Genomic DNA, 48,307 nt, shown 5'->3' on the forward strand with positions numbered 1-48,307 from the left:
GGGACGGCGCAAGTACGTCCATGTAGCCTTGGTCGCCGCATCCATGCGGCTCACACCCTCGCAGGCCCCACCCATCCGTCCTCCGACGGCGTGGCGCGAGTGCCAGCCACGGAAAAACAGGAAAGATCAAAAGCGGAGCGCTCGCTTCCGCCAGCCCTTCTAAATGAAAACGCCGGGCAATGCCCGGCGATTCGAGACCCGTCTGGTGGAGAGCCCCCCTTCTGTTAAGGGGGGCGCGCCAGCGGCGCGGGGGATAGGTGAAATGCGCGGGCAATTCACCGGAGGTGGATCAGTTCTGGGGAACAACGTTCCTCAGAACTGGCCACCGAACGTGAATTGCAGCCGTTCGATCTTGTCATCGTCTTTCTTCTTCAGCGGGAAGGCGTAGCTGATCGAGATCGGGCCGACCGGGGCGCGCCACAGCAGGGCCACACCGGTGGACACGCGCAGTTCGTTGGCCTTGAAGTTGTCCACGCCGTTGTAAACGTTGCCGAAGTCGACGAAGGCTGACACACGTGCCGACGGGCTGTCGAACAGGCGCGGGAAGTAGGCTTCGACCGAACCAACGGTCTTCAGCGAACCACCCAGCGGCTGGCCTTCCGGATAGCCATTGGTGACTTCGCGCGGGCCGAGGGTGTTGTCTTCGAAGCCACGCACCGAGTTGGTACCGCCGGCGTAGAAGTTCTCGAAGAACGGCAGGCCGCTGGCGGTCACCGTACGGGTGGTGCCGTCCGGGTTGGTCAGCGTGCGGGTGTAGTCGTTGCCATAGGCATCGCCGTAGCCCACTTCGGCACGGGTGTTGATCACCAGCGACGGCATGATCGGCCAGTACTTGCTGATCTGGTAGTTCAGCTTGTAGTACTCGATGGTCGAACCCGGCAGCGTGGTTTCCAGGCCGATGCGCTGGTAGGTACCGCGGGTCGGCATGAAGTAGTCGTTGCGCGAGTCACGCGCCCAGCCCAGCTCGGTGCGCCAGGCATGGAACGTGCGCTTACCGACGGCGTTGATGTAGTCGATGATCGACTGCGGGGTCGAGCCCTGGTAGGTGGTGATCTGGTTGCTGTCGATGCCGAACATCAGCGAGACGGTATCGGTCTCGGTGATCGGCACGCCGAACACCACCTGCGCCGAACCATTGGTGCTGTTGTACTGCGCGGTGTTGAAGTCGGAGTAGTCCAGCTCGCGCCAGGACAGGTTGTAGCCCAGCGACACGCCGTCATCGGTGAAGTACGGGTTGGTGTAGCTGAAGCCGTAGCGCTGCAGGTAGCTGCTGCGCGAGGCTTCGACCGACACGCGGTTGCCGCCGCCGAGGAAGTTGTTCTGCGACAGCTGCACCGACGTGGTCATGCCGTAGGACTGCGAGTAGCCCAGGCCGAACACGAAGCTGCCGGACGTGGTTTCCTTGACGTTGTAGACGACGTCAACCTGGTCGTTGCTGCCGCTGACGGCCGGGGTTTCCACGTCCACCGACTCGAAGTAGCCCAGGCGCTGCAGGCGGATCTTGGAGCGGTCGATCGCGGCCTGCGAGTACCAGCTGTTCTCGAACTGGCGCATTTCGCGACGCATCACTTCGTCGGACGTACGTGTGTTGCCACGGAACAGGATGCGACGCACCGACACGCGAGGGCCGGGCACGACCTGCATGTTGATCGCCACGGTCTGCTCGGGGCGGTTGGTGGTCGGGATCGGGTTCACCTTGGCGAACGCATAGCCGATGTTCGACAGCGAGTTGGTGATGGTGTCCGAGCTGAATTCCAGCAGCGCACGCGAGAACGTGTCGCCGGACTTCTGGATCACCATGCGCTCGACGTCCTCCTGCGGGAGGATCGTGTCGCCGCTGACCTTGATCTCGGAGATCTTGTACTGCGCACCTTCGGTCACGCCGGCGGTGAGGAACATGTCGCGCTTGTCGGGGCTGATCGACACCTGGGTCGAATCAATGCTGAAGTCGACATAGCCGCGGTCGAGGTACCAGGAATTGAGCTTTTCCAGGTCGCCGGACAGCTTTTCCTTGGAGTACTGGTCGTCACGGCGGTACCACGACGCCCAATTGTGCTCCTTGGACTCCCAGGTCTCCAGGATGTCCTTGCTCTCGAACTTCTCGGTGCCGACCAGGTTGACGTGACGGATCTTGGCCGCCTTGCCTTCCTTGATCGCGATCGCGATGTCCACGCGGTTGCGGTCCAGCGGGCTCACCGTCGGGGTGATCTCGACGTTGTACTTGCCGCGGTCGTTGTACTGGCGGCGCAGTTCCTGGGTCACGCGGTCCAGGCTCAGGCGATCGAAGGTGCCGCCCTCGGTCAGGCCGATGTCGGACAGGCCCTTGAGCAGCTGCTCGGACTTGATGTCCTTGTTGCCGGTCACGGTCAGCTTGTTGATCGCCGGGCGTTCCTTGACGGTCACCACCAGGATGCTGCCCTGGCGGTCCAGCTGCACGTCTTCGAAGAAGCCGGTCTTGTACAGGGCGCGGATGGTCTCGCCGACCTTGTTGTCGGTGACCGTCTCGCCACGCTCCACCGGCAGGTAGGTGAATACCGTGCCCGAGCTGATGCGCTGCAGGCCATCCACGCGGATGTCGCTGACAGTGAAGGGCTCGGCTGCCTGGGCCAGGGCGGGAGCGCCGGTGACGGCGGCGAGGGCGAGGGCCAGCAGGCGGCGATTGGGGAGTCGCGTCATGTCACGTCCGGTAGGAAGGTCGATTTCGTTGGTGCGGGATGCCGACGCTGTAGACGGCAACAACATGGAAAAGTTCATCGCGGGACCAGGCCGAGGATGTCGTTGTAGAACGCCAACCCCATCAACCCGGCCAGCAACGCCAGGCCGATGTACTGGCCGGCGGCGATGGCACGCTCGCTCAGCGGGCTGCCCTTGACCAACTCGATAAGGTAATACAGCAGGTGGCCGCCGTCCAAGATCGGGATCGGCAACAGGTTGATGATGCACAGGCTGAGTGACAGCAGGGCAAGGAACTGCAGGAACCAGTCCAGGCCGCGTTTGGCTGAAACATTGGCCACGCGGGCGATGGTCACTGGCCCGGAAACGTTCTGCAGCGAGGCTTTGCCGGTGACGATGCGGCCCATCATGCCCAGCGAATCGGCCGCCAGGCGGCCTGTTTCGCGCACGGCCACGGTGACCGCGTCGAGCGGGCCATAGCGCAGCAGGGTGTCATAGGGCGGGCTGAACGAGGTCGGGAACTGCACGCCGATCTGCCAGATCGGCTCGCCCTTGGAATCCTTGCCCTGGCGCGGGGTGACTTCCAGCGCCAGGCGTTCGCCGCCCCGCAGGACCTCGATCATGCCCGGGCCGCCAGCGCGGCCCAGCGTCTGGATCTCGCCGATGACCTGGTCGGCACCGTCGATGCGCTGGCCGTCGATCGCCACGATCAGATCGCCCGGCTGCAGCTGCCCGGCCACCACGGAGTCCGCGGTGAGCGAATCGACCCGTGCCGGTTGCAGCCACGACTGCCAGTAAAGGCCAGCCAGGATCGGCACGCGTCGTTCATCGAAACCGGGGGGCAGCTGCGACAGCGGCAGGGTGCGCACGCGCACCTGATCGGCCGGGTCCAGCACTTCCAGCGTCACGTCGCGGCGGTCCATCGCTGCGGCGGTCAGCGCCATGCTGGCCTCGCCGAGGGTGATCACCGGGCGCTCGTCCACGCGCAGCACGCGGTCGCCGCTGGTCAGGCCGGCGCTGGCGGCGATGCCGCTGACACGGCCGATGGTCGGCGAATAATCCTGCTTGCCGATCACGAACATCGCCCACAGCAGCAGGATGCACAGCAGCAGGTTGGCGATCGGTCCGGCGGCGACGATGGCGATGCGCTGCCAGACGGTCTTGTGGTTGAAGGCCTGGCCGCGCTCGTGCGGGTGGACTTCGACTTCGCGTTCGTCGAGGAATTTCACATAACCGCCCAGCGGGATGGCGGCGATGGCGAACTCGGTACCGTGCTTGTCCCGGCGCGACCACAGCGGCCGGCCGAAGCCGACCGAGAAGCGCAGGATCTTGACCCCGCACAGGCGCCCGACCCAGTAATGCCCGAACTCGTGGAACGTGACCAGCAGCCCGAGGCTGACGATCATCCACCAGACCGATCCGATGAAGTCAGTCATGCAGGCTCACAGTGGCGGGCAGGGGCGGCGTCGTCATGCGTGTGCGAGGCGGTCGTTCAGGCGGCGTCGATGGCGTTCAGGGTGAGCTGGCGTGCCCGCTGGTCGGCGGACAACAGGACCTCCAGTGTATCGGCTGGCTGGGTCGGCAGTGTTGAAAGAGCGTTAGCAACCAGTTCCGGGATGGTCAGGAAACCGATTCGGCCCTGAAGAAACGCTGAAACGGCCTCTTCATTGGCAGCGTTCAGCACCGCCGGCGCGGTGCCACCGGCCTGCATCGCCTGCCAGGCGAGGGCCAGGCAGGGGAAGGCGTCGGTGTCGGGGGCCTCGAAATCCAGCCGGCCCTGGGCCAGCAGGTCCAGCCCCGCCACGCCCGATTCGATGCGTTGTGGCCAGCCCAGGCCAACGGCCAGGGTGGTGCGCATGTCCGGCAGGCCCATCTGCGCCAGGGTCGAACCGTCCACGAACTCGACCAGCGAGTGGACCAGGCTCTGCGGATGCACCAGCACGTCGATGCGCTCACCGGGGATGCCGAACAGGTGGTGGGCCTCGATCACTTCCAGGCCCTTGTTCATCAACGTCGCCGAATCGACCGAGATCTTCGGGCCCATCGACCATTTCGGGTGGGCCACGGCCTGGGCCGGGGTGACCTGGGCCAGCGCGGCCCGGCTGCGGCCGCGGAACGGGCCACCGGAGGCGGTCAGCAGGATGCGGCGCACACCGGCACCGTCAATGCTGGCGTCGCGCGAGCGCAGGCACTGGAAGATCGCGCTGTGTTCGCTGTCGATCGGGATGATTTCGGCGCCGGCACGTTCGGCAGTGCGGGTCAGCAGCTCACCGGCCAGCACCAGCGATTCCTTGTTGGCCAGCAGGATGCGCTTGCCCGCGGCGGCCGCGGCCAGGGTGGAAGACAGCCCGGCCGCACCGACGATGGCGGCGACTACGGTGTCGCAGGCATCGCTGGCGGCCAGCTGGTCCAGCGCGGCATGGCCGGCATGCGCCTCGGTGGCGAGTCCCGCATCGCGCAGGCCGTCGCGCAGCTCGGCGAACAGTGATGCGTCGGCGATCACCGCGTGCGCGGGCTTGTGCTGGCGGCACAGCGCCAGCAGCGCCTGCACCTGGCGGCCGGCGGCCAGCACGGTGGCCTGATAGCGCTGCGGGTGGCGGGCGATCACGTCCAGCGTGGAGGCACCGATCGAGCCGGTGGCGCCGAACACGGCGACCCGGCGCAGGTCTGCGACAGCATTCATGGTCAGAACCCGAAGATTTCCTTGCCGAGTGCGAACACCGGCACTGCAGCCAAGACGCCGTCGACACGGTCGAGCACGCCGCCATGGCCCGGAATCAGGTGGCCCGAGTCCTTGGCGCCGGCGTGACGCTTGATCAGGCTTTCAAACAAATCACCCAGTACCGAGGCGAACACGGCCACCACCGAGGTGATCAGCAGGCCCGGCAGATGTGCGGTATCGATGCCGGCCAGCCAGCCCAGGCCGACGGCCACGGCGACACCGGCCAGCAGGCCGCCGAACAGGCCTTCCCATGTCTTGTTGGGGCTGATGCGCGGGGCCAGCTTGTGCTTGCCGAAGTGACGGCCGGCGAAATAGGCGCCCGAATCGGCCGCCCAGACCAGTGCCAGGGCAGCCAGTAGCCACAGGTGGCCCTGCTTGCCCGGCGGATCGCCGCCAGCATGGATCAGCACCAGCGCGGCCCAGGCCGGAACGATGGCCAGCGTTCCGGCCAGCATCTTCACGATGCGCGAGGGTGCCGACGGTTGCGCGCCGAAATTGAAGAAGCGAAGCCAGACCAGCGCCGCCAACCACCAGGCGACGCCGGCCAGGGTGGTTATCTGGAACAGCACCAGCGTGCTGCCATCGGCCCAGACCAGCAGCACCATCAGCAGCAGGTTCAGCACCAGCAGCACGGTGCGCGCGAGGGTGTCTTCGATGCCGGCCAGCTTCAGCCACTCCCACAGGCCGATCAGCAGCACCGCCGCCGCCGCCGCTGCCAACCATTGGGTCGGCAGCAGCAGGATCGCGGCAATGGCGACCGGCGCCATGATCAGCGCGGCAAGGACTCGGGTCTTGGTCATGGGCTGGAAGTCTCGGTGGCCAGTGCGGCGATCTGGGCGCTGGTCAGGCCGAAACGACGCTCACGGCTGCCATAGGCGTCCAGCGCCTGCTGCAGCAGAGCGGGATCGAAGTCCGGCCACAGCGCCTCGGTGAACCACAGCTCGGTGTACGCCAGCTGCCACAGCAGGAAGTTGCTGATGCGGGTGTCGCCACCGGTGCGGATGAACAGGTCCGGTGGCGGCAGGTCGGCCAGGGCGACCTGGCTGCCCAGCAGCGATTCGTCGATCTGTTCGGGCAGCAGGCGGCCGGCGGCGACTTCGGTGGCCAGTGCGCGCGCGGCACGGGTGATGTCCTGGCGGCCACCGTAGCTGGCGGCGATCGACAGGGTCAGGGTGCTGTTGTCCGCGGTGCGCTGCTCGGCCAGCTGCATGCGGCTGACCAGCCCGGCGCCGAAGCGTTCGCGCTCGCCGATGAAGCGCACGCGCACGCCACGCCGATGCAACTCGTCCACTTCGCGGTCGAGCGCGCCGAGGAACAGCTTCATCAACGCATCGACTTCTTCCTGCGGCCGGCCCCAGTTTTCGCTGGAGAACGCGAACAGGGTCAGCGCCGGAATACCCAGCTCAAGGCAGCGCTCGATGGTGCGGTTGACCGCACGCGCGCCGGCCCGGTGGCCGATCACGCGCGGACGACGGCGCTGCTGTGCCCAGCGCCCATTGCCATCCATGATGATGGCAATGTGGCGGGGCAGGGCGGCCGGCAACGGAGGCGGGACTGAAGGCATCGACTTCAGACCGACAGCAGTTCTTTTTCCTTGTCGGCAACGACCTTGTCGACGTCCTTGATGTGGGTGTCGGTCAACTTCTGGATGTCGTCTTCACCGCGCTTCTTCTCGTCTTCGCTGATCGCCTTGTCCTTGACCAGCTTGGCGATTTCCTTGTTCGCGTCCTGACGGATGTTGCGGATCGCGATCTTGGCGCCTTCCCCTTCCTTCTGCACCTGCTTGACCAGCTCCTTGCGGCGCTCTTCGGTCGGCGGCGGCATGTTGATGCGGATCGCGGTGCCCAGCGTGTTCGGGGTGAACTCGGCGTTGTAGAGACCCTTTTCGATCTCCTTGATCATGCTCTTGTCGAACGGCGTGACGAGCAGCGAGTGGGCGTCGGCGTTGGAGATCGATGCGACCTGGTTCAGCGGGGTGCTGGCGTTGCCATAGGCGCTGACCGTGACGCGGTCCAGCAGGGCCGGGGTGGCGCGGCCGGTGCGGATCGAGGTGAGGGTGTGCTTCAGAGCGTCGATGCTCTTGGCCATGCGCGTCTGCGCGTTGTTCTTGATGTCGTTGAGCATCGCCCGGTCCTGGGTGTAACTGGAATCGGGCGATTATAGGCGAATACGGGACGCTGCCGGGCCTGAATCGGCCCGGAGCTCGCCTGGCACTCAGGCTCAGGCCGGGTCTCGGCCCTGGACCAGGGTGCCGATGTTCTCGCCGCTGAGGATCTTCAGCAGCTCGCCCGGCTGGCCCATGTCGAACACACGCATCGGCAGGTCGCTGTCGCGGGCCAGTGCGAAGGCGGCGGTATCCATCACTTCCAGGCCACGGCGGATCACTTCGTCGTAGCTCAGGCTGTCGAAGCGGACCGCGTCGCTGTGCTTGTTCGGGTCCTTGTCGTACACGCCGTCAACCTTGGTCGCCTTCAGCAGCAGGTCGGCGCCGATCTCGATCGCGCGCAGGGCGGCACCGGAGTCGGTGGTGAAGAACGGGCTGCCGACGCCGGCGGCGAAGATCACCAGGCGGCCCTTTTCCAGATGGCGGATGGCGCGGCGCCGGATGTAGTCCTCGCACACGTCGTTGATCTTGATCGCGCTCATCACCCGGGCCTTGGCGCCCAGCTTTTCCAAGGCGTCCTGCATGGCCAGAGCGTTGATGACCGTGGCCAGCATGCCCATCTGGTCGCCGGTGACCCGGTCCATGCCGCCAGCGGCCAGGCCGGCGCCGCGGAAGATGTTGCCGCCGCCGATCACCAGTGCAACTTCGGCGCCTGCCTGCTGGGCTTCGATGACCTCACGGGCCAGGCGGTTGATGATCTTCGGGTCGATGCCGTAGTCCTCATCTCCCATCAGCGCCTCCCCGGATAGTTTCAGAAGGATGCGGCGATAGGCGAGCTTGGACATAGGGACCTCGGGTGCGTGGAAATCGCGGGCGATTCTACGCGCATGCGGCGTCGGGCCAAAGTGTTTTGTGCACTGCGGCGCAAAATCCTGCCATCCGCCCCGGTCACGCGGGGCGTCCCGTTCAGCCCAGCTCGGCGCCGGCGGTGGCTGAAAGCTTGTCGTGGCCGAGGGCGCCTGGGGAGCGGGCGATCACCCGGTTGCGGCCCAGGTTCTTCGATCGGTACAGCACATCGTCGGCGGCACGCAGCAGGTCCTGCACGTCGGCAAAGCGCTCGTAGCCGCCCTGGGTGGCCACGCCGGCGGAGAAGGTGACGAACAACGGACCTCCCTCCAGCTCGGCCATCGGCGTGGCGACGATGTTGGCCAGTACCCGGCGGATCACGTCCAAGGCCACGCTTTCGCTGGTATTGGGCAGCAGCGCGACGAATTCCTCGCCGCCGAAGCGGGCCACGGTGTCGCTGTTGCGCAGCTGGCCCTGCAGCTTGCCGGCAAAGGCGCGCAGCACCTCGTCGCCGGTCAGGTGGCCGTGGGCATCGTTGATCTTCTTGAAGTCGTCCAGGTCGATGAAGGCCACCGACAGCGGCCAGCCCTGGCGCCCGGCGCGCAGGAACTCCTGCTCCAGCACCGCCTCCAGCTGGCGGCGGTTGAGCACGCCGGTCAGGGCGTCGCGGTGGGCCTGGTCGGCCAGGCGCTTGGCCCGCGCCTCGAATTCGTCGGCGCGGCGGCGCGCCTGGTCGGCATCCTGCAGCTCGCGCAGGTTGCGCAGGGTGGCCAGCTCCTGCGCGTGGTCGATCAGCTCACGGACCCGCGAGGGCGAGTTCAGCCCGGCCTCGAACAGGCTGGCGATGTCCGGCAGGGCCTCGCTGATGCGGGTCAGCACCTGGTCGAAACGGGCGCTGTCGAGTTCCAGCCGGTCATGTACCTGGTGCAGGGCGCGCTCGCGGGCGGCATCGGCATCTTCGTCCAGCCAGATGTCGGCGACAGCGCCGGACAGCTGCACGCAGGCCTGGAACGGCGAATCGGCAGCGTCGTCGTCCTCGCTGTGGCTGATGCTCTCCACCAGATAGCGCGGCAGGCCCCATTGCTCGGCCACCCAGGCGCCGACATCGGCGTGGCTGCAGCCGAGCGCGTCGCGCTCGCGGGCAACCAGGTCCGTGTTGTCACGGGCTTCGCGCAGCAGCGGCAGATAGCGCTCTGATTCGGCCTGGGCCAGGCACAGCACGCCCAGGTCCTGCAGCAGCCCGGCCAGCATCAGTTCCTCCAGGCGGCGCAGGCCGCGGGCCTGGCCCAGCTGGCTGGCGGCCAGTGCGCTGAGAATGCTGCGCTTCCACGCGCGCTGGCGCAGGTCGTGGTCGGCACCGGCGCCGCCGGTCAGGCCCTGGGTGACGGTGAAGCCCAGGGCAAGGCTGATCGTGGCATTCAGGCCCAGCATGGTCAGTGCCTGGCCGAGGTTCTCGATGCGGCGACGACTGGCGTACAGCGGCGAATTGGCGATGCGCAGCATGCGAGCGCTCAGCGCCATGTCGATGGCGATGATGTCGGCGGCGGTGGCGATGTCCGCTTCCGGGTCCTGTGCCAGTTCGATGATGCGCAGGGCAATACCGGGTGGCGAAGGCAGGTTGCGGCAGAGCGCCAGGGCAGCTGTCAGCTCGGGAGGCATGTCGGGTCGTTCAATTCCATTGGGACAAGAATACCTAGGAATGCATCACAGTCCGCGATTTTCGTTCCTGCTATGTGACTGTGGATTCCCTGCGCCGAGTATCGGCTTGATTCGCGCGCAACGCAAAGGTGCCGGTGTGCGCGGCGTCGGTGTGCGCAACAACAGTTGGAGCATGAGCCTCCCATTGTCCCGGGCATAAAAAAAGAGCCGCGGATTCCCGCGGCTCCTTCTGGTCGCTTCGCAGCCGGAAGGCTGGAATCAGACCTGCATCGCCTTGGCAACTTCAGCGGCGTAGTCTTCCACGACCTTCTCGATGCCTTCGCCGACGATCAGCAGCTTGAAGCCAGCCACGTCGGCGCCAGCGGCCTTGACCACCTGCTCGACGGTGGTGTCGCCCAGCACGTAGGTCTGGCCGTACAGGGTCACGTCGCTGACGATCTTGTTGATCTTGCCGCTGATGATCTTTTCCAGGATCTCGGCCGGCTTGGCCTTGTCCTTTTCGGACATCTTGGCCAGCTCGATTTCCTTTTCCTTTTCGACGAAGTCGGCCGGAACGTCCGAAGCCTTGTTGTGCGGCGGCTTCAGGGCAGCCACGTGCATCGCCAGGCCACGGGCCAGCTCGACGTCGCCGCCGATCAGGTCGACCAGTACGCCAACCTTGCCGTTGGTGTGGACGTAGGCACCGATGTTGCCGGTGGTGTCGACCTTGACCATGCGGCGGATCTGGATGTTCTCACCCAGGGTCTGCACGGCGGTGGCGCGGGCTTCTTCAACGGTGCGGCCATCGGCCAGCTTGGCAGCCTTCACGGCTTCGACGTCGGTGGCGCCCGATGCCAGGGCGGCAGCGGCGACGGCATTGACGAAGGACTTGAAGTTGTCATCGTTGGCGACGAAGTCGGTTTCCGAGTTGACTTCGACCAGCACGGCCTTGCCGCCATCCTGGGCCAGGCCCAGGCGGCCTTCGGCGGCCACGCGGTCAGCCTTCTTGTCGGCCTTGGCGGCGCCGGACTTGCGCATGGCTTCAGCAGCAGCGTCGATGTCGCCGTTGGCTTCGGTGAGAGCCTTCTTGCATTCCATCATGCCGGCGCCGGTGCGCTCGCGCAGTTCCTTGACCAGGGAAGCAGTGATTTCCACGGGATTACCTCACGAAAGAAAGGGGTTGGGCCGGCATGGTGGCCGGCCCGTGTGACACGGTCCTGTCACGCGCCAAAGGCTGCGTGCAGGGAGGGTGGATGCCGGGCGTCCACCCCGGGGCCTGGATCAGGCCTGGGCGTCGTCGCCCTTCTTGGCAGCCTTCTTGGCCGGAGCGCGGCGGGCCGGCTTCTCTTCGCCTTCAGCAGCGGCTTCAGCGAACTCTTCCTCACGCACCGAAGCAGCGTGCGGAGCAGCAGCCTTGCCTTCCAGCACGGCGTCGGCAGCGGCGCGGGCGTACAGCTGCACAGCGCGGATGGCGTCGTCGTTGCCCGGGATGGCGTAGTCCACCAGTTCCGGGTTGTAGTTGGTGTCGACCACGGCGATGACCGGGATGCCCAGCTTCTTGGCTTCCTTGATCGCGATGTCTTCGTGGCCGATGTCGATCACGAAGATGGCGTCCGGCAGACGGTTCATGTCCTTGATGCCGCCCAGCGAGGCTTCCAGCTTGTCGCGCTCGCGACGCAGGCCCAGCACTTCGTGCTTGACCAGCTTCTCGAAGGTGCCGTCGGTTTCACCGGCTTCCAGTTCCTTCAGGCGGGCAACCGACTGCTTGACGGTACGGAAGTTGGTCAGGGTGCCGCCCAGCCAACGCTGGTTCATGAACGGCATGCCGCAACGCTCGGCTTCTTCCTTGATGGTTTCGCGGGCGCTGCGCTTGGTGCCCAGGAACAGGACGGTGCCGCGCTTCTGGGCAACCGACGAGATGAAGTTCATCGCGTCGTTGAACAGCGGGACGGTCTTTTCCAGGTTGATGATGTGGATCTTGCCGCGGGCGCCGAAGATGTACGGAGCCATCTTCGGGTTCCAGTAGCGGGTCTGGTGGCCGAAGTGGACGCCGGCTTCCAGCATCTGACGCATGGTGACCTGGGGCATTGCAATACTCCTGATATGGAACCAGCGATTCCGCCCGCGGGGATAGGTATGCGGGACGCGTGGAAGCGCGATCGGTTCCGGGGTTGGGCTTCCCTGTTGCCTCCGTGGCCGAACTCCTTGCGGAGCACCCCGGCACGGATGGGGGCAGCAGGTGTGGATTCACCGGTGACGTCCGGTGTGGACGGTCTCCCGCGCACGCAGGCGGCAGGAATCCGGTCGATTATAGCCCGCTCGGTGCGCTCGCTGCAATTGCCGGGTCCGGCACGGTCAGATCGACCACGCGGCCGTCCTGCAGCCGGGCCTGGAAATGGCCACGGGCATAGCCGTCGGCATGGGCGGGGAGGGCCCAGCGGCGTTCCCGGCCCGCCAGCAGGTAGCCGGCCAGTCCCGGCAGCAGCAGGGTGCGGCGGCCATCGTCGGCGACGAACGCAAGATCGTGCAGGCGGGCGTGTACGGTACCTGCGTTGCTCAATCGCAGAAAGGGATGTGACGTACCGGGTTCGATCCCGGCATGCAGCTCCGGCCACGCCAGGGGCACGGCGTGTCCCCTGAACAAGGGCAGTGAGTACCGTGGCAGGTCCGGTTCAGTGGGAGCCAGAAGCACCCGGTAGGCCTGCTCGACGGCAATGGGCGACCTGTCCCGGGGCAGCAGCCAGATGCGTTGGCGGGTGCCGGGCGGGAGGTCGAGCCGGGCAGGGCTGGCCAGGATCTGGTCGCTGGGCCGCAGCTTTTCCGCGTCGGCCTGCTGTTCCCAGGCCAGGATCCGAACCTCGCCCTGCCAGCGGCCGGGACCGGGGTTGTACAGCCACAGCTCGCTGTGTCCCCCTTCGGCTGGCAGCTGCAGGGTGGTCGGCACCAGGTCCAGCGCCGACGCGGGCAGCGCCAGCAGCAGTACCAGCAGGCTCAGCAGGGTACGCATCAGTAGATGACGGTCACGGCGGGCGCCGCGTCGTCGCTGTCGGCCGGCGGCGCGAGATCGCGGATCTGTTGCGGAAGCTCGGGCGCGTCGCTGCGCTTGTGCGGTGCCGCGCATCGGGTGTTGCCGGCATCACCGCTGCAGCCCTCGACCACGGTCAGCCGGATCTGCAGGGGTGTACTGCCCGGATCGGCCCACGCGGGCGTACTGGCGACCAGCATCGCCCCGATCAGAAGTGCGCGAACCACCTGCCATCCACCGTGCTGTAGGACCCGTTGCGCGGTATCGGCAGGATGCGCCGGAACTGTAGAGCCTAGCCCATGCTCGGCTTGCCGGATGCCAGAAAATGAAGCCGAGCATGGGCTCGGCTCCACAGGGGACTCAATAGGTGATCGTCACCTGCACCAGATCGTTGTAGGTACCGGCCGCGGGCTGGCCGGTGACCGGCGGCACCCGGCCATAGATGGTCAGCTGCTGCGCGCTGCCACTTCCGGTGCCACCAACGGTATCGACGTTGAGGGTACTACCCCAGCGCAGGCTGCGCGCGGCATCGCGGTACAGCTCATAGGGGAGGTAGTAGGTGCCGCTGCCAATGGTGGTGGCCATGCGCCGGGTGGTGGAGGCGCCGGGGTTGTTCTGGCCATTGTTGAGGCTGATCTGGTAGGCAGTGTTCTTCAGGCAGGTCAGCGTGAGCGTGGCGGTCCGGTCGATGTTGGCGGGAATGCTGCCGGTGACGTTGCCGAAGTCCATGCTGGTGGTGACGTAGCTGCCGCATTGCGGCAGCACGTTGGCAGTGGCGGTGAAGCTGAAAGCCCCACTGGCGCTGTTGGTGCCGGTCGCGCCGCCGTTGCAGGTGGCCGGCACGGTGGCGGTGCCGAGCAGGACTTCGTTCCAGGCCCAGGTAAGCACCACGTTGGCGCCGCTGAAGGTGCTGCTGTAGGCACCCGAAGCGAGGATCTGGTTGGCAGGGATCTGCGCGAACAATTGCACGGACTGCGCACCGCTGCCGCCGGTCAGCAGCGGCACGCTGTAGCTCATGGTCAGTTCCTGCGCGGGTGGCGTGCCGCGCGGCACCAGGCCGGTGGCCTGGCTGTAGCTGGCGGTGTTGTACAACTGGAAGTTCATGGTGTCGCTGGTGGAGGTGGACATCGTGCGGAAGGTGGAGCTGCTGCCGCCGCCACTGCCGGCGCCGATACCCACGCAGACGCGGACGCCGGTGGTGGCCAGCAGGCTCAGTGCGGCGGTGGTGCAGGTCACCGTGATGTTCAGCGTTGCCGCTGTAGGGCCGGGAGCGTTGCTGTTGATGTTGCCGAATGGCAGGGTCGGGTTCGCGATTGCCGTGCAGACCGCTGTCGCCCGGGCCGGCAGTGCCGCGAGCAGGCCGGCGACCAGCAGCACGCCGAGCAGCAGCACCCTCACGGCGCGACCTCCGGAATGCACTGCAGCGGTGCCGGCTTCGGCCGGGCGCCAGACGCCACCACCTTGGGCTGGTCGGGTACCTTCACCCGGCACTGGCCGCGGCTGGTGGTGATGTACAGCACGCTGCCGGCAGCGATGTCTTCCAGGTACAGCAGGCCGTCATAGCCCACCGTGGCCTGGCGTCCATCGGGCAGCTGCACTTCGCTGCCCACTTCCAGTGGCTGCCCGTCCATGCTCTGAAGCGTCAGGCTCAGAGAGGGACGTGAGCGCAACTGGAATGTCACGTGGGTACCGGCGCGCTGGCGCGGCGTCACCCAGTCCTCGATGCGGTCGGCACGCATCTCCTCGGGCAGGTCCAGGGTGTCGATCGAGACCCGGTTGCGCTGCCAGGACAGCAGCGGGCTGACCAGCAACAGGCCACGATCATCGGTGACGCCGATCAGGCGGTTCTCCAGACGCACCGGCACGCCGCCGACGCCGTTGGTGCTGATCACCGCGAACGCGTCCGAGACCTCGCGGGTGGCGAACGCGTGCCCGCTCATCCAGACCAGGCTGCCACTGGCGCTGCCGTAGGCATAGTTGAGCCCGCCCTGGCGCGAGGCGCCGAACGAATAGCGGCCGATGTCATTGAGGATGCCGACTTCGGCCAGGCCGCCGTTGCCGTCCTCGCCGTGGCGCACCTGCGCGCGCCAGCCGATGCCGCCTGCACTCCCATCACCGGGCACCGGCTGGGTGACGTCGGCCACCCAGGTCTGGCTGTCGCCGTTGCGCTGGCTGGACAGGCTGGCCTGGCGGTTGTTGCCCAGGCTGGCGGTCACCGACAGATAGATGCTGCGATCATCACTCTGGTCCAGGTTCTGGTTCACCGACAGGTAGGCCGACCAGCGCTGGCTCCAGGTGCGCGACCAGAACAGGCTGGCATAGCGGTTGTCTTCGCCATCGGGGTAGCGCAGGCGCAGGTAGCTGGCGCTGAGCGTGCCCAGCCGCAGCAGATCGAGCCCGACCGTGGCCTGTTCGCTGATGCTCGGCGGCAGGTTGCCCTGCAGCGCGCCGAGGTCACGGTAGTCGCCGTGGCTGCGCACGCTGCGCAGGTTGACGTTGAGACGGCGGTTGTTCCAGCTGTAACCCAGTGCCCACTGCCCGCCCTGCAGGCCGTGATGGTTGCTGTGCGCGTAGGCCGCGTTGAACACGCCGGCGCCGCCCAGCAGCCACCAGCCGCCGATGCCGGCCTGGGCCAGGCCACCTCCGCCCTCGGCATGCGCTTCACCGGTGAAGGTATCGCTGATGCCGCCGCGCCAGCTGGCACTGGCCACGGTGCGATCGTCGTAGGCGAAGGAGCGCTGGCCGAAGTCCTGGCGCAGGTGGCCGACGCCGACCGACCAGTCGGACAGTCCCTTGGCCAGCAGTTGCTGGGTGCCATAGAAACTGAAATCCAGTGTCTGCATGCGGCCGAATGCGTCGGTGACCACGACCTGTGCGTTGCCGGTGCCGCTGATGCCTGGCTGCGCGGCCAGCTGGAACGGGCCGACCGGGACCTGGCCGCTGTACTGGCGCAGGCCGTCGACATACAGCTCGACGGTGGAGGGCACCACGGCCTGGCCGAGGAAGCTGGGCGTGGGAGTGAGCACGCGATACGGCTGCAGGCCGTAGTTGCGGCCGATCTGCAGGCCGCCCAGGCGCACCGGGCGGGTCCAGTCGACGAAGCCGCTGTAGAAATCGCCGACCTCCAGCGTCATCGCCTTGTCGGGGAAATCCAGGCTCCAGCGCGTATCCAGGCGCACGCTCTCACCGCGCCAGCGACGATCGCCGGGCTGCTGGTAGCGTCGGCTGACCGCGGTGTTTTCGAAGGTGCCGTTGCCGACGCCGAACAGGCGCAGTTCCGAGCTCAGGCTGAGGTTGCCGAGCGTATCCACCCGGCTGCCATACACGTCATAGTTGAGCAGCAGTCCGGGTGAGGCACTGCCTGCAGGGGCGCGCGTCTGCGGGCGACTGAGCACGGTAGTCGGCAGGGTCAGCTGGTCCAGCGGCACGTCCAGCGCCAGGGTCTGCAGGCGTGCGTCATAGCGCACCACCGCGCCGCTGATCTGGTCCAGGTACACCGGTGCATCGCCGTTGGCGTTGAAGCCGAGCTGGCGCAGCACGTCGGGGCTGGCCTGCAGGCGGCCACGGTTCTCGATGAAAGGCATCAGGCCGCGTGGGGTGCTGTTGAGCGCCACGTCCAGGTACAGCGTCTGGTTGGCGGTCAATGGTGTGGGCGGTGGCAGGATCGCATCGGCGGAGATGCCTGATACATCGGCGGCGGTGGTGGCCGCTGCACCGGACACATCGGCGGCTTGGATCGCCGCAGGAGCCAGGGCAGCAAGCAGCGCACCCATCAACGCCTCAGCGAGCCGATGGAGGCGACAGCGGCGTCTGTTCCGACTCGCCATTGAGCTTGGCCGTGATCTGGTCGTTGTCGCGGTCGATCGCCGTGCGCTCGATCGGCCAGCGCATCACCTGCCCGGGCAGCACGTATCCCAGCAGTCCGGGATGCACGATGCGCGGGCGCGTGGCACTACCCAGCGCGAGATCGGCGATCTGCGCATAGCTGTTGCCCGCGTTGGCCACCTCGACGCCGTTGCGGCCATCGGGCAACTGCACCAGGCGGGCCTGCAGCTGCGGCGCAAGCTTGCCGGCGGCGGGCTGCACGAACACCGGTATCGAATAGCGCAGCACGAACTGCATCCCTTCGGCACGGGTGGCCAGATCGGGCACCTCGTCGACGATCAATCGGTAATGCTGCTGTGCAGGCGGTGGCGTCCTGTCCGGACGCATCACCCGGACCAGCTGCTGCTGTCCGGCAGCCAGTTCCTGCATCGGCGGGGTGACCACCAGCCCATCGGTGGGCAACAGTTGTTCCTGCCCGTCCTGCTGCACCCAGCGGAACACCCGCACCTGCAGCTTCACCGGCGAGGTGCCGCTGTTGGTCAGCCAAAGCTCGCCGGCGCGCTGGCGCGCTTCCAGCTGCAGGCTGGTCGGGGCGACCTGCAGGCTGGTGGCTTCGACCGGGGCGGCGAGTACCAGGCTCAGGACGAGCAGCGCCACGCCGGTGGCGCGCCACGGGCGGGGTCGGGCCATGCGGGCGTGCTCCATCAATAGGTGATCGTGGCGGTAACCGTATCCAGGTAGTTGCCGGTCGCCGGGTTGTTCGTACTGAGGTTCAGGATCTGGCCGTAGACGATGTAGGGCACGGCCAGCCCGGTGCCGATGCCAGCCTGGGTGTTGGTGCCGGAGGTGGCACCCCAGACCAGGGTGTGTGCGGCGTCCTGGTAGAGCTGGTAGCCGACGTAGTTGTTGGCGGTCACCGCGGCGTTGGTGTTCTTCATCCGGCGGGTGGTGACGTCATTGGCGGTGCTGGCGTTGGCACCTGCATTCAGTGAAATCGTGTACGGGGTCAGTGCCGAGCACTGGGCGGTGACCGTGCCCTGGCCCAGGGTGGGGGTCGCCGTGGTCGAGGCGGCGGTGCCGAAGTCGACGTTGGTGGCCGCCGCGGCGGTGATGGTGCAGGCCTTGGTGACCACCAGGGTGACATTGAAGGTGGTGGTGTCTGCGGCCAGGGCCGGGCTGGACAGCAGAACCCCGGTCAAAGCCCAGGCAAGCGGGGAACGAAGCGCGGATCGCATGGACAACCTCCCTGACCCGAAGGTCCGTTGAACAAGGCGAAGGCGGCACGTTCGGCACCGCTTCGGCGACGGTGACCCCAGCTTAGGTGGCGTAAGTGTCTGTATTCCGTGATAAATGAGGAGGCGAAAGGGTGGCGGGGGTCACGCTTTCACTTTCCTTGCCGGAACCGTGCATGGCCCGGATCGCCAGTTGGGTGGCGTTCGTTCAGATTGTGGCCGGATCGGCGATAATGGCGGCCATGAGCGTGAATCTGAAAACCCCGCAGGAAATCGAGATGATGCGAATCGCTGGCCGCCTGGCCAGCGAAGTGCTCGACATCGTCACCCCCCACGTCAAGCCCGGTGTCACCACCGAGGAACTGGACCGCATCTGCCACGACCACATCGTGAACGTGCAGGGCGCCCTTCCGGCCAACGTCGGCTACCGCGGCTTCCCGAAGACCGTGTGCACCTCGGTCAACAACGTCATCTGCCATGGCATCCCCAGCGAAGGGAAGGTGCTCAAGGATGGCGACATCATCAACATCGACGTCACCGTCATCAAGGATGGCTGGCACGGCGACACCAGCCGCATGTACTTCGTCGGCACGCCGTCGGTGATGGCCCGCCGCCTGGTGGAAACCACCTACGAAGCCATGTGGCGCGGCATCCGCGCGGTACGCCCGGGTGCCACGCTGGGCGACATCGGCCATGCCATCCAGAGCTATGCCGAAGGCGAGCGTTTCAGCGTGGTGCGCGAGTACTGCGGCCACGGCATCGGCAAGGTCTACCACGATGAGCCGCAGGTGGTGCATTACGGCCGCCCGGGCCAGGGCCTGGTGCTGCAGCCGGGCATGACCTTCACCATCGAGCCGATGATCAACGAGGGCACCCGCTACAACAAGGTGCTGCCGGATGGCTGGACCGTGGTGACCAAGGACCGCAAGCTGTCGGCACAGTGGGAGCACATGATCGCGGTCACCGAGACCGGCGTGGACGTGCTGACCCTGTCGCCGGGCGAGTCGCAGGTCTCCTGAGGATGCTGCCGGCGAGTTCGCTGCTGGACACGCCGGCCGCGTCGCTCAACGACCCGGACTGGGCTGCTGCCGCGCGCCAGGCGCTGCAGCAGGCCGACGCGCGCCTGTACCGCCGCTTCGACCAGGGCGACAACATCGAGCGCCTGCTGGCGCTGCGCGCGCGCGCCGCCGACCATCTGATCCGCCTGGCGTGGCAGCGTTGCCTGGCCGCCGATAGCGGGCTGTCGTTGTTCGCGGTGGGTGGCTATGGCCGCGGTGAACTGTTCCCGCGATCGGACATCGACCTGCTGGTGTTCGGTGATCCGCCGGCACAGTTGGCGCATGAATCCGCACTGGCACGCCTGTTCGCACTGCTGTGGGACTGCGGGCTCGCAGTCAGCCATGCGGTGCGTTCGGCGCCGCAGTGCCGTGAGGCGGCGGCGGACCAGACCGTGCTGACTGCACTGATCGAGGCGCGCCCGATCCTGGCCGATGATGCGGCACGCCGCGCGCTGCGCGAGGCCATCGACGATCGGGAACTGTGGCCGGCACGCGCGTTTTTCCTGGCCAAGCTGGAAGAGCTGCGCAACCGCCACCAGCGTTTTGGCGACACCGCCGACAACCTGGAGCCGGACCTGAAGGATGGCCCCGGTGGCCTGCGCGATCTCAACACGCTGGGCTGGATGGCACTGCGTGCCTTCGGCGTGCGTGACCTGGAGGCGCTGGTCGGGCTCGGCCATCTGGGCGCCGACGAAGCGGCAGCACTGAAGCGCGAACGTGCGGTGCTGGCGCGGCTGCGTTTCGGCCTGCACCTGGTGGCGCGACGCCCCGAAGAGCGGTTGCGCTTCGATTACCAGAAGACCCTGGCTGCACGCCTGGGCTTTGAAGACGATGCCGAGAATCTCGGTGTCGAGAAGATGATGCAGGGCTTCTACCGCGCCGCGCTGGTGGTGCGCCGGATCAGCGACCGCCTGCTGCAGCGCTTCGAGGAGCAGTTCGACGGCGAGGCGCAGCCGGAGCCGTTGACCGTGGGCTTTTCCCTGCGCCGTGGCTACCTGGCGGCCAACGAAGCCGACTGGCCGCGCGGCGATATCGGCCAGGTGTTCGCACTGTTTGCCAGCTGGGCCAACAATCCGCAGGTGCGCGGCCTGCATTCGCTGACCGCGCGGGCGCTGGCTGAAGCGCTGCCGCTGTTGCCGGCCTACGACCAGGCCGACGCCGATGCGCGCGAGCAGTTCCTGGCGTTGCTGCGCGGCCAGCGCCCGGTCGATACGCTCTCGCGCATGGCACGGCTGGGCGTGCTTGGCCAGTGGATTCCCGCCTTCGCCCAGGTCAGTGGGCGCATGCAGTTCGACCTGTTCCATGTCTACACCGTCGACCAGCACACGCTGATGGTCCTGCGCAACATCGGCCTGTTCGCCAGCAGCCGTGCCGACGAGCGCTTCTCGATCGCGCATGAAGTGTGGCCACGCCTGCGCAAGCCGGAGCTGCTGCTGCTGGCCGGCCTGTTCCATGACATCGCCAAGGGCCGTGGCGGCGACCATTCGGAGCTGGGCGCGGTCGATGCGCGCGCGTTCTGCCAGGCGCATGCGCTGAGCACGTCCGACACCGAACTGGTGGCGTGGCTGGTCGAACAGCACCTGCGCATGTCGGTGACCGCGCAGAAGCAGGACATCGCCGACCCGGAGGTGATCCATCGCTTCGCCACCCTGGTCGGCAGCCGCGACCGCCTGGACTACCTGTACCTGCTGACCTGCGCCGACATCGCCGGCACCAGCCCGAAGCTGTGGAATGCCTGGAAGGACCGCCTGCTGGCCGACCTGTACTTCGCCACCCGGCGCGCGCTGCGCGAGGGGCTGGAACACCCGGTGCCGGCAGCCGAGCGCGTGGCCGAGGCGCGTGACAGCGTGCGCGCGCTGGTGCGCGAGCGGGGTTACGACGATGCCACCATCGACCGCCAGTTCGCGGTGATGCCGGATGAGGGCTTCATCCGCCTGCGCCCGGAGCAGCTGGCCTGGCAGGCCGCCGCGCTGGTGCCGGTGAAGCAGGGCCAGGCGCTGGTGAAGGTACGCCGGATCAGCGTCGACGACCCCGCGCTGGAAGTATTCGTGCATTCGCCGGACCGCGACGGCCTGTTTGCCGCCATCGTGATGACGCTGGACCGCAAGGGCTACGGCATCCACCGCGCACGCGTGCTGGACGGCCCGGCCGATACCATCTTCGATACCTTCGAAGTGAACCCGGCCGATACCTTCGCCGATGGCAGCAGTGCCAATCTGGAAGCGGCGCTGCGCGAGGCACTCAGTGGTGACCTGTCGCGCCTGCGGCCGTCACGCCGGGTGGTGCCACGGCAGCTGCGGCACTTCCGCTTTGCCCCGCGCATCGAATTCCGCGATGAGCCGGGTGCAACCCGTTTCGCCCTGGTCGCTCCCGACCGCCCCGGCCTGCTGGCCGATGTGGCGTTCGTGCTGCGCAACCAGGGCCTGCGCGTGCATGATGCGCGCATTGCCACGTTCGGCGAACGCGCCGAAGACACCTTCGTGATCAGTGACGAACACGACCTCCCCCTGACTGAACCTGCCCGGCAGCAGTTGCATGACGCGATGCTGGCCTGCCTGGACCCTGATCGAAACGCCGGAGACCCCGCCTGATGGCCACCAAGCCCGCCAAGAAGACCGCCGCGACCCCCAAGAGCGCAGCGGCCCGGAAACCTGCTGCCGCCGCACCGGCCGCGAAGAAGACCACTGCGCCGAAGAAGGCCGCTGCGGTGAAGGCCCCGGCGAAGAAAGCGGCTGCAGCGAAGAAGGCACCGGCCAGGAGCGCCGAAGCCGTCCGCGCCGAAACCATCGCCCGCAAGTCGCTGCGCAAGCCGTCGGCACCGGGTGTGGAAGAGCTGAAGTTTGGTATCGAGAGTGCCTTCGAGCGCCGTGCCACCTTGACCCTGCACGAGCTGGAAGGCTCGACCAAGCCGCTGGTCAACCGCGTGATCGACGGCCTGGAGAGCGGTGAGTTCCGCGTCGCCGAGCCGGATGGCCAGGGTGGCTGGAAGGTCAACGAGTGGCTGAAGAAGGCCGTGCTGCTGTATTTCCGCGTCAACGACATGGCGGTGGTCGATGCGCGCCCGGCGCCGTTCTGGGACAAGGTCGAATCGCGCTTCGCCGGTTATGACGAAGCGAAGTTCCGCCGCGGCGGCGTGCGCGTGGTGCCGGGCGCGATCGCCCGCCGCGGTACCTACTTCGGCAAGGACGTGGTGCTGATGCCGAGCTTCACCAACATCGGCGCCTACGTCGGCGAAGGCACCATGGTCGACACCTGGGCCACCGTCGGTTCGTGCGCGCAGATCGGCCAGCACTGCCACCTGTCCGGTGGCGCCGGCATCGGCGGCGTGCTGGAGCCGCTGCAGGCCAGCCCGACCATCATCGAGGACCACTGCTTCATCGGTGCCCGTTCGGAGGTGGTGGAAGGCGTGGTGGTCGGTCACCACAGCGTGATCGGCATGGGCGTGTTCCTCAGCCAGAGCACCCGCATCTACAACCGTGCCACCGGCGAAATCACCTACGGCTACATCCCGCCGTACAGCGTGGTGGTGTCCGGCTCGCTGCCGAGCAAGGACGGTACCCATTCGCTGTACTGCGCGGTGATCGTCAAGCAGGTTGATGCCAAGACCCGCAGCAAGACCAGCGTCAACGACCTGCTGCGCGGCCTGGCCGACTGAAGGTGGCTGCGCCGGAGGATCTGGCGCAGTCCGCGATCTACCGGCATCCGTCCGACACCCTGTTCGGGCGGATGCTGCCGCGCCTGCTGCACGCCCCGCGCTGGACCCGGCTGCGCCGCGCACTGTCGCGGCGCTGGCCGATGCCGGCGATGGTCAGCGATGTGCGCGATGTGGTCTACGTGAGCTGGTGGGTCGATGTGCGCCACGCACCATCGCCACCGCCGGGCCATCATTACGTGGTCCATGCCGGACGTACGCCTTACACCATCCTCAGCTACCGTCACGGCCACTTCGGGCCGGCGTTGGCCGGACCGCTGCGCTCCCTGATGCCGTCTCCAAGGCAGAGCAACTGGCGCTGGTACCTGCGTCGTGACGACGCTCCGGACGGGACACCGGTGGTGCTGTTCGACCGCAACGTGATGGACCAGCTGCCCTTCGTCGCCGGCGCGCGTGCCTTCAGCGATGCCATGCAGCCGCATCTTTCCACCCGCTTCGAACATGCGGTGCGCACCGATGGCCGTGGGAATACCCGGATCGAAGGCGGGCAGGGCAGTGCGCCGGAGCTGTACCTGCAGTGGCAGGCTGCTGCGGGCTGGGAGGACGCGGCATGGACGGCGGCTTTCGGTGGCCATCAGGCCCTCCTGCGTTTCCTCACCTGCCAGGACGAGGCCATCGCCCGTACCTGCGACTGTCGCTGGGCCAGCACCCGTATCGCGCTGCCGGTCGAGATCGACCGCCTGCAGCCGCTGCAGCTTGAAGGCGAGCTGCAGTGCCCGCGCCTGCAGGCGCTGGGTGTGAACCTGACCGAGGGGCTGGCCTTCCTGCTGCCACGGGTGCCGTTCCGGGTCGTGTCCGAGCGCCTGTTGTGAGATTCTGGCCCTCTGTTTTCCAGCATCACAGATGGCCATGAGCACCACTGTCTACGGTTTGAAGAACTGCGATACCTGCAAGAAGGCGACCAAGTGGCTGGACCGCTTCGGCGTGCCGTACACCTTCGTCGACTACCGCGACAACAAACCCAGTCCGGAAACCCTGCTGGCGTGGGCAGCGCAGCTGGGTGGCCTGGCGGCGATGGTGAACAAGTCGTCCACCACCTGGCGGCAGTTGCCGGACAACCGCAAGGCCGCCGATTCCGAGGCCGAATGGAAGCTGCTGCTGCGCGAGTACCCGCAGCTGATCAAGCGCCCGCTGGTGGTCACCGCCGACGGCACGGTCAGCCAGGGTTTCAGTGACAACGGCTTCAAGGCCCGCTTCGGCGTGGGTGACGCATGAGCGCGGTCCTCGACCTGACCTGCGAACTGATCGCACGACCCTCGGTGACGCCGGATGATGCTGGCTGCCAGGCACTGCTGGCGGCACGCCTGAAGCAGGCCGGATTCCAGTGCGATCACCTGCGCCTGGGCGAGGTCGACAACCTGTGGGCGACCCACGGCCAGGGCGCGCCGGTACTGGTACTGCTGGGCCATACCGACGTGGTGCCGACGGGTCCGCGCGAGGCCTGGACCAGCGACCCGTTCACGCCGCAGATCCGCGATGGCGTGCTGTATGGCCGTGGCGCCGCCGACATGAAGGGCAGCGTGGCCGCGTTCGTGGTCGCCGCCGAGCAGTTCGTCGCCGCGCATCCCGATCACCCCGGTACGCTGGCGGTGCTGCTGACCAGCGACGAGGAGGGCGACGCCATCGATGGCGTGCGCCACGTCGCACGGTTGTTCGCCGAACGCGGCCAGCGCATCGACTGGTGCATCACCGGTGAGCCGTCATCGACCGCGATCCTGGGCGACCTGCTGCGCGTGGGGCGTCGTGGCAGCCTGTCGGCCAAGGTGCGCGTGCAGGGCGTGCAGGGCCACGTGGCGTATCCGGAAAAGGCACGCAACCCGATTCACCAGGCGGCTCCGGCCCTGGCCGAACTGAGTGCACGGCGCTGGGACGAAGGCTACGAGAGCTTTCCGCCGACCAGCCTGCAGATCTCCAACATCCACGCCGGCACCGGTGCCAACAACGTGATTCCCGGCGAGCTCGAAGTGGATTTCAACATCCGCTACAACCCGCACTGGGATGCGCCGAAGCTGGAGGCGGAGATCACCGCACTGCTGGACCGGCATGGCCTGCAGTACACGCTGAAGTGGCACCGCAGCGGTGAGCCGTTCTACACCCCGGAAGGCACGCTGCGCGCCACCGCCCGTGCAGTGCTGGCCGAGCACATCAGCCGTGCCCCGGAAGAAAGCACCGGCGGCGGCACGTCCGATGCCCGCTTCATCGCGCCGCTGGGTGCGCAGTGCATCGAAGTGGGGCCGGTGAACGCCAGCATCCATCAGGTGGACGAGAACGTGCGCGTGGACGATCTGGAAGCGTTGCCGGGGCTGTACCAGCGGCTGGTGGAACGGCTGCTGGTGTGAGCCTGCGACGGTGGGTGCCGACCGTTGGTCGGCACGCCCCCCGCCGGAGCTACATCTCTGTAGAGCCGAGCCATGTTCGGCTGATGTCTACCGGCAGAAGCAGCCGAGCATGGCTCGGCTCCACTATTCCGAAAAGAGGAAGAACGGCGGCTCGACCGCTTTCTTCCAGTAACTCGGCGCCGCCATGTAGAAGCGCTGCGCCTCGGCCTTGGCAAACCAGCGCGCCGCCGCCTCGGTGTCCTTCTCCACCCCCGGCGCGCTGCGGCCCAGCAGCAGCCCGGCGAAGTACTGGCCGAAAACATTGCCCTTCTCGCCAGCGCGCTGGTACAGCTGCAGCGCACGCGCCGGATCGCGCGGCAGTCCCATGCCCCCCTCCAGCAGCGCGCCCAGGTCTACCTGCGCTTCGGCATCGCCACGCTCGGCACGGCGCTGGATCTGCGCAACCCGCGGATGCACGGTGTCATCCTGTGCGGCCACCGCATCCGGCAGTCGCGACGACGAACTCGGGTATCGCTTGTAGATCATTTCGCGCAGGTCCCAGCGCAGCGCCTGTTGCGCGTCGCCACGCTGACGATAGGCCTTGGCGAGTTCGTAGAACGCATAGGGATTGCCGTGGTAGGCCGCCGCCAGATAGGCGCGTTCGCCACGTCGCCAGGATTCGCGCAGCACCGGTGCCGGGTTGATGTGGGGGCTGTCGGCATGGCGCAGCGTGCCGGAGATCCAGATCCGGCCCAGTGCTTCTTCCGCCTTGGTGTTGTGGAAGGTCCAGGGGGCGACCGCTGCGGCACGCTCGTAGTAGGCGATGGCGCGCGGATCGTTGAAGCGCTCGAAGGTTTGCGCGGTATCGAAGGCACCCTCGAAGCTGCCGTCGGTGCCGCGTTGTTCCAATGCCTGCCGCTGGGATTGCGGCAGCGTAGAAGGCGGGGGCAGGGTCTGGCAGGCCGCCAGGCCCAGGCAGAGCAGGGCGGCCAGTGCCCCGATGCGTCCATTGCAGTGTTGCATTCCTGTTACACCGGTTCAGGGCGCGCCATTATGCGCCTCAGGCGTGGTTGCCGACGCAACTGTTGCGCCGCGCCGGAAACCGGGGTAGGGTCGATGCCATGTCGATCCGCCTGGCCACCGCCGTCAATAACAACAACCGCAATAATCTGCGCGCGAATAATCGTGCGCGGCCGATGCGGGACTGCGCCCTGGGTAGATAGACAGCAACACACGCCCGGACACCAGAAAACCCGCATCAGCCGATGCGGGTTTTTTTGTGCCCGGGCGCCGCCCACCCGGGCCTGGATGCCCGGTCGAACACCTTCCCACCCGTGAAATTCCCCAACAGGAGCTCCCCCATGTGTTCGATCTTCGGAATCTTCGGCCTGCAGGCCGGTGACGATCTTCCGGCCCTGCGCCGCCATGCGCTGGAACTGTCGCAGCGCCAGCGCCACCGTGGCCCGGACTGGAGCGGCGTGTACCTCGACGAAGGCGCGCTGCTGGTCCACGAGCGGTTGGCCATCGTCGACCCGGCCGGTGGTTCGCAGCCGCTGCTGTCGGCCGATGGCCAGCTGGCGCTGGCGGTCAACGGCGAAATCTACAACCACCAGCAACTGAAGGCCGCACTGACTACCGCCTACGACTTCCAGACCGGTTCGGACTGTGAAGTGATCAACGCGCTGTACCGCCAGGGCGGATCGCCGGCGCAGTGGCTGGAGCAGCTCAACGGCATCTTCGCCTTCGCCCTGTGGGATCGTGCTGCCGGACGCGTGCTGGTGGCGCGGGATCCGGTTGGCGTGGTGCCGTTGTACTGGGGCCACGATGCCCAGGGGCGCCTGCGCGTGGCCTCGGAAATGAAGGCGCTGGTCGATACCTGTGCCGACGTCGCGCAGTTCCCGCCGGGCCACTATTTCGACAGTGCCCGTGGTGAGCTGGTGCGCTACTACCAGCAGCCGTGGCGCGACTATGCCGACGTGCAGGGCCGCCAGGCCGATCTGGCCGAACTGCGCCAGGCGTTCGAGCATGCGGTGGAACGCCAGCTGATGAGCGATGTGCCGTACGGCGTGTTGCTGTCCGGTGGCCTGGATTCGTCGCTGGTGGCGGCAGTTGCCGCACGCTACGCGCGTCGCCGCATCGAGGATGGTGGGCAGACCGAAGCCTGGTGGCCGCGGCTGCATTCGTTCGCGATCGGTTTGAAGGGCTCGCCTGATCTGGCCGCCGCCGCGATCGCCGCCGAGGCACTCGGCACCGTGCACCACGGCTTCGAATACACCTTCGAGGAAGGCCTGGATGCACTGCCGGAAGTGATCCGCCACATCGAGACCTACGACGTCACCACCATCCGTGCATCGACGCCGATGTTCCTGCTGGCGCGACGGATCAAGGCGATGGGGGTGAAGATGGTGCTGTCCGGCGAGGGCAGCGACGAGATCTTCGGTGGCTACCTGTACTTCCACAAGGCGCCGGACGCGCGTGAGTTCCACGATGAGCTGGTACGCAAGCTCGACGCCCTGCACAACTACGATTGCCTGCGTGCCAACAAGTCGATGATGGCCTGGGGCGTGGAGCCGCGCGTGCCGTTCCTGGATCGTGAGTTCCTCGACGTGGCGATGCGCTTCGATGCCGCGCACAAGATGGTCAGTGCCGGGTTCGGTGGCCGTCGCATCGAGAAGGCGGTGCTGCGCGAGGCGTTCGATGGCTACCTGCCGGACAGCATCCTGTGGCGCCAGAAGGAGCAGTTCAGCGATGGCGTCGGCTACGGCTGGATCGACGGGCTGAAGGCGCATGCCGAAGCGCAGGTGAGCGACCGTGTGCTGGCGGCCGCCGACAAGCGCTTCCCGCACAACCCGCCGCAGACCAAGGAGGCGTACCACTACCGCCACCTGTTCGAGCAGTTCTTCCCGAGCCGCGCGGCCGCCGAGACCGTGCCGGGCGGCAAGTCGATTGCCTGTTCGTCGCCGGCGGCCATTGCCTGGGACGCCAGCTTTGCGGCGGCGGCCGACCCTTCCGGCCGCGCGATCGCCGGCGTGCACGAGCAGGCACTGGCGTAAGCCTCGAAAAGGGGACGGAGGGGATTAAGTTGTTAGTGGCACAAACGACTTAATCCCCTCCGTCCCCTTTTTGTATGATCGCCCCCTGCGCATTGGGGAATGTTCATGGACGTACAGGCGAGCGGCGGCATGCGGCCCACGAAATGGGGATGGCGTTATCTGGCCTGGGCCGGTGTCCCGCTGCTGGCCGGCGTGCTGCTGGCGCGCTATGCCGGGCCGGCGGCGCCCGAGGTCGCGCGTGCCACGGTTGCTGCCGAAGGCAGCTGGGCGCAGCATCTGGCGTCACCGCTGGGCCTGTTCCTGCTGCAGCTGCTGGTGCTGCTGCTGGTGGCCAAGGGCGCAGGTGCGCTGCTCAAGCGCTTTGGCCAGCCGGCGGTGATCGGCGAGATGGCCGCCGGCCTGATGATGGGGCCGCTGGTCCTTGGCAGCCTGTTGCCGCAGCTGCATGGTGCCTTGTTCCCGGTCAGTTCGCTGGGCCCGCTGGGCATGCTCAGCCAGCTGGGTGTGCTGATGTTCCTGCTGGTGGCCGGTGCCGAGCTGGACCTGGCGGCGCTGCGCGGGCGCCGGTGTTTTGCCTTCACGGTCAGTCATGCCGGCATCGCGGTGCCGTTCGTGCTCGGCGTCGCCCTCGCAATCTGGCTGTATCCGCAGCACGGCCCGCAGGGCGTGGGCTTCACCGCATTCGCACTTTTCGTTGGCATATCGATGAGCATCACGGCCTTCCCTGTGTTGCTGCGCATCCTTGCCGACCGCGGTATCACGCAGACGCCGCTGGGGCAGACCGCGATTGCCTGCGCGGCATTGGGCGATGCCACCGCATGGTGCCTGCTGGCGCTGATCGTGGCGGCTGCACAGGCCAGCGGATGGCTGCCGGCCAGCCTCAACCTGCTGTGCGTGGTTGCCTTCGTGGCGCTGATGCTGGGGTTGGTGAAGCCGTGGTTCGCCCGCCAGCAGATCGTGCCGGGGCGTGAAGGGCGCTGGCTGCTCGGCATCCTGCTGCTGTCGCTGGGCAGTGCCCTGATCACCGAGATGCTCGGCATCCATGCGCTGTTCGGTGCATTCGCTGCGGGGGTGGCGGTGTCGTCCAACGCGCAGCTGCGCAACCTGTTGATGGCCCGCGTCGAGCCGTTTGCGGTGACCCTGCTGCTGCCGTTGTTCTTCGCCATGACCGGCCTGCGCATGCGCGCCGATGCGCTGCAGGCCAGCGACATCGTGCTGTGCGCGGTGGTGATCGCGGTAGCCACGGCCGGCAAGCTGCTGGGCACCTTCAGTGCCGCACGCAGTGCGGGCATGCCCACGCGCGAGGCGTGGCGGTTGGGCGCGCTGATGAACACCCGGGGCCTGATGGAGCTGATCGTGCTCAACCTGGGCTACGAGCTGGGCCTGCTCGGCGACCGCCTGTTTGCAGTGCTGGTGATCATGGCGCTGGTGACCACGGCGATGACCGGGCCGCTGCTGAACCTGATCGAGCGGCGAAGGGGCTGACCCGGTAGCGCCGCGCGGACATTCTGTGGAGCCGACTGTGGGGCCGAGTCCATGCTCGGCTCCGCGCCAGAAGCAGCCGCGCATGGGCTCGGCTCTACCGCGTGCAGCGCACCCTTGGGCATGTGGGTGCCGCCGTCAGCGCGCTGGCACCAGCGTCATCGTGTGCTGCGCCTTGCCGGGCAGGAACGGCGTCGGCCGCCCATGCACCCAGTCTTCGTGGCCGGCGCCCCAGTACGGCGACAGCGGGTGCCCGCTCTGGCCGCCGGGCATGTGCACGATGCCGTCGGCCTCGTGGCCGGGCGAGACCACCATGCGCTCGGAGGCGCCGAAGTTCGGCGTCTGCACCCGCGGCATATCACGGTCGCCGGGCAGCTGGTCGGCGGGCATGCACAGCCAGCGCTTGGCAACCTCGGGCAACGCCCGTGCGATCGGGTGGCAGAGCGCCGCGGTGTTGCGTTCGCCCCAGGTGCGCTTGGCCAGCGGGCCCTGCTTGGCCAGCTCGCTCTCGGTGCGGCGTGCGGCATCAAGCAGCAGCGTGTCCCAGCTGTCGTAGGCCGGTGGCAACAGGTTGGCGGGGCGCTGCTGCAGCATCGGCCAGGCAACACCTTCCAGCTGCGCCAGGCGCGGATCCAGATAGTCATCGCCCAGCTGCGCGTTGGCCGGGGCCAGCAGTGCATCGGACAAGGTATCCATCACCTGCGTGCGGAACGCGCGCACCACCCGGTAGCTGACCGAGCTGGCCGAGGCCCGGCCGCCCCACTGGTGGCTGACGGACTTCAACCGCTTCAGCGCAGGATCGTTACTGCCTTCGATGACGTCATGCAGCAGTGCCCACCAGCGCTGCAGGAACACGGCGCGGTCGTCGAGCTGGATCGCCAGCAGGTCGTGTTCGTCGAAGCGCTCCTGGATCGCCAGCAGGTCGCGGATCTGCCGCGCGCGCGCGCCAAGGTCATAGCCAGCGTTGCCGACGGTAGCCAGCGCCTCGCCGTCGAGGACGCGACCGTTGGCGGTCCACAGGCGATGGTTGGGGGGATCGATCAATGCCGGTGAGGCATCGCTGCGGATTGGCCATGGCGCGCAGTCCTGGTTGCTGGCGGCGGTGAAGCCGGCCGGTGCACAGCCCGGACCACGATCCGGGCGGGCGCCGATCAGCCGCCAGGCGATGCGTCCGCTGCGGTCGCCGACCACCAGGTTCTGCGCGGGGATGCCGGCGTGGTCGGCGAACTGCAGGGCACCGTCCAGGTCACCGGCACGGGCCAGGTCACCGAAGTCCAGGCGCACCGCGCCGGGCAGGTGGGCGACCCAGCGCAGCGCATCGCCACTGCCATCGGCATGGGTATGCAGGATCGGGCCCCAGGCGGTTTCGCGCACCGGGAACAGCACGTCGGCCTGGCCAGCCACGGCGATGCGTTCTTCATGCACGGTCACGGCGGCGTTGGCCGGTTCAGTGCGGTAATCGGCGGTATCGATGTAACTGTTGGTGAAGCCCCAGGCCACGTGCCCGTTGCTGCCGACGATCACCGCCGGCAGGCCGGGCAGCGAGAAGCCGGTGACGTCGACCTGGCCGCCCGCGGCCTGCGGGTCGGGATAGCGCAGGCGCACACGGAACCACAGGCCGGGCGCGCGCAGGCCCAGGTGCATGTCGTCGGCGACGATCGCGCGACCGTCGGCGGTGAGTGCACCGGCCACCGCGAAGTTGTTGCTGCCGATGACATCGGCCTCTTCCTGCCCGGTGCCTGGCGTCCCCTTCAACGTGCGCAGATCCAGCTGGCTGGCATCGGGGAGCGTGGCGTTGCCGGTCGGTTCGCCGAACAGCGGTGCATCCCATTCGGTGCCGTCGTGGGCGATCAGCGCGTACAGCGCGGGCGGCACCACTGCGCGGATGCGGCTGAGCGCAAGCTCGGTCTGGTTGTTCGGATCCTGCAGGTCGGCGTACATGGCCAGACCGGTCAGCACGCTGTCGCTGGCCTGCCAGGGTTGTGGCGACTGCCGCAGCAGCAGGTAGGCCCATGGGCGCACGGAGAGATCGGCCAGGCCCTCATTGACCCCACCGACATAGGCGCTCACGGCTTCGATGTTGCCGCCCAGCGCTGCCTGCATGTTCGCCTCGGTGCGCGCGCGCAGCCGATGCACGCGCATGCGTTTGTCGGCGTCGATGGCCTTCGGTCCGAACAGCGCCGACAGCTCACCGGCGGCGCTGCGGCGCATCAGGTCCATCTCGAAGTAACGTTCCTGCGCATGCACGCGGCCCAATGCGCGCATCGCGTCGGCCTGGCTGCCCGCAGTGATGGTGACCACGCCCAGCGCATCGCGCTCGATGGTGACCGGCTTGGCCAGCCCCGGCAGCGCATGCTCGCCGTCCAGATCGGCCAGGCTGCCGCGCAGCAGCAGCCACAGGACCAGTGCGGTGACCAGCACGATGGCGATCAACACGCCCAGCACCCAACGCCATGTACGTCGCATCGCACGTCCTTTCCGAACTCGTGGGCCGATTGTAGCCGCAGGCGCAACTGCGACTGATTCCGATTAGATCACCGTATTTTGAAATGCGGCACCCTATGTCACATCGATTCACAGGAGCCCCCCATGAAAGGCAACCCGGACGTCATCGCCTGCCTGAAGGAACTGCTGCGCGGCGAGCTTGCAGCCCGCGACCAGTACTTCATCCATTCCCGCCGCTACGAGGACCAGGGCCTGTTCGCGCTGTACGAACGCCTGAACCACGAGATGGAAGAGGAAACCCAGCACGCCGATGCGCTGCTGCGCCGGATCCTGTTCCTCGGCGGCGACCCGGACATGCGCCCGCATGCCACCGAGCCGGGCAAGACCGTGGAAGAGATGCTGCAGAAGGATCTCGACACTGAATACGCGGTTCGGAACAATCTCGCCGCCGGCATGAAGCTGTGCGAAGAGAACGGCGACTACGTGAGCCGCGACATCCTGCTGGCGCAGCTGAAGGACACTGAGGAAGACCACGCCTGGTGGCTGGAGCAGCAGCTGGGCCTGATCAAGCGCATCGGCCTGGAGCTGTACCAGCTGAGCAAGATCGACGGCAACGGCGCCCCGGCGCACTGACCCGACGTCGCTCTCTGTAGAGCCGGGCCATGCTCGGCTGCTGTTGGATCCGAGTCGAGCATGGCTCGACCCTACAAAGTTCTGTCGCCCGCCAGCACCGGAGCACCGCCAGCCAGCTTTCGCCAGCCAGCTGCTCCACCGCCCGCCAGCCGACAACGAAAAAGCCGGGGATTGCCCCGGCTTTTTCGTGTCCGGGGTCGGATCCGTTTTCAACGAAAACGGCTCTGACCCCATTGGGATGGAAAACGCCAACCGAGGTTGGCGTCTACCGGGGTAATGCGTGTCAACCAAGGTTGACACCCACCAGGGGCAGGGCCCCAGCCCTTACTCCACCGACAACCCTTCCACCTTCTGCCAGCCGCGCGGCAGCAGGTGGCCGCGGGTGGCGCGGGCGCCGAGGTAGGCGTCGAGCTCGTTGAACTTCAGGCCCATGGTGCGCTGGCCGCTGCGTACCTGCAGGGTCTGCCCCGGGCTGATCGCCACGATGGCGACCACGCGTTCGGTGGCGAGCTTGGCCTTCGGGATCTCGATGATCTTGTTGCCCTTGCCCTTGTCCAGTTCCGGCAGGTCGTTGGCGGCGATCGCCAGCAGGTTGCCGGAGCTGGTCACTGCCACGATGCGGTCGGTGGCGACGTTGGCCACTGCCGACGGGGTCAGCACCGACGAACCTGCGGACAGGTTCAGCATCGCCTTGCCGGCCTTGTTGCGACCGATCAGGTTCTCGAAGCGGGTGACGAAGCCATAGCCATGACTGGAGGCCAGCACGAAGCGGGTGTCCGGCTCGGCACTGGCCAGGGTCACGAAGCTGGTACCCGCTGCCGGCGAGAAGCGGCCAGTCAGCGGTTCGCCATTGCCACGTGCGGAGGGCAGGGTGTGCACCGGCGTCGAGTAGGCGCGGCCTTCGCTGTCGAGGAACGCGACCTGCTGCGTGCTGCGCGCACGCACCGCGCCCTGCAGCCCGTCGCCGTCGCGGTAGGAGAGGGCGGACGCATCGACGTCGTGGCCCTTGGCGGCACGGATCCAGCCCTTCTCCGACAGCACCACGGTCATCGGCTCGCTCGGCACCAGCTCGGTCTCGTCGATGGCCTGTGCGGCCTGGCGCTGCACCAGCGGCGAACGGCGTGCGTCGCCGAACTTCTTGGCGTCGGCGGTCAGTTCATCGCGGATCAGCTTCTTCAGCTTGGCCTTGCTGTCGAGGATGCCGAGGATCTTCTCGCGCTCCTTGGCCAGTTCATCCTGCTCGCCGCGGATTTTCATTTCCTCCAGGCGGGCCAGCTGCTTCAGCTTGGTTTCCAGGATGTACTCGGCCTGTTCCTCGGACAGGCCGAAGCGCGCGATCAGCGCGGCCTTCGGCTCGTCTTCGGTACGGATGATGTGGATCACCTCGTCCAGGTTGAGGAAGGCGACCAGCAGGCCTTCCAACAGGTGCAGGCGGCGCTCGACCTTCTGCAGGCGGTGCTGCAGGCGGCGGGTGACGGTGTTGCTGCGGAAGGTCAGCCATTCGCTGAGCAGCATCTTCAGGTTCTTCACCTGCGGACGGCCGTCCAGCCCGATCACATTGAGGTTGACGCGGTAGCTGCGCTCCAGGTCCGTGGTGGCGAACAGGTGGCCCATCAGCTGCTCGGCGTCGACGCGGTTGGAACGCGGCACCAGCACCACGCGCACCGGGTTGGCATGGTCGGACTCATCGCGGATGTCTTCCAGCCACGGCAGCTTCTTGGCGCGCATCTGTGCGGCGATCTGCTCGATCACCTTCGACGGCGACACCTGGAACGGCAGCGCGGTGACCACGATGTTGTGCGCTTCCTTGGTGAAGGTCGCACGTGCGCGCACGCTGCCGTTGCCGGTCTCGTAGATGTTGCGCAGGTCATTGGCCGCGGTGATGATCTCGGCGCTGGACGGATAGTCCGGGCCCTGCACGTGCTCGCACAGGTCGCGCACGCTGGCATCGGGGTTGTCCAGCAGGTGCAGCAGCGCGCTGACGATCTCGTTGAGATTGTGCGGCGGCACGTCGGTGGCCATGCCCACGGCGATGCCGGTGGTGCCGTTCAGCAGCAGGTGCGGCAGCCGCGCCGGCATCCAGGTTGGTTCCTGCAGGGTGCCGTCGAAGTTCGGTGCCCAGTCGGTGGTGCCCTGGCCCAGTTCGCCCAGCAGCACTTCGGCGATCGGGGTCAGCTTGGATTCGGTGTAACGCATCGCCGCGAACGACTTCGGGTCGTCGCTGGAGCCGAAGTTGCCCTGGCCCTCGATCAGCGGGTAGCGGTACGAGAACGGCTGGGCCATCAGCACCAGCGCTTCGTAGCACGCGCTGTCGCCGTGCGGGTGGTACTTACCGATGACGTCGCCGACGGTGCGCGCGGACTTCTTCGGCTTGGACGCGGCGTTCAGGCCCAGCTCGCTCATCGAATAGATGATGCGGCGCTGCACCGGCTTCAGGCCGTCGCCGATGAACGGGAGGGCGCGGTCCAGGACCACGTACATCGAGTAGTCGAGGTAGGCGCGTTCGGCGTACTCGCGCAGCGGCAGTTGTTCGAATCCGTGGAACACGGGGCGGGCAAGTTCGGTCATGCGGCGTTGTTACCTGTTGTCAGGAGGCGGCGACGGCGTCGCCGCTCGCAATCCTGTGATTATCCGGATGCGGCGGGGGATGCCAAGCCGCGTGCAGGGTCCAGCCCGGTTTCCAGGCCGTGGCCGGCCCGTGCCAGGTAGCGCCCCGGCGGCAGCCCGAAGTGGCGGCGGAACACGGTGACGAAGGCGCTGGCGCTGCTGAAGCCCAGCGCGTGGGCGATGTCGGCCACGCTGCGGCCGTCGGTCAGCTGGCGCAGGGCCTCGGACAAGCGGGCCTGCTGCCGCCACTGGGCGAAGCTGAGCGTGGTCTCGTCGCGGAAGTGACGGGTCAGGCTGCGCGGCGACAGGCCGGCCCAATGCGCCCATTCGGCCAGGCTGCGCTCGTCGGAGGGGTCGGCCAGCAGCTGCGAGGCGATCTTCAGCAGGCGCCGGTCGTGCGGCATCGGTAGATGCATGCGCTGGCGCGGCGCGGTGCGGATCTCGTCCAGCAGTACCTCGATGATGTGCTGGCGCTCGGGTGTGGTGTCATAGCCCAGCGGCCATTCGCAGATGCGGTCGGCCAGCGCCTGCGCCAGCTTGGACAGGCCCAGCACGCAGGGATCGGCAGGCAGGGTGGCGCAGGCCGGCGCGGCCAGTGCCATGCCCCAGCCGCGCAGCGGGCCGTCGAGGGTGACCGTATGTGGCTCCAGCGGCGGCATCCAGCCGGCCGAGCCCGGCGCCAGTGACCATGTCCCGTGCGAGGTCCGGGTGGTCAACAGGCCGCGCTCCACGCAGATCAGCTGCGCGCGCTGGTGATGATGCCAATCCACTTCTCGGACCAATCCCTGCGGGCTGTCGAAGCGGAAGGCGACAGCCGGTGGCCCGTCATTGCGCTCGAACCAGTTCAGTGCGTCGTCCCTGAGCAGGCGCTTGGGAGGGGGAATTTCTGCCTTGTTCATCATATCCGCTGGCTGAAATGTGTCATCCATTGGCTGAATTGTACTACCGGGCCACCTGACCAGATCATTAAGGTAGGCGCCTTCATTGATCCAGCCCACTGCTGCAACACAGCATTCGATGCCAGATCGAATATTTCCATTGAGAAATATTTTTTTTGGAAGAAAATGCTCCCCCATGATCTGTCCTGCAACCACTCCCCCCAGCTTCGGCCTGCTGCTGCGCCAGGTGCGCGACGGCCTGGTCCGTCAACTCGACGCATCCATGGCTGAAGAAGACCTGGGTATCGGTTTCACCCACTACATCGGGTTGAAGGTGCTTTCCAACATGGCCCCGTGCACGGCCAACGAGCTGGCCCAAGCCATCGACCAGGTGCCCAGTGCGGTGACCCGCCTGTTGGACAAGCTGGAGGCGCTGGGCTGCGTCCGCCGCGAGCCGCATGCGCAGGATCGGCGGGCGCTGCAGATCGTACTGACCGATGAAGGCCGCGCGCTGTGGGCGCGGCTGAAGCTGCGTGGCGACGCGGTGATGGATTACGCCCTGCGTGATCTTTCCGCCGACGAGCGCACGCTGCTGCTGTCCCTCCTTACCCGAATCCGCGATTCCCTGACGACCCCATGAACCCGATCCCGCATTCCACTCTCCGCCGGTCCGGGCGCGCGCTGCTGGTGTCAGCGCTGGCCCTGGCCCTGGCCGCCTGCGCCAGCAGTCGTGGCCTCAACCCGCAGGGCCACGTGCTCGATGTGGACAGCCTGCACAGCGAACGCACCCTGGCCGACACCGACCTGAGCGCCACCGGCTTCCCGGCGCAGGATTGGTGGAAGGCGCTGGGCGATGCGCAGCTGGACGCCCTGGTTGCCGAAGGCCTGGCCGGTCACCCGAGCCTGGACGCCGCCGATGCGCGCCTGCGCCAGGCCCAGTCGCAGGTGGGTACCGCGCGCGCCGACCGACTGCCGAGCCTGTCGGTGTCCGGTGGCTACACCGGCCTGCGCCTGCCCGAGTCGATGGCAGGCAGCGAGATGGGTGGCCATTACGCCGGCAGCAGCCAGGTCGCCTTTGACTTCAGCTATGGCGTGGACCTGTGGGGTGGCAAGCGCGCTGCCTGGGAAGCGGCCGTGGACGGCGCCCATGCCGCCACCGTCGAAGCCCAGGCTGCACGCCTGAACCTGTCCACCGGCATCACCCAGGCCTATGCCGATCTGGCCTATGCATGGCAGCTCAATGACGTGGCCGAAGAAGAGCTGGGCCGCTCGCAGAAGTCGCTGGAACTGACCCGCCAGCGCCGTAGCGCCGGCATCGACAGCGACCTGCAGGTGCGCCAGGCCGAAGCCCGCGTGCCGGCCGCACAGCAGCAGGTGCAGGCCGCGCAGCAGCGCATCGACGCCGCCCGCACCGCGCTGGCGGCACTGGTCGGCAAGGGCCCGGACCGTGGCCTGTCGATCCAGCGCCCGCAACCGCTGAACCCGGTGGCATTGCAGCTGCCGGGCGTGCTGCCCAGCGAACTGCTGGGCCGTCGCCCCGACATCGTGGCCGCGCGCTGGCGCGTGGAAGCGGCCGACAAGCAGATCAAGGTGGCCAGGACCAAGTTCTACCCGAGCTTCAACCTGACCGCGCTGGCCGGCGTGGTTGCCCCGAACGTGGGTGACCTGCTGAAGAGCAGCTCCACCTTCGCCTACATCGGCCCGGCGCTGAGCCTGCCGATCTTCGAAGGCGGCAAGCTGCGCGCCAACCTGGCCAACACCGATGCGCAGTACGACCTGGCGGTGGCCAACTACAACCAGACCGTGCTCGATGCGCTGCGCGACGTGGCCGACCAGGTCAACGCGGTGCGCTCGCTGGCGCAGCAGGCGCATTCGCAGCAGCAGGCCGTGGACACCGCACGCTCGGCCTTCGACCTGGCCCAGCAGCGCTACCGCGCCGGCATCGGCAGCTACCTGGACGTGCTGACCGCGCAGTCCACGCTGTTGCAGTCGCAGCAGCAGCTGGCCGGCCTGCAGTCGCAGCAGGTGCAGACCTCGGTGCGCCTGAGCAAGGCGCTGGGCGGTGGTTTCCAGCCCGCTGACGCCGACCGCGCACCGATCGCCTCCCATTCCGATTCCTCGCATTCCTGAAGACTTCCGCCATGAGCCAGACCCAAGACACTGCGGCCCCGGCCGCCTCCAACCGCCGCGGCAACCTGCTGCGCGGCCTGTTCGTGATCGTCGTGCTGCTGCTTGCCGCACTGGCATTGTGGTACTTCATGTTCGGCCGTTGGTTCGAAGAGACCGACGACGCCTACGTGCAGGGCAACCAGGTGCAGATCACCCCGCTGGTGGCCGGTACCGTGGTCGCCATCAACGCCGATGACGGCATGCGCGTGGAGCGCGGCCAGCTGCTGGTGCAGCTGGACCCGTCCGACACGTCGGTGGCGCTGCAGCAGGCCGAAGCCAACCTGGCCAAGACCGTGCGCCAGACCCGTGGCCTGTACCGCAGCGTGGAAGGTGCGCAGGCGGACCTGAACGCGCGCCAGGTGACCCTGAAGCGCGTGCGCGAAGATTTCGCTCGCCGCAAGGATCTGGCCGCCACCGGCGCCATTTCCAATGAAGAACTGGCCCATGCGCGTGACGAGCTGGCCGCTGCCGAAGCCGCCGTGGCCGGTTCGCGCGAGACCGTCGAGCGCAACCGCGCGCTGGTCGACGACACCGTGATCGCCACCCAGCCAGACGTGCAGGCGGCCGCCGCGCAGCTGCGCCAGGCCTTCCTCAACAACGCCCGCGCCGGCATCGTCGCGCCGGTCACCGGCTACGTTGCCCGTCGTTCGGTGCAGGTCGGCCAGCGCGTGCAGCCGGGCAACGCGCTGATGGCGGTAGTGCCGACCGAGCAGATGTGGGTCGAGGCCAACTTCAAGGAAACCCAGCTGCGCCACATGCGCCTGGGCCAGGAAGTGGAGCTGAAGTCGGACCTGTACGCCGGTGACGTGAAGTACAAGGGGCGCGTCCAGAGCCTGGGCCTGGGCACCGGCTCGGCGTTCTCGCTGCTGCCGGCGCAGAACGCCAGCGGCAACTGGATCAAGATCGTGCAGCGCGTGCCGGTCCGCATCGCCATCGATGCCAAGCAGCTGGCCGAACACCCGCTGCGCATCGGCCTGTCGATGAAGGCTGAAGTGAGCCTGCGCGACCAGAAGGGCGAAGTGCTGCCGAGCACTGCGGCCAAGGGCACGGTGTTCGACACCGACGTGTATGCCAAGCAGCTGCATGATGCCGACGAGGTGATCCATACGATCATCCAGGGCAACCTGCCGCAGCAGCAGGCGAAGGTGGGCTGAGGTCGCCATGTCCGCACAAGCTCCAGCCGCGCCCGGCGCTCCGGGTGCACCGGCGGCGCCGGGTGCGGCCTCCGGGTTCCTGCCGCCCAGCGTCGCCCTGTGTACCGTCGGCCTGGCGATGGCCTCGTTCATGCAGGTGCTCGACACCACCATCGCCAACGTCTCGCTGCCGACCATCGCCGGCAATCTCGGTGCCAGTTCGCAGCAGGCGACCTGGGTCATCACCTCGTTTGCGGTCAGCACGGCCATCGCGCTGCCGCTGACCGGCTGGCTCAGCCGCCGTTTCGGCGAACGCAAGCTGTTCGTCTGGGCCACGCTGGCCTTTGTCATCACCTCGCTGCTGTGCGGCCTGGCGCAGAGCATGGGCATGCTGGTGCTGTCGCGTGCGCTGCAGGGCTTCGTGGCCGGCCCGATGTACCCGATCACGCAGTCGCTGCTGGTCTCGATCTACCCGCGTGAGAAACGTGGGCAGGCATTGGCGCTGCTGGCGATGATCACGGTGGTTGCGCCGATCTGCGGCCCCATCCTCGGTGGCTGGATCACCGACAACTACAGCTGGGAATGGATCTTCCTGATCAATGTGCCGCTGGGCATCTTTGCCGCGCTGGTGGTGGGCAACCAGTTGAAGGGGCGCCCGGAGCACATCGAGAAGCCGAAGATGGACTATGTCGGCCTGGTCACCCTGGTGATCGGTGTCGGTGCGCTGCAGCTGGTGCTCGACCTGGGCAATGACGAGGACTGGTTCTCGTCGATGAAGATCGTGGTGCTGGCGTGTGTGGCTGTGGTCACGCTGACGGTGTTCCTGATCTGGGAACTGACCGACAAGGATCCGATCGTCGACCTGAAGCTGTTCCGGCATCGCAACTTCCGCGCCGGTACGCTGGCGATGGTGGTGGCGTACGCGGCGTTCTTCAGCGTGGCCCTGCTGATTCCGCAGTGGCTGCAGCGTGACATGGGTTACACCGCGATCTGGGCGGGCCTGGCGACGGCGCCGATCGGCATCCTGCCGGTGATCATGACCCCGTTCGTGGGCAAGTACGCATCGCGCTTCGACATGCGCATGCTGGCCACGGTCGCGTTCATCGTGTTGTCGATGACCAGTTTCCTGCGTTCGAACTTCAACCTGCAGGTGGACTACACCCACGTGGCCGGCGTGCAGTTGATCATGGGCATCGGCGTCGCGCTGTTCTTCATGCCGGTGCTGCAGATCCTGCTGTCGGACCTGGATGGGCGCGAGATCGCGGCGGGCTCCGGCCTGGCCACCTTCCTGCGTACGCTGGGCGGCAGTTTCGCGGCGTCGCTGACGACGTGGCTGTGGGCGCGGCGCACCCAGGTGCACCATGCTGACCTGACCGAGCACATCTCGGTCTATCAGCCGGGCATGCAGGACCAGGTGACGGCGATGGGGCAGGGCGACCTGCAACATGGTGCCGCGGTACTGAACAACATGATCAACCACCAGGCATCGCAGATGGGCTTCAACGACATCTTCTTCCTGCTGGGCTGGATCTTCCTGGCGATCATCGCGTTCCTGTGGCTGGCCAAACCGCCGTTCGGCGCAGGCGCAGGTGCGGCCGCCGGCGGCGGGCACTGAAAACTCCCTGGAAACACGTGCTGTATTTTGACCCCGCCGCAAGGCGGGGTTTTTGTTTGTGCAACGCGGGTCGCACGGGCCCTGCCGTTGGGGGAGTGCAGCGGCGCAGGTTCAGCGCGTGCGATAGACGCGCTTGAACACCACCCGATCACGGAACAATCGGGAAATGGCCCACATTCCCGCCACAAGTACGGCGCCGCACGTGATCCAGCCGGCAGTGGCCTGCAATCGGCTGCCGACCAGTGCGCCGCAGATGATGGCGGCGACAAAGACGAACATTACGGCCTCCTTCGATGCGCCGTAGTGGACCTCGGCCTGGCATCCCACGCATACGCGTACGCCGTGGTTCGAGCCGGTGTGGCAGTGAGGGCAGATGATGCTGCGCTGCATTGGGGCGTCCTTTGGGGAAAAGGGGGGGGGCGCTGGTCAGGTCGTGGCGATAGACCTGCAACCGGCTCCCGTAAATCTGCCTTCCACCGAAAAGGAATCGGGTAGATCTCCGACCAGGAAAATTACGAATTGAACGCGCAATGTGAAATGCGACCCAGAAGAAAGCCGTTCAGGGTTTGGTGACGACGCGCCGGGAGGAGGTATGCACCAGCGGGTGACGCCTGGGTGGTGCGAGATACGACAGTTCGAGCGGTAGATGCGATGCCACGCTCGCCAAACCCCGGAAACGAAAAAACCCGCTTTCGCGGGTTTGATCATCTTGAGTCGTGGTGCCCAGGAGAGGACTCGAACCTCCACGGTTTTACCCGCTAGTACCTGAAACTAGTGCGTCTACCAATTCCGCCACCTGGGCGACTCAGGAGACGAATTGTGCGGTACGGCAGAGGATGTGTCAACAACATTTCACAGCTTTTCCTGCGGCTGCACGCCCAGGTGAAGCAGCAGGCTGCGCATTGCCGATGACAACTGCGCCCACTCGGCAAAACAGGCGCACAGGCGGCGCTGTGCCCACGCATCGGCGAGCGGTACGGCGACGGTATGCGTGCTGCGCCGATGCTGGCGGGCGATGGTCCGCGGCACGATGCCGATACCAATGTCGTGGCCGACCATGATGCACACCCCTTCGAAGGTCTTCATGCGGATGCGCACGTCCAGGCGCCGCCCGATGTCGCGTGCCTGGTCCTCGATGTAGGTCTGCAGTGCATTGCCATCGGCCAGGGCGACGAAAGTCTCGCCGGCAACATCGGCGAAGGCCAGGCTGCGCCGCGATGCGAGGCGATGGTCTGCGGGCAGCAGCATCACCAGTGGATCTTCGGCCACCACATGCTGCTGCAGGCCGGCAGCGTCGACCGCATCACTGATGATGCCGGCCTCGGCCTGGCCAGCGCTGATCGCACGCACGACTTCGGGGCTGGTGCGCTCCAGCAGTTCCACGTGCAGGCGTGGGCGTTCGGCCAGCCACGGTGCCAGCCGCGAGGGCAGGTAGTTGGTCAGCGCAGCGGTATTGGCATACAGATGCAGGGTACCGCGCGCGCCATGCGCGAATGCCTGCAGTTCGCCGCGCAGCTGCGCCTGCTGCTGCAGGATCAGGCGTGCATGGTGGGCGAGGGCGGCGCCGGCTTCAGTCAGGCTGACGCCACGCGGATGGCGGTTCAGCAGCACGGTGCCGGCATCGGCTTCGATCGTGCGCAGGCGTTCGCTGGCCGAGGCCAGGGCCAGGTTCGCCTGCGCCGCGCCGGCCGTGATGCTGCCCGCCTCGGCAATCGCCAGGAACAGGCGCAGGTCGGCGATATCCATCCGCATGTCATGCCCTCATCGCAACGCCCGAGCCTTCGGATCAGCCGAAGGGTGGGCCGGGAAGACCGCATTGTGCGCCGGGCGACGGCCCGATCCAATGAGGGCATGAATGAATCGATGTACTTCTACGCGCTGCTGGTGGTGGTGTTCGTGCTGGCTGGCGTGGTCAAGGGCGTGACCGGCATGGGGTTGCCGACGGTGGCGATGGGGCTGCTCGGTGGCGCGTTGTCGCCGGTGGCGGCGGCATCGATGCTGTTCATCCCCACCTTTGTCACCAACGCGTGGCAGCTGTTGTCCGGGCCGTCGCTGGGCCCCATCGTGCGGCGCCTGTGGCCGATGATGCTGGCGGTGGTGGCGGTGACACTGGGTTCGGCGGCGCTGCTGGTGCGGGTCGATCGCACCTGGTCGCGCGTTGCGCTGGGAGTGGCGCTGGTGGTCTATGCCGTCTATGCCCTGCTTGCACCGGTGTTTCGCGTGCCGCAGCGGCGCGAGCGTTGGCTGGGGCCGCTGGTGGGGGCATTGTCGGGCGTGGTGACCGGCGCCACCGGCGTGTTCGTGATGCCGGCGGTACCGTATCTGCAGTCGCTGGGATTGCAGCGCGAGGAGCTGGTGCAGGCGTTGGGGCTGGCCTTCACTGTGTCGACGATTTCGCTGACCACCGGCCTGGTGCTGCATGGCGCATTCGGCATCCAGCAGCTGGGGCTGAGTGCGTTGGCGGTGCTGCCGGCATTGCTGGGCATGTGGCTGGGGCAGGTGATCCGGCAGCGCATCAGTGCACGGGTGTTCCGGGCCTGCTTCCTGGGTTTCCTGCTGCTGCTCGGGCTGGAGCTGGTGCTGCGGCCGTTGTTGTGATGCCGGCCGTCGATCGCGGCGATGCCGAATCACGGGCATGAAAAAACCCGCTTTCGCGGGTTTTTCTCATTCTCGACGTGGTGCCCAGGAGAGGACTCGAACCTCCACGGTTTTACCCGCTAGTACCTGAAACTAGTGCGTCTACCAATTCCGCCACCTGGGCGTCGAGGAGCGAAATTATGGGGTGTTGTGACGGGGGTGTCAACACCCTTGTGAAGATCATTGCGATTACCGGTCGGAGTTCCTTCCTGGAGGAATCAGGGGCGAGCCTCAGGGCCGGATTACAGGCAAAAAAAATCCCCGCCGAAGCGAGGAGTTTTTTCGTTGGTGCCCAGGAGAGGACTCGAACCTCCACGGTTTTACCCGCTAGTACCTGAAACTAGTGCGTCTACCAATTCCGCCACCTGGGCGTTCCAGAGGCGCAATTGTGAAGATGAATCCGCAGGCTGTCAACGACTTCCTGAATATTTTTCACGCAAGGCGTTCAAGACGGCCACTGACCCGTTCTGCACGCCGTCAACGGCTACCATGTAGGGCGATGACTACCAAAAAACCAAGCAAGGGCGGGAGCACCTCCCGCAGCCAGGGCCCGAAGAAGGGCGCCAAGGCGGGCACGGCCCACACCACCAAGCCGGGCAAGCCGTTGCCGGGCTGGTTCCCCGAATTGAATGAAGGCGGCGCACCACCGCGTGGCCGCAAGGTCCGCAATACCGACGCGCCAGGCCCGGCCCCGGGCCGCAAGCTGCCGCCGACCGGCAAGGTGATCGACGATCCCTATGCCGCGCGTGAAGCGGAGAAATACGAACAGCCCATCGCCAGCCGCGAGGCCATCCTGGCCCTGCTGGAGCGTTGCGACGGGCCGCAGACCGCCGAAGAACTGGGCGCGCGCCTGGGCCTGACCGCACCTGACCGGGCCGAGGCGCTGTCGCGCCGGCTTGGTGCCATGGTCCGTGATGGCCAGTTGGTGCAGAACCGTCGTGGTGGTTTCGCCCCGATCCAGACCCTGAACCTGGTCACCGGCGTGGTGATCGCCAACCCGGAAGGATTTGGCTTCCTGCGCCCGGTCGAGGGTGGCGACGACCTGTTCCTGCCACCGTATGAAATGCGCAAGGTGATGCACGGTGACAAGGTGCTGGCCCGTGTGACCGGCATCGACCATCGTGGCCGCCGCGAAGGCAGCATCGCCCGCGTGCTTGAGCGCGGCATGACCCGCCTGATCGGTCGCTTCAGCATCGAGATGGGCATCAACTACGTGGTGCCCGACGACAAGCGCGTGCAGCGCAACGTACAGGTGCCGCCGGACCAGACCGGTGGCGCGCGCGACGGCCAGCTGGTGGTCTGCGAGCTGACCCAGGCGCCGGACAGCCGCCGTCCGCCGATCGGCCGCATCATCGCCGTGCTCGGCGACAAGCTGACCGCATCGCTGGTGGTGGAGACCGCCATCCACGGCCACGAGCTGCCGTTCGAGTTCCCGCAGGAGGTGCTGGACGAAGCCGCCTCGGTGCCGATGGTGGTTGAACCGGCGATGATCGGCGACCGTGTCGATCTGCGCAGCACGCCGCTGGTCACCATCGACGGTGAAGATGCCAAGGACTTCGACGACGCGGTGTACTGCGAGCCGAATGCCGACGGTTTCCGCCTGGTGGTGGCGATTGCCGATGTTTCGAACTACGTCCGTCCCGGCACGCCGCTGGACGAGGAAGCGCAGAAGCGTGCGACTTCGGTCTACTTCCCCGGCTTCGTGGTGCCGATGCTGCCGGAGACGCTCTCCAACGGCATCTGTTCGTTGATGCCGAAGGTCGACCGCATGTGCTTCGTCTGCGACATGCAGATCGACCGCGACGGCCTGGTGACGCATTCGCGCTTCTACGAGGCGGTGATGAACTCGCACGCGCGCCTGACCTATACCCAGGTGTGGAAGGCGGTGGGCGAGGACGATGCCGATACCAAGGCCTGGATGGGTGACCTGCTGCCGCAGGTGCAGCGCCTGCACCAGCTGTACAAGGTGCTGTCCAAGGCGCGCGCCAAGCGCGGTGCCATCGAGTTCGAAAGCAGTGAAGTACGCTTCGTGCTGGACAACCGCGGTGAAGTGACCCAGGCCGGCATGCTGGTGCGCAACGACGCGCACAAGCTGATCGAGGAATGCATGATCGCGGCCAACGTCGAGGCAGCGAAGTACCTGCTGTCGCGCCACGTGCCGGCCCCGTACCGCATCCACGAGAAGCCGCCGGAAACCAAGTACGCCGACCTGCTGGAATTCCTCAAGGAGTTCAAGCTGAGCCTGCCGCCGTGGTCCAAGGTGCGCCCGGGTGACTACACCAAGCTGCTGAAGAAGATCCGCGACCGCCCCGATGCCACGCTGCTGGAATCGGTGCTGCTGCGCAGCCAGAGCCTGGCGATCTACAGCCCGGAGAACCACGGCCACTTCGGCCTGGCGCTGGAGGCGTACGCGCACTTCACCTCGCCGATCCGTCGCTATCCCGACCTGCTGGTGCACCGCGCGATCAAGCACGCGCTGTCCGGCAAGCCGTTGGACAAGTTCACCTACAACGCGCGCGAAATGGCTGCGCTGGCGCTGCAGTGCTCCGAGCGTGAGCGCCGTGCCGATGAAGCCGAGCGTGAGGTCGACGAGCGTTACCGCGCGGCGTGGATGGAAAAGCACGTGGGTGGCCAGTTCGATGGCGTGATCAGCGGCGTGACCAGCTTCGGCCTGTTCGTCGAGCTGGATGAGTCGAAAGTGCAGGGCCTGGTCCACGTGACCCAGCTGCCGCAGGACTATTACAAGTTCGACGCCACCCGCAAGACGCTGACCGGCGAGCGCCGTGGCGCCAGCTACCGGCTGGGTGACCGCGTGCGGATCCTGGTGCTGAAGGCCAGCATGGAAGAGCGCAAGATCGACTTCCGCCTGGTCGAACACAAGGGCGAGGACGAAGGCGATGGCCTGCCGCCGCTGCCGGAGCGTGGAAAGCCGGCCAAGCGGACGAAGAAGCAGTATTGAAAGGTGTGCCGGCCAACGGTCGGCACCTGCCTCACCCGGTAGGTGCCAGCCGTTGGTTGGCACATCCCTCACCCGGTAGGTGCCAACCTTGGTTGGCACGACGTTACGGAGGACCGCAGATGCAGGGCCAACCCGAGTACAGCGGCGGCTGCCAGTGCGGCGCGATCCGCTTCCAGGCGCGTGGCGCGCTCACCGACAGCTCGATCTGCCATTGCCGGATGTGCCAGAAGGCCTTCGGTGCCTACTACGCGCCGCTGGTGTCGGTGCGCGGCGTGCAGTTCAGCTGGACCCGCGGCCAGCCGCGCTATTTCCAGTCGTCCAACGTGGTGCGGCGGGGCTTCTGCGCCGACTGCGGTACGCCGCTGACCTACGAGGCGCCGGACGGCGTGGCGGTGGCGGCCGGTGCCTTTGACGAACCCGAGCGCCTGCCGCCGACGATCCAGTACGGGGTCGAGCGCAAGCTGCCGTTCGTCGATACGTTGGCCAGCCTGCCGGCCCGTCGTACCGAGGAAGACATCGCCGCGCTGGATTTCCTGGCCACGATCGTGTCCCACCAGCATCCCGACCACGACACCCCACACTGGCCGCCGCGCAGCCGGTAACGCACCTGTAGAGCCGAGCCCACGCTCGGCTGGCGGGTCGCCGCAGCCTGAACCCAAGGCCGCCGGGTGCAGGCTCGGCTCTACAGGCGGGCCCGCCGCAGCGCCCGGCCCGCCGATGCTCTACCATAGCCACCCCCTTTCCGGTCCCCGCCCGCATGAGCAAGAACAGCCAGTGGATTGTCGGCGTCAACGCCGTCGCCTCCTCCATCGAGAACGACGCCGAGAACGTCCGCGAAGTGCTGGTCGAGGCCGGTGCGAAGAACCCGCGCCTGACCGAGATCGAGGAAAACGCCCGCCGTAAGGGCATCGACGTGCGCAAGGTGAACAGCCAGGCGCTGGATGGCGTGGGTGGTTCGGTGCGCCACCAGGGCGTGGCCGCGCGCTATGCCGCCGCTCGTACCTACAGCGAGAACGAGCTGGAAGGCCTGGTCACTGCAGCCGAAGGCAAGGCCCTGCTGCTGGTGCTGGACGAGGTGCAGGACCCGCACAACCTCGGCGCCTGCCTGCGCTCGGCCGCTGCGGCCGGCGCGACTGCAGTAATCATCCCCAAGGACAAGTCGGCCACGGTGAACGCGACCGTGCGCAAGACCTCGGCCGGTGCCGCCGATCTGATCCCGGTAGTGGCGGTGACCAACCTGTCGCGCTGCCTGAAGGACCTGCAGAAGCAGGGCGTGTGGATCTATGGTCTGGCCGGCGAAGCCACCGCTTCGCTGTACCAGCTGGACCTGAAGGGCAACATCGCCCTGGTGCTGGGTGGCGAAGCCGACGGCCTGCGCCGACTGACCCGCGAGAACTGCGATGGCCTGGTCAAGATCCCGATGCCGGGCGAGATCGAGAGCCTGAACGTCTCCGTCGCCGCCGGCGTCAGCCTGTTCGAGGCCGTGCGCCAGCGCGGTTGATCTGTAGAGCCGAGCCCACGCTCGGCTGCTCTTCGTTGCAGC

At 67.0% G+C, this 48,307-nt stretch carries 39 protein-coding genes and 3 tRNA genes; 17 read left to right on the forward strand and 25 right to left on the reverse strand.

The window, feature by feature from the left end:
* Window positions 1–312: 312 nt before the first annotated feature.
* The 16 genes from bamA to ACTJJM_RS15195 form a co-directional block, all read right to left on the reverse strand.
* On the reverse strand, window positions 313–2,676 hold the full coding sequence (gene bamA / locus ACTJJM_RS15120) for an outer membrane protein assembly factor BamA (RefSeq protein WP_010486337.1): 2,364 nt from the start codon (window positions 2,674–2,676) through the stop codon (window positions 313–315).
* 74 nt (window positions 2,677–2,750) lie between these two features.
* Window positions 2,751–4,109, reverse strand: coding sequence for an RIP metalloprotease RseP (gene rseP, locus ACTJJM_RS15125; RefSeq protein ID WP_224329146.1), 1,359 nt, complete (start codon window positions 4,107–4,109; stop codon window positions 2,751–2,753).
* Between the two features lie 56 nt (window positions 4,110–4,165).
* Window positions 4,166–5,356, reverse strand: a complete 1,191-nt coding sequence (locus ACTJJM_RS15130) for a 1-deoxy-D-xylulose-5-phosphate reductoisomerase (protein ID WP_010486332.1) — start codon at window positions 5,354–5,356, stop codon at window positions 4,166–4,168.
* Between the two features lie 2 nt (window positions 5,357–5,358).
* Window positions 5,359–6,195 carry a phosphatidate cytidylyltransferase gene (locus ACTJJM_RS15135; protein ID WP_010486331.1) on the reverse strand — a complete coding sequence of 279 codons (837 nt, stop codon included), beginning with the start codon at window positions 6,193–6,195 and terminating at the stop codon, window positions 5,359–5,361.
* Window positions 6,192–6,959, reverse strand: coding sequence for a polyprenyl diphosphate synthase (gene uppS, locus ACTJJM_RS15140; protein ID WP_100448140.1), 768 nt, complete (start codon window positions 6,957–6,959; stop codon window positions 6,192–6,194). The genes ACTJJM_RS15135 and uppS overlap by 4 nt, the downstream gene beginning before the upstream one ends.
* Window positions 6,960–6,964: 5 nt before the next feature.
* A complete protein-coding gene (gene frr, locus ACTJJM_RS15145) occupies window positions 6,965–7,519 on the reverse strand; it encodes a ribosome recycling factor (protein ID WP_010486327.1) in 555 nt (184 codons plus the stop codon).
* Between the two features lie 96 nt (window positions 7,520–7,615).
* Window positions 7,616–8,344 (reverse strand): UMP kinase, encoded by a 729-nt coding sequence (pyrH, locus tag ACTJJM_RS15150; RefSeq protein ID WP_010486325.1) that lies wholly within the window; start codon window positions 8,342–8,344, stop codon window positions 7,616–7,618.
* A 121-nt stretch (window positions 8,345–8,465) separates the two neighbouring features.
* Window positions 8,466–10,004: a GGDEF domain-containing protein gene (locus ACTJJM_RS15155; RefSeq protein WP_010486323.1), complete on the reverse strand. Its 1,539-nt coding sequence runs from the start codon at window positions 10,002–10,004 to the stop codon at window positions 8,466–8,468.
* A gap of 258 nt (window positions 10,005–10,262) precedes the next feature.
* A complete protein-coding gene (tsf, locus tag ACTJJM_RS15160; RefSeq protein WP_010486320.1) occupies window positions 10,263–11,138 on the reverse strand; it encodes a translation elongation factor Ts in 876 nt (291 codons plus the stop codon).
* Window positions 11,139–11,264: 126 nt separating this feature from the next.
* Window positions 11,265–12,071 (reverse strand): 30S ribosomal protein S2, encoded by an 807-nt coding sequence (gene rpsB / locus ACTJJM_RS15165; protein WP_005408748.1) that lies wholly within the window; start codon window positions 12,069–12,071, stop codon window positions 11,265–11,267.
* A gap of 220 nt (window positions 12,072–12,291) precedes the next feature.
* The gene (locus tag ACTJJM_RS15170; RefSeq protein ID WP_241873818.1) at window positions 12,292–12,990 is read right to left on the reverse strand and encodes a fimbrial biogenesis chaperone; all 699 of its coding nucleotides are present in this window, start codon (window positions 12,988–12,990) and stop codon (window positions 12,292–12,294) included.
* Window positions 12,990–13,235 (reverse strand): hypothetical protein, encoded by a 246-nt coding sequence (locus ACTJJM_RS15175; protein ID WP_392421799.1) that lies wholly within the window; start codon window positions 13,233–13,235, stop codon window positions 12,990–12,992. Before ACTJJM_RS15175 ends, ACTJJM_RS15170 begins: the two co-directional genes overlap by 1 nt.
* Window positions 13,236–13,368: 133 nt before the next feature.
* Window positions 13,369–14,406, reverse strand: a complete 1,038-nt coding sequence (locus ACTJJM_RS15180; RefSeq protein ID WP_010486313.1) for a Csu type fimbrial protein — start codon at window positions 14,404–14,406, stop codon at window positions 13,369–13,371.
* Window positions 14,403–16,781 carry a fimbria/pilus outer membrane usher protein gene (locus tag ACTJJM_RS15185; RefSeq protein ID WP_049455676.1) on the reverse strand — a complete coding sequence of 793 codons (2,379 nt, stop codon included), beginning with the start codon at window positions 16,779–16,781 and terminating at the stop codon, window positions 14,403–14,405. Before ACTJJM_RS15185 ends, ACTJJM_RS15180 begins: the two co-directional genes overlap by 4 nt.
* Before the next feature lie 7 nt (window positions 16,782–16,788).
* Window positions 16,789–17,538: a fimbrial biogenesis chaperone gene (locus ACTJJM_RS15190; protein ID WP_019336945.1), complete on the reverse strand. Its 750-nt coding sequence runs from the start codon at window positions 17,536–17,538 to the stop codon at window positions 16,789–16,791.
* Window positions 17,538–18,068, reverse strand: coding sequence for a Csu type fimbrial protein (locus tag ACTJJM_RS15195; protein WP_010486309.1), 531 nt, complete (start codon window positions 18,066–18,068; stop codon window positions 17,538–17,540). The genes ACTJJM_RS15190 and ACTJJM_RS15195 overlap by 1 nt, the downstream gene beginning before the upstream one ends.
* Window positions 18,069–18,241: 173 nt before the next feature.
* Here ACTJJM_RS15195 and map point away from each other — a divergent pair, with 173 nt between their 5' ends.
* Genes map through dapE form a run of 6 tightly spaced genes read left to right on the forward strand, consistent with a single transcriptional unit; the run spans window position 18,242 to window position 25,174 of the window.
* Entirely contained in the window at window positions 18,242–19,084 is an 843-nt protein-coding gene (map, locus tag ACTJJM_RS15200) for a type I methionyl aminopeptidase (protein WP_313412140.1), read from the forward strand.
* A 2-nt stretch (window positions 19,085–19,086) separates the two neighbouring features.
* Window positions 19,087–21,714, forward strand: a complete 2,628-nt coding sequence (locus ACTJJM_RS15205) for a [protein-PII] uridylyltransferase (protein ID WP_053442746.1) — start codon at window positions 19,087–19,089, stop codon at window positions 21,712–21,714.
* The gene (dapD, locus tag ACTJJM_RS15210) at window positions 21,714–22,778 is read left to right on the forward strand and encodes a 2,3,4,5-tetrahydropyridine-2,6-dicarboxylate N-succinyltransferase (RefSeq protein WP_019336948.1); all 1,065 of its coding nucleotides are present in this window, start codon (window positions 21,714–21,716) and stop codon (window positions 22,776–22,778) included. Before ACTJJM_RS15205 ends, dapD begins: the two co-directional genes overlap by 1 nt.
* Before the next feature lie 2 nt (window positions 22,779–22,780).
* Entirely contained in the window at window positions 22,781–23,647 is an 867-nt protein-coding gene (locus ACTJJM_RS15215; protein WP_019336949.1) for a hypothetical protein, read from the forward strand.
* 31 nt (window positions 23,648–23,678) lie between these two features.
* On the forward strand, window positions 23,679–24,050 hold the full coding sequence (locus ACTJJM_RS15220) for an arsenate reductase (RefSeq protein WP_012510522.1): 372 nt from the start codon (window positions 23,679–23,681) through the stop codon (window positions 24,048–24,050).
* Window positions 24,047–25,174: a succinyl-diaminopimelate desuccinylase gene (dapE, locus tag ACTJJM_RS15225; protein ID WP_049455679.1), complete on the forward strand. Its 1,128-nt coding sequence runs from the start codon at window positions 24,047–24,049 to the stop codon at window positions 25,172–25,174. The genes ACTJJM_RS15220 and dapE overlap by 4 nt, the downstream gene beginning before the upstream one ends.
* 123 nt (window positions 25,175–25,297) lie before the next feature.
* On the opposite strand, the gene ACTJJM_RS15230 is transcribed toward dapE, so the two are convergent.
* Complete coding sequence (locus ACTJJM_RS15230) at window positions 25,298–26,176, reverse strand: tetratricopeptide repeat protein (RefSeq protein WP_197597646.1); 879 nt, start codon at window positions 26,174–26,176, stop codon at window positions 25,298–25,300.
* A 338-nt stretch (window positions 26,177–26,514) separates the two neighbouring features.
* Between ACTJJM_RS15230 and asnB the strand changes: the two genes are divergently transcribed.
* Both asnB and ACTJJM_RS15240 read left to right on the forward strand, forming a co-directional pair.
* Window positions 26,515–28,206, forward strand: coding sequence for an asparagine synthase B (gene asnB, locus ACTJJM_RS15235; RefSeq protein WP_191850982.1), 1,692 nt, complete (start codon window positions 26,515–26,517; stop codon window positions 28,204–28,206).
* Between the two features lie 99 nt (window positions 28,207–28,305).
* Window positions 28,306–29,691 carry a cation:proton antiporter domain-containing protein gene (locus ACTJJM_RS15240; protein ID WP_049411534.1) on the forward strand — a complete coding sequence of 462 codons (1,386 nt, stop codon included), beginning with the start codon at window positions 28,306–28,308 and terminating at the stop codon, window positions 29,689–29,691.
* A gap of 135 nt (window positions 29,692–29,826) precedes the next feature.
* Here ACTJJM_RS15240 and ACTJJM_RS15245 read toward each other — a convergent pair whose 3' ends face one another.
* Entirely contained in the window at window positions 29,827–32,154 is a 2,328-nt protein-coding gene (locus tag ACTJJM_RS15245) for a penicillin acylase family protein (protein WP_100448150.1), read from the reverse strand.
* A 123-nt stretch (window positions 32,155–32,277) separates the two neighbouring features.
* Between ACTJJM_RS15245 and bfr the strand changes: the two genes are divergently transcribed.
* Window positions 32,278–32,766: a bacterioferritin gene (gene bfr, locus ACTJJM_RS15250; RefSeq protein ID WP_010486279.1), complete on the forward strand. Its 489-nt coding sequence runs from the start codon at window positions 32,278–32,280 to the stop codon at window positions 32,764–32,766.
* Window positions 32,767–33,090: 324 nt separating this feature from the next.
* Here the strand turns inward: bfr and parC are convergent, their stop codons facing one another.
* Both parC and ACTJJM_RS15260 read right to left on the reverse strand, forming a co-directional pair.
* The gene (gene parC, locus ACTJJM_RS15255) at window positions 33,091–35,334 is read right to left on the reverse strand and encodes a DNA topoisomerase IV subunit A (RefSeq protein WP_010486278.1); all 2,244 of its coding nucleotides are present in this window, start codon (window positions 35,332–35,334) and stop codon (window positions 33,091–33,093) included.
* Between the two features lie 59 nt (window positions 35,335–35,393).
* Complete coding sequence (locus ACTJJM_RS15260; protein WP_440865796.1) at window positions 35,394–36,275, reverse strand: helix-turn-helix domain-containing protein; 882 nt, start codon at window positions 36,273–36,275, stop codon at window positions 35,394–35,396.
* A 172-nt stretch (window positions 36,276–36,447) separates the two neighbouring features.
* Between ACTJJM_RS15260 and emrR the strand changes: the two genes are divergently transcribed.
* From emrR to emrB, 4 genes are read left to right on the forward strand one after another with little or no spacing between them, the layout of a single operon-like run.
* Window positions 36,448–36,891, forward strand: coding sequence for a multidrug efflux system transcriptional regulator EmrR (gene emrR, locus ACTJJM_RS15265; protein WP_005415875.1), 444 nt, complete (start codon window positions 36,448–36,450; stop codon window positions 36,889–36,891).
* Window positions 36,888–38,381: a multidrug efflux transporter outer membrane subunit EmrC gene (emrC, locus tag ACTJJM_RS15270; protein ID WP_329763027.1), complete on the forward strand. Its 1,494-nt coding sequence runs from the start codon at window positions 36,888–36,890 to the stop codon at window positions 38,379–38,381. Before emrR ends, emrC begins: the two co-directional genes overlap by 4 nt.
* An 11-nt stretch (window positions 38,382–38,392) precedes the next feature.
* Window positions 38,393–39,574 (forward strand): multidrug efflux MFS transporter periplasmic adaptor subunit EmrA, encoded by a 1,182-nt coding sequence (gene emrA, locus ACTJJM_RS15275; RefSeq protein ID WP_010486273.1) that lies wholly within the window; start codon window positions 38,393–38,395, stop codon window positions 39,572–39,574.
* A gap of 7 nt (window positions 39,575–39,581) precedes the next feature.
* Complete coding sequence (emrB, locus tag ACTJJM_RS15280) at window positions 39,582–41,168, forward strand: multidrug efflux MFS transporter permease subunit EmrB (protein WP_054171346.1); 1,587 nt, start codon at window positions 39,582–39,584, stop codon at window positions 41,166–41,168.
* A 111-nt stretch (window positions 41,169–41,279) separates the two neighbouring features.
* Here emrB and ACTJJM_RS15285 read toward each other — a convergent pair whose 3' ends face one another.
* From ACTJJM_RS15285 to ACTJJM_RS15295, 3 genes are all read right to left on the reverse strand, one after another.
* The gene (locus tag ACTJJM_RS15285) at window positions 41,280–41,558 is read right to left on the reverse strand and encodes a hypothetical protein (protein ID WP_019659096.1); all 279 of its coding nucleotides are present in this window, start codon (window positions 41,556–41,558) and stop codon (window positions 41,280–41,282) included.
* Between the two features lie 327 nt (window positions 41,559–41,885).
* Window positions 41,886–41,970 (reverse strand) — tRNA-Leu (locus ACTJJM_RS15290).
* Between the two features lie 50 nt (window positions 41,971–42,020).
* Window positions 42,021–42,920: a LysR family transcriptional regulator gene (locus ACTJJM_RS15295; protein WP_440865797.1), complete on the reverse strand. Its 900-nt coding sequence runs from the start codon at window positions 42,918–42,920 to the stop codon at window positions 42,021–42,023.
* 99 nt (window positions 42,921–43,019) lie between these two features.
* On the opposite strand from ACTJJM_RS15295, the gene ACTJJM_RS15300 reads away from it, so the two are divergent.
* Window positions 43,020–43,766, forward strand: coding sequence for a sulfite exporter TauE/SafE family protein (locus ACTJJM_RS15300; RefSeq protein ID WP_010486252.1), 747 nt, complete (start codon window positions 43,020–43,022; stop codon window positions 43,764–43,766).
* A gap of 78 nt (window positions 43,767–43,844) precedes the next feature.
* On the opposite strand, the gene ACTJJM_RS15305 is transcribed toward ACTJJM_RS15300, so the two are convergent.
* Together ACTJJM_RS15305 and ACTJJM_RS15310 are read right to left on the reverse strand one after the other, a co-directional pair.
* A tRNA-Leu gene (locus ACTJJM_RS15305) sits at window positions 43,845–43,929 on the reverse strand.
* A gap of 162 nt (window positions 43,930–44,091) precedes the next feature.
* Window positions 44,092–44,176 (reverse strand) — tRNA-Leu (locus ACTJJM_RS15310).
* A 128-nt stretch (window positions 44,177–44,304) separates the two neighbouring features.
* Between ACTJJM_RS15310 and rnr the strand changes: the two genes are divergently transcribed.
* The 3 genes from rnr (at window position 44,305) to rlmB (ending at window position 48,265) form a co-directional block, all read left to right on the forward strand.
* A complete protein-coding gene (rnr, locus tag ACTJJM_RS15315) occupies window positions 44,305–46,764 on the forward strand; it encodes a ribonuclease R (RefSeq protein ID WP_043402593.1) in 2,460 nt (819 codons plus the stop codon).
* A 119-nt stretch (window positions 46,765–46,883) separates the two neighbouring features.
* Window positions 46,884–47,366 carry a GFA family protein gene (locus ACTJJM_RS15320; protein ID WP_010486247.1) on the forward strand — a complete coding sequence of 161 codons (483 nt, stop codon included), beginning with the start codon at window positions 46,884–46,886 and terminating at the stop codon, window positions 47,364–47,366.
* Window positions 47,367–47,521: 155 nt separating this feature from the next.
* Window positions 47,522–48,265, forward strand: coding sequence for a 23S rRNA (guanosine(2251)-2'-O)-methyltransferase RlmB (gene rlmB / locus ACTJJM_RS15325; RefSeq protein ID WP_005408775.1), 744 nt, complete (start codon window positions 47,522–47,524; stop codon window positions 48,263–48,265).
* The last annotated feature ends 42 nt before the right edge of the window (window positions 48,266–48,307 follow it).

The sequence above is a fragment of the Stenotrophomonas sp. 22692 genome, from assembly GCF_052045015.1.
GTDB lineage: Bacteria > Pseudomonadota > Gammaproteobacteria > Xanthomonadales > Xanthomonadaceae > Stenotrophomonas > Stenotrophomonas geniculata.

What these genes read in the sequence shown, in the direction of transcription:
- dapD (WP_019336948.1), top strand. Translation starts at nt 21,714, where the DNA reads ATGGCCACCAAGCCCGCCAAGAAGACCGCCGCGACCCCCAAGAGCGCA.
- bamA (WP_010486337.1), bottom strand. Translation starts at nt 2,676, where the DNA reads ATGACGCGACTCCCCAATCGCCGCCTGCTGGCCCTCGCCCTCGCCGCC.
- map (WP_313412140.1), top strand. Translation starts at nt 18,242, where the DNA reads ATGGCCCGGATCGCCAGTTGGGTGGCGTTCGTTCAGATTGTGGCCGGA.
- pyrH (WP_010486325.1), bottom strand. Translation starts at nt 8,344, where the DNA reads ATGTCCAAGCTCGCCTATCGCCGCATCCTTCTGAAACTATCCGGGGAG.
- dapE (WP_049455679.1), top strand. Translation starts at nt 24,047, where the DNA reads ATGAGCGCGGTCCTCGACCTGACCTGCGAACTGATCGCACGACCCTCG.
- rpsB (WP_005408748.1), bottom strand. Translation starts at nt 12,071, where the DNA reads ATGCCCCAGGTCACCATGCGTCAGATGCTGGAAGCCGGCGTCCACTTC.
- ACTJJM_RS15190 (WP_019336945.1), bottom strand. Translation starts at nt 17,538, where the DNA reads ATGGAGCACGCCCGCATGGCCCGACCCCGCCCGTGGCGCGCCACCGGC.
- emrB (WP_054171346.1), top strand. Translation starts at nt 39,582, where the DNA reads ATGTCCGCACAAGCTCCAGCCGCGCCCGGCGCTCCGGGTGCACCGGCG.
- ACTJJM_RS15220 (WP_012510522.1), top strand. Translation starts at nt 23,679, where the DNA reads ATGGCCATGAGCACCACTGTCTACGGTTTGAAGAACTGCGATACCTGC.
- ACTJJM_RS15300 (WP_010486252.1), top strand. Translation starts at nt 43,020, where the DNA reads ATGAATGAATCGATGTACTTCTACGCGCTGCTGGTGGTGGTGTTCGTG.
- ACTJJM_RS15135 (WP_010486331.1), bottom strand. Translation starts at nt 6,195, where the DNA reads ATGACCAAGACCCGAGTCCTTGCCGCGCTGATCATGGCGCCGGTCGCC.
- ACTJJM_RS15170 (WP_241873818.1), bottom strand. Translation starts at nt 12,990, where the DNA reads ATGCGTACCCTGCTGAGCCTGCTGGTACTGCTGCTGGCGCTGCCCGCG.
- emrA (WP_010486273.1), top strand. Translation starts at nt 38,393, where the DNA reads ATGAGCCAGACCCAAGACACTGCGGCCCCGGCCGCCTCCAACCGCCGC.
- ACTJJM_RS15285 (WP_019659096.1), bottom strand. Translation starts at nt 41,558, where the DNA reads ATGCAGCGCAGCATCATCTGCCCTCACTGCCACACCGGCTCGAACCAC.
- ACTJJM_RS15260 (WP_440865796.1), bottom strand. Translation starts at nt 36,275, where the DNA reads ATGATGAACAAGGCAGAAATTCCCCCTCCCAAGCGCCTGCTCAGGGAC.
- emrR (WP_005415875.1), top strand. Translation starts at nt 36,448, where the DNA reads ATGATCTGTCCTGCAACCACTCCCCCCAGCTTCGGCCTGCTGCTGCGC.
- rlmB (WP_005408775.1), top strand. Translation starts at nt 47,522, where the DNA reads ATGAGCAAGAACAGCCAGTGGATTGTCGGCGTCAACGCCGTCGCCTCC.
- bfr (WP_010486279.1), top strand. Translation starts at nt 32,278, where the DNA reads ATGAAAGGCAACCCGGACGTCATCGCCTGCCTGAAGGAACTGCTGCGC.
- ACTJJM_RS15205 (WP_053442746.1), top strand. Translation starts at nt 19,087, where the DNA reads ATGCTGCCGGCGAGTTCGCTGCTGGACACGCCGGCCGCGTCGCTCAAC.
- asnB (WP_191850982.1), top strand. Translation starts at nt 26,515, where the DNA reads ATGTGTTCGATCTTCGGAATCTTCGGCCTGCAGGCCGGTGACGATCTT.
- ACTJJM_RS15185 (WP_049455676.1), bottom strand. Translation starts at nt 16,781, where the DNA reads ATGGGTGCGCTGCTTGCTGCCCTGGCTCCTGCGGCGATCCAAGCCGCC.
- ACTJJM_RS15320 (WP_010486247.1), top strand. Translation starts at nt 46,884, where the DNA reads ATGCAGGGCCAACCCGAGTACAGCGGCGGCTGCCAGTGCGGCGCGATC.
- ACTJJM_RS15195 (WP_010486309.1), bottom strand. Translation starts at nt 18,068, where the DNA reads ATGCGATCCGCGCTTCGTTCCCCGCTTGCCTGGGCTTTGACCGGGGTT.
- ACTJJM_RS15295 (WP_440865797.1), bottom strand. Translation starts at nt 42,920, where the DNA reads ATGCGGATGGATATCGCCGACCTGCGCCTGTTCCTGGCGATTGCCGAG.
- ACTJJM_RS15130 (WP_010486332.1), bottom strand. Translation starts at nt 5,356, where the DNA reads ATGAATGCTGTCGCAGACCTGCGCCGGGTCGCCGTGTTCGGCGCCACC.
- rnr (WP_043402593.1), top strand. Translation starts at nt 44,305, where the DNA reads ATGACTACCAAAAAACCAAGCAAGGGCGGGAGCACCTCCCGCAGCCAG.
- emrC (WP_329763027.1), top strand. Translation starts at nt 36,888, where the DNA reads ATGAACCCGATCCCGCATTCCACTCTCCGCCGGTCCGGGCGCGCGCTG.
- ACTJJM_RS15240 (WP_049411534.1), top strand. Translation starts at nt 28,306, where the DNA reads ATGTTCATGGACGTACAGGCGAGCGGCGGCATGCGGCCCACGAAATGG.
- ACTJJM_RS15230 (WP_197597646.1), bottom strand. Translation starts at nt 26,176, where the DNA reads ATGCAACACTGCAATGGACGCATCGGGGCACTGGCCGCCCTGCTCTGC.
- ACTJJM_RS15155 (WP_010486323.1), bottom strand. Translation starts at nt 10,004, where the DNA reads ATGCCTCCCGAGCTGACAGCTGCCCTGGCGCTCTGCCGCAACCTGCCT.
- rseP (WP_224329146.1), bottom strand. Translation starts at nt 4,109, where the DNA reads ATGACTGACTTCATCGGATCGGTCTGGTGGATGATCGTCAGCCTCGGG.
- parC (WP_010486278.1), bottom strand. Translation starts at nt 35,334, where the DNA reads ATGACCGAACTTGCCCGCCCCGTGTTCCACGGATTCGAACAACTGCCG.
- ACTJJM_RS15245 (WP_100448150.1), bottom strand. Translation starts at nt 32,154, where the DNA reads ATGCGACGTACATGGCGTTGGGTGCTGGGCGTGTTGATCGCCATCGTG.
- frr (WP_010486327.1), bottom strand. Translation starts at nt 7,519, where the DNA reads ATGCTCAACGACATCAAGAACAACGCGCAGACGCGCATGGCCAAGAGC.
- uppS (WP_100448140.1), bottom strand. Translation starts at nt 6,959, where the DNA reads ATGCCTTCAGTCCCGCCTCCGTTGCCGGCCGCCCTGCCCCGCCACATT.